The sequence below is a fragment of the Pseudomonas sp. LF-5 genome, assembly GCF_037626295.1.
GTDB classification, from domain to species: domain Bacteria; phylum Pseudomonadota; class Gammaproteobacteria; order Pseudomonadales; family Pseudomonadaceae; genus Aquipseudomonas; species Aquipseudomonas monsensis.
On the sequence record NZ_JARKMT010000009.1, the window covers coordinates 57,672 to 111,993 of the forward strand.

General features: G+C 60.1%; 56 protein-coding genes and 4 pseudogenes (2 of these 60 only partly in view). 25 read left to right on the top strand and 35 right to left on the bottom strand.

The genetic code is table 11. The features are described from left to right. The 3 genes and pseudogenes from PseuLF5_RS28295 to PseuLF5_RS21900 form a co-directional block, all read left to right on the top strand. A pseudogene (locus tag PseuLF5_RS28295) lies at positions 1–38 on the top strand (PAS domain-containing protein) (its annotated part extends 646 nt beyond the left edge of the window); the annotation flags it as partial. Between the two features lie 108 nt (positions 39–146). Continuing rightward, positions 147–584, top strand: a pseudogene (locus PseuLF5_RS28300) (methyl-accepting chemotaxis protein); the annotation flags it as partial. A 161-nt stretch (positions 585–745) separates the two neighbouring features. Next, positions 746–1,279, top strand: coding sequence for a DUF1003 domain-containing protein (locus PseuLF5_RS21900; RefSeq protein ID WP_340134752.1), 534 nt, complete (start codon positions 746–748; stop codon positions 1,277–1,279). On the opposite strand, the gene PseuLF5_RS21905 is transcribed toward PseuLF5_RS21900, so the two are convergent. Next, a complete protein-coding gene (locus PseuLF5_RS21905) occupies positions 1,280–2,221 on the bottom strand; it encodes a LysR family transcriptional regulator (RefSeq protein ID WP_340134753.1) in 942 nt (313 codons plus the stop codon). A gap of 15 nt (positions 2,222–2,236) precedes the next feature. Here PseuLF5_RS21905 and PseuLF5_RS21910 point away from each other — a divergent pair, with 15 nt between their 5' ends. Together PseuLF5_RS21910 and PseuLF5_RS21915 are read left to right on the top strand one after the other, a co-directional pair. Continuing rightward, on the top strand, positions 2,237–2,944 hold the full coding sequence (locus tag PseuLF5_RS21910) for a CTP synthase C-terminal region-related (seleno)protein (RefSeq protein WP_340134754.1): 708 nt from the start codon (positions 2,237–2,239) through the stop codon (positions 2,942–2,944). After that, positions 2,941–3,255: an antibiotic biosynthesis monooxygenase family protein gene (locus tag PseuLF5_RS21915; RefSeq protein ID WP_340134755.1), complete on the top strand. Its 315-nt coding sequence runs from the start codon at positions 2,941–2,943 to the stop codon at positions 3,253–3,255. Before PseuLF5_RS21910 ends, PseuLF5_RS21915 begins: the two co-directional genes overlap by 4 nt. A gap of 116 nt (positions 3,256–3,371) precedes the next feature. Here the strand turns inward: PseuLF5_RS21915 and PseuLF5_RS21920 are convergent, their stop codons facing one another. Beyond that, a complete protein-coding gene (locus PseuLF5_RS21920; protein ID WP_186746629.1) occupies positions 3,372–3,698 on the bottom strand; it encodes a DUF2025 family protein in 327 nt (108 codons plus the stop codon). Between the two features lie 221 nt (positions 3,699–3,919). On the opposite strand from PseuLF5_RS21920, the gene PseuLF5_RS21925 reads away from it, so the two are divergent. Next, a complete protein-coding gene (locus tag PseuLF5_RS21925) occupies positions 3,920–5,047 on the top strand; it encodes a glycerophosphodiester phosphodiesterase (RefSeq protein ID WP_340134756.1) in 1,128 nt (375 codons plus the stop codon). Between the two features lie 148 nt (positions 5,048–5,195). Beyond that, a complete protein-coding gene (locus PseuLF5_RS21930) occupies positions 5,196–5,501 on the top strand; it encodes a PepSY domain-containing protein (protein ID WP_064588817.1) in 306 nt (101 codons plus the stop codon). Between the two features lie 304 nt (positions 5,502–5,805). On the opposite strand, the gene PseuLF5_RS21935 is transcribed toward PseuLF5_RS21930, so the two are convergent. From PseuLF5_RS21935 to PseuLF5_RS28310, 3 genes and pseudogenes are all read right to left on the bottom strand, one after another. Further along, complete coding sequence (locus PseuLF5_RS21935; RefSeq protein ID WP_222832240.1) at positions 5,806–6,246, bottom strand: hypothetical protein; 441 nt, start codon at positions 6,244–6,246, stop codon at positions 5,806–5,808. Positions 6,247–6,355: 109 nt separating this feature from the next. Continuing rightward, complete coding sequence (locus PseuLF5_RS28305) at positions 6,356–7,123, bottom strand: methyl-accepting chemotaxis protein (RefSeq protein ID WP_437180224.1); 768 nt, start codon at positions 7,121–7,123, stop codon at positions 6,356–6,358. Positions 7,124–7,288: 165 nt separating this feature from the next. Continuing rightward, positions 7,289–7,978 (bottom strand): annotated as a pseudogene (locus PseuLF5_RS28310) (methyl-accepting chemotaxis protein); the annotation flags it as partial. 276 nt (positions 7,979–8,254) lie between these two features. On the opposite strand from PseuLF5_RS28310, the gene PseuLF5_RS21945 reads away from it, so the two are divergent. Together PseuLF5_RS21945 and PseuLF5_RS21950 are read left to right on the top strand one after the other, a co-directional pair. Further along, a complete protein-coding gene (locus PseuLF5_RS21945) occupies positions 8,255–9,277 on the top strand; it encodes a transporter (RefSeq protein WP_123467067.1) in 1,023 nt (340 codons plus the stop codon). 250 nt (positions 9,278–9,527) lie between these two features. After that, on the top strand, positions 9,528–11,141 hold the full coding sequence (locus PseuLF5_RS21950) for an inorganic phosphate transporter (protein WP_123467069.1): 1,614 nt from the start codon (positions 9,528–9,530) through the stop codon (positions 11,139–11,141). 120 nt (positions 11,142–11,261) lie between these two features. Here the strand turns inward: PseuLF5_RS21950 and PseuLF5_RS21955 are convergent, their stop codons facing one another. Continuing rightward, complete coding sequence (locus PseuLF5_RS21955) at positions 11,262–12,158, bottom strand: LysR family transcriptional regulator (RefSeq protein WP_186746633.1); 897 nt, start codon at positions 12,156–12,158, stop codon at positions 11,262–11,264. A gap of 120 nt (positions 12,159–12,278) precedes the next feature. Here PseuLF5_RS21955 and PseuLF5_RS21960 point away from each other — a divergent pair, with 120 nt between their 5' ends. After that, positions 12,279–13,037, top strand: a complete 759-nt coding sequence (locus tag PseuLF5_RS21960; RefSeq protein ID WP_186746635.1) for an SDR family NAD(P)-dependent oxidoreductase — start codon at positions 12,279–12,281, stop codon at positions 13,035–13,037. Positions 13,038–13,106: 69 nt separating this feature from the next. On the opposite strand, the gene PseuLF5_RS21965 is transcribed toward PseuLF5_RS21960, so the two are convergent. Continuing rightward, a complete protein-coding gene (locus tag PseuLF5_RS21965; protein ID WP_128616035.1) occupies positions 13,107–13,538 on the bottom strand; it encodes a multidrug/biocide efflux PACE transporter in 432 nt (143 codons plus the stop codon). A gap of 88 nt (positions 13,539–13,626) precedes the next feature. Between PseuLF5_RS21965 and PseuLF5_RS21970 the strand changes: the two genes are divergently transcribed. Further along, positions 13,627–14,481 carry a LysR family transcriptional regulator gene (locus PseuLF5_RS21970; protein WP_123467077.1) on the top strand — a complete coding sequence of 285 codons (855 nt, stop codon included), beginning with the start codon at positions 13,627–13,629 and terminating at the stop codon, positions 14,479–14,481. Positions 14,482–14,621: 140 nt separating this feature from the next. Here the strand turns inward: PseuLF5_RS21970 and PseuLF5_RS21975 are convergent, their stop codons facing one another. Genes PseuLF5_RS21975 through PseuLF5_RS21985 form a run of 3 tightly spaced genes read right to left on the bottom strand, consistent with a single transcriptional unit; the run spans position 14,622 to position 16,654 of the window. Beyond that, on the bottom strand, positions 14,622–15,851 hold the full coding sequence (locus tag PseuLF5_RS21975) for an RNA polymerase sigma factor (protein ID WP_340134757.1): 1,230 nt from the start codon (positions 15,849–15,851) through the stop codon (positions 14,622–14,624). Further along, positions 15,844–16,188, bottom strand: a complete 345-nt coding sequence (locus PseuLF5_RS21980) for a YciI family protein (RefSeq protein ID WP_007969364.1) — start codon at positions 16,186–16,188, stop codon at positions 15,844–15,846. Before PseuLF5_RS21980 ends, PseuLF5_RS21975 begins: the two co-directional genes overlap by 8 nt. Before the next feature lie 40 nt (positions 16,189–16,228). Beyond that, entirely contained in the window at positions 16,229–16,654 is a 426-nt protein-coding gene (locus PseuLF5_RS21985) for a YybH family protein (protein ID WP_340134758.1), read from the bottom strand. Positions 16,655–16,793: 139 nt separating this feature from the next. Here PseuLF5_RS21985 and PseuLF5_RS21990 point away from each other — a divergent pair, with 139 nt between their 5' ends. Together PseuLF5_RS21990 and PseuLF5_RS21995 are read left to right on the top strand one after the other, a co-directional pair. After that, positions 16,794–17,279: a GNAT family N-acetyltransferase gene (locus tag PseuLF5_RS21990; protein WP_123467083.1), complete on the top strand. Its 486-nt coding sequence runs from the start codon at positions 16,794–16,796 to the stop codon at positions 17,277–17,279. Positions 17,280–17,297: 18 nt separating this feature from the next. Then, positions 17,298–17,903 (top strand): pyridoxamine 5'-phosphate oxidase family protein, encoded by a 606-nt coding sequence (locus PseuLF5_RS21995; RefSeq protein WP_123467085.1) that lies wholly within the window; start codon positions 17,298–17,300, stop codon positions 17,901–17,903. A gap of 134 nt (positions 17,904–18,037) precedes the next feature. On the opposite strand, the gene PseuLF5_RS22000 is transcribed toward PseuLF5_RS21995, so the two are convergent. The 3 genes from PseuLF5_RS22000 to PseuLF5_RS22010 form a co-directional block, all read right to left on the bottom strand. Then, positions 18,038–18,526 carry a GNAT family N-acetyltransferase gene (locus PseuLF5_RS22000; protein ID WP_340134759.1) on the bottom strand — a complete coding sequence of 163 codons (489 nt, stop codon included), beginning with the start codon at positions 18,524–18,526 and terminating at the stop codon, positions 18,038–18,040. 324 nt (positions 18,527–18,850) lie between these two features. Beyond that, a complete protein-coding gene (locus tag PseuLF5_RS22005; RefSeq protein WP_123467089.1) occupies positions 18,851–19,345 on the bottom strand; it encodes a GyrI-like domain-containing protein in 495 nt (164 codons plus the stop codon). 68 nt (positions 19,346–19,413) lie between these two features. After that, positions 19,414–20,076 (bottom strand): LysE family translocator, encoded by a 663-nt coding sequence (locus tag PseuLF5_RS22010; protein WP_123467091.1) that lies wholly within the window; start codon positions 20,074–20,076, stop codon positions 19,414–19,416. Between the two features lie 153 nt (positions 20,077–20,229). Between PseuLF5_RS22010 and alaC the strand changes: the two genes are divergently transcribed. Then, on the top strand, positions 20,230–21,447 hold the full coding sequence (alaC, locus tag PseuLF5_RS22015) for an alanine transaminase (protein ID WP_128613976.1): 1,218 nt from the start codon (positions 20,230–20,232) through the stop codon (positions 21,445–21,447). A gap of 181 nt (positions 21,448–21,628) precedes the next feature. Here alaC and PseuLF5_RS22020 read toward each other — a convergent pair whose 3' ends face one another. After that, positions 21,629–22,984, bottom strand: a complete 1,356-nt coding sequence (locus tag PseuLF5_RS22020; protein ID WP_095048166.1) for a GntP family permease — start codon at positions 22,982–22,984, stop codon at positions 21,629–21,631. Positions 22,985–23,066: 82 nt separating this feature from the next. Then, the gene (locus PseuLF5_RS22025) at positions 23,067–23,600 is read right to left on the bottom strand and encodes a gluconokinase (RefSeq protein ID WP_123467095.1); all 534 of its coding nucleotides are present in this window, start codon (positions 23,598–23,600) and stop codon (positions 23,067–23,069) included. A 216-nt stretch (positions 23,601–23,816) separates the two neighbouring features. On the opposite strand from PseuLF5_RS22025, the gene PseuLF5_RS22030 reads away from it, so the two are divergent. Continuing rightward, positions 23,817–24,848 carry a LacI family DNA-binding transcriptional regulator gene (locus tag PseuLF5_RS22030; RefSeq protein ID WP_267801951.1) on the top strand — a complete coding sequence of 344 codons (1,032 nt, stop codon included), beginning with the start codon at positions 23,817–23,819 and terminating at the stop codon, positions 24,846–24,848. A gap of 162 nt (positions 24,849–25,010) precedes the next feature. On the opposite strand, the gene PseuLF5_RS22035 is transcribed toward PseuLF5_RS22030, so the two are convergent. Next, the gene (locus PseuLF5_RS22035) at positions 25,011–25,883 is read right to left on the bottom strand and encodes a LysR family transcriptional regulator (RefSeq protein ID WP_340134760.1); all 873 of its coding nucleotides are present in this window, start codon (positions 25,881–25,883) and stop codon (positions 25,011–25,013) included. Between the two features lie 122 nt (positions 25,884–26,005). On the opposite strand from PseuLF5_RS22035, the gene PseuLF5_RS22040 reads away from it, so the two are divergent. The 3 genes from PseuLF5_RS22040 to PseuLF5_RS22050 all read left to right on the top strand — a co-directional run bounded on the left by PseuLF5_RS22040 (position 26,006) and on the right by PseuLF5_RS22050 (position 28,702). Continuing rightward, a complete protein-coding gene (locus PseuLF5_RS22040) occupies positions 26,006–26,446 on the top strand; it encodes a PACE efflux transporter (protein WP_123467101.1) in 441 nt (146 codons plus the stop codon). Between the two features lie 125 nt (positions 26,447–26,571). After that, a complete protein-coding gene (locus tag PseuLF5_RS22045) occupies positions 26,572–27,996 on the top strand; it encodes an MFS transporter (RefSeq protein ID WP_340134761.1) in 1,425 nt (474 codons plus the stop codon). 154 nt (positions 27,997–28,150) lie between these two features. After that, a complete protein-coding gene (locus PseuLF5_RS22050) occupies positions 28,151–28,702 on the top strand; it encodes a hypothetical protein (RefSeq protein WP_123467106.1) in 552 nt (183 codons plus the stop codon). A 127-nt stretch (positions 28,703–28,829) separates the two neighbouring features. Here PseuLF5_RS22050 and PseuLF5_RS28315 read toward each other — a convergent pair whose 3' ends face one another. The 6 genes and pseudogenes from PseuLF5_RS28315 to PseuLF5_RS22075 all read right to left on the bottom strand — a co-directional run bounded on the left by PseuLF5_RS28315 (position 28,830) and on the right by PseuLF5_RS22075 (position 34,240). Next, positions 28,830–29,369, bottom strand: a complete 540-nt coding sequence (locus PseuLF5_RS28315; RefSeq protein WP_225931099.1) for a methyl-accepting chemotaxis protein — start codon at positions 29,367–29,369, stop codon at positions 28,830–28,832. Positions 29,370–29,372: 3 nt separating this feature from the next. Continuing rightward, positions 29,373–30,149, bottom strand: a pseudogene (locus tag PseuLF5_RS28320) (PAS domain-containing protein); the annotation flags it as partial. Positions 30,150–30,732: 583 nt separating this feature from the next. Further along, positions 30,733–31,746 (bottom strand): ABC transporter substrate-binding protein, encoded by a 1,014-nt coding sequence (locus PseuLF5_RS22060; RefSeq protein ID WP_128615733.1) that lies wholly within the window; start codon positions 31,744–31,746, stop codon positions 30,733–30,735. Further along, positions 31,743–32,270, bottom strand: a complete 528-nt coding sequence (locus PseuLF5_RS22065) for a sigma-70 family RNA polymerase sigma factor (RefSeq protein ID WP_322376168.1) — start codon at positions 32,268–32,270, stop codon at positions 31,743–31,745. Before PseuLF5_RS22065 ends, PseuLF5_RS22060 begins: the two co-directional genes overlap by 4 nt. A gap of 184 nt (positions 32,271–32,454) precedes the next feature. After that, positions 32,455–33,246 carry a phosphate/phosphite/phosphonate ABC transporter substrate-binding protein gene (locus tag PseuLF5_RS22070; RefSeq protein WP_340134762.1) on the bottom strand — a complete coding sequence of 264 codons (792 nt, stop codon included), beginning with the start codon at positions 33,244–33,246 and terminating at the stop codon, positions 32,455–32,457. A gap of 52 nt (positions 33,247–33,298) precedes the next feature. Continuing rightward, positions 33,299–34,240: a fatty acid desaturase gene (locus PseuLF5_RS22075; protein ID WP_186746656.1), complete on the bottom strand. Its 942-nt coding sequence runs from the start codon at positions 34,238–34,240 to the stop codon at positions 33,299–33,301. 326 nt (positions 34,241–34,566) lie between these two features. Here PseuLF5_RS22075 and PseuLF5_RS22080 point away from each other — a divergent pair, with 326 nt between their 5' ends. Continuing rightward, positions 34,567–34,980, top strand: coding sequence for a GNAT family N-acetyltransferase (locus PseuLF5_RS22080; protein WP_128615763.1), 414 nt, complete (start codon positions 34,567–34,569; stop codon positions 34,978–34,980). A 36-nt stretch (positions 34,981–35,016) separates the two neighbouring features. On the opposite strand, the gene def is transcribed toward PseuLF5_RS22080, so the two are convergent. The 3 genes from def to PseuLF5_RS22095 all read right to left on the bottom strand — a co-directional run bounded on the left by def (position 35,017) and on the right by PseuLF5_RS22095 (position 36,864). Further along, the gene (def, locus tag PseuLF5_RS22085) at positions 35,017–35,556 is read right to left on the bottom strand and encodes a peptide deformylase (protein ID WP_003227403.1); all 540 of its coding nucleotides are present in this window, start codon (positions 35,554–35,556) and stop codon (positions 35,017–35,019) included. Positions 35,557–35,558: 2 nt separating this feature from the next. Beyond that, positions 35,559–36,509 (bottom strand): YihY/virulence factor BrkB family protein, encoded by a 951-nt coding sequence (locus PseuLF5_RS22090; protein ID WP_123467112.1) that lies wholly within the window; start codon positions 36,507–36,509, stop codon positions 35,559–35,561. A gap of 163 nt (positions 36,510–36,672) precedes the next feature. Then, positions 36,673–36,864 (bottom strand): CsbD family protein, encoded by a 192-nt coding sequence (locus PseuLF5_RS22095; RefSeq protein WP_025112838.1) that lies wholly within the window; start codon positions 36,862–36,864, stop codon positions 36,673–36,675. Positions 36,865–37,060: 196 nt separating this feature from the next. Between PseuLF5_RS22095 and PseuLF5_RS22100 the strand changes: the two genes are divergently transcribed. Beyond that, positions 37,061–37,438: a hypothetical protein gene (locus PseuLF5_RS22100; RefSeq protein WP_041068691.1), complete on the top strand. Its 378-nt coding sequence runs from the start codon at positions 37,061–37,063 to the stop codon at positions 37,436–37,438. Between the two features lie 216 nt (positions 37,439–37,654). On the opposite strand, the gene fadD1 is transcribed toward PseuLF5_RS22100, so the two are convergent. Both fadD1 and fadD2 read right to left on the bottom strand, forming a co-directional pair. After that, complete coding sequence (gene fadD1 / locus PseuLF5_RS22105) at positions 37,655–39,352, bottom strand: long-chain-fatty-acid--CoA ligase FadD1 (RefSeq protein WP_123467114.1); 1,698 nt, start codon at positions 39,350–39,352, stop codon at positions 37,655–37,657. Between the two features lie 364 nt (positions 39,353–39,716). Beyond that, positions 39,717–41,405 (bottom strand): long-chain-fatty-acid--CoA ligase FadD2, encoded by a 1,689-nt coding sequence (fadD2, locus tag PseuLF5_RS22110; RefSeq protein WP_340134763.1) that lies wholly within the window; start codon positions 41,403–41,405, stop codon positions 39,717–39,719. 213 nt (positions 41,406–41,618) lie between these two features. Here fadD2 and PseuLF5_RS22115 point away from each other — a divergent pair, with 213 nt between their 5' ends. After that, complete coding sequence (locus PseuLF5_RS22115; protein WP_340134764.1) at positions 41,619–42,563, top strand: alpha/beta hydrolase; 945 nt, start codon at positions 41,619–41,621, stop codon at positions 42,561–42,563. 41 nt (positions 42,564–42,604) lie between these two features. Next, entirely contained in the window at positions 42,605–43,075 is a 471-nt protein-coding gene (locus PseuLF5_RS22120; RefSeq protein ID WP_003227420.1) for a MaoC family dehydratase, read from the top strand. 259 nt (positions 43,076–43,334) lie between these two features. On the opposite strand, the gene PseuLF5_RS22125 is transcribed toward PseuLF5_RS22120, so the two are convergent. Further along, on the bottom strand, positions 43,335–43,802 hold the full coding sequence (locus PseuLF5_RS22125; protein WP_123467120.1) for a ferritin-like domain-containing protein: 468 nt from the start codon (positions 43,800–43,802) through the stop codon (positions 43,335–43,337). A gap of 206 nt (positions 43,803–44,008) precedes the next feature. Between PseuLF5_RS22125 and PseuLF5_RS22130 the strand changes: the two genes are divergently transcribed. After that, a complete protein-coding gene (locus tag PseuLF5_RS22130) occupies positions 44,009–44,245 on the top strand; it encodes a DUF3820 family protein (protein WP_123467122.1) in 237 nt (78 codons plus the stop codon). A gap of 29 nt (positions 44,246–44,274) precedes the next feature. Then, positions 44,275–45,456 (top strand): aminotransferase class V-fold PLP-dependent enzyme, encoded by a 1,182-nt coding sequence (locus PseuLF5_RS22135; RefSeq protein WP_340134765.1) that lies wholly within the window; start codon positions 44,275–44,277, stop codon positions 45,454–45,456. A gap of 4 nt (positions 45,457–45,460) precedes the next feature. On the opposite strand, the gene PseuLF5_RS22140 is transcribed toward PseuLF5_RS22135, so the two are convergent. From PseuLF5_RS22140 to zwf, 4 genes are all read right to left on the bottom strand, one after another. Then, complete coding sequence (locus tag PseuLF5_RS22140) at positions 45,461–46,171, bottom strand: intradiol ring-cleavage dioxygenase (RefSeq protein ID WP_128614328.1); 711 nt, start codon at positions 46,169–46,171, stop codon at positions 45,461–45,463. 197 nt (positions 46,172–46,368) lie between these two features. Beyond that, entirely contained in the window at positions 46,369–47,034 is a 666-nt protein-coding gene (locus PseuLF5_RS22145; RefSeq protein ID WP_007969324.1) for a bifunctional 4-hydroxy-2-oxoglutarate aldolase/2-dehydro-3-deoxy-phosphogluconate aldolase, read from the bottom strand. Between the two features lie 17 nt (positions 47,035–47,051). Further along, complete coding sequence (gene pgl, locus PseuLF5_RS22150) at positions 47,052–47,765, bottom strand: 6-phosphogluconolactonase (RefSeq protein WP_123467128.1); 714 nt, start codon at positions 47,763–47,765, stop codon at positions 47,052–47,054. Next, complete coding sequence (gene zwf, locus PseuLF5_RS22155; RefSeq protein WP_123467130.1) at positions 47,752–49,218, bottom strand: glucose-6-phosphate dehydrogenase; 1,467 nt, start codon at positions 49,216–49,218, stop codon at positions 47,752–47,754. The genes pgl and zwf overlap by 14 nt, the downstream gene beginning before the upstream one ends. Positions 49,219–49,444: 226 nt before the next feature. On the opposite strand from zwf, the gene PseuLF5_RS22160 reads away from it, so the two are divergent. Then, the gene (locus PseuLF5_RS22160; protein WP_169842436.1) at positions 49,445–50,305 is read left to right on the top strand and encodes a MurR/RpiR family transcriptional regulator; all 861 of its coding nucleotides are present in this window, start codon (positions 49,445–49,447) and stop codon (positions 50,303–50,305) included. A 467-nt stretch (positions 50,306–50,772) separates the two neighbouring features. Here PseuLF5_RS22160 and PseuLF5_RS22165 read toward each other — a convergent pair whose 3' ends face one another. From PseuLF5_RS22165 to PseuLF5_RS22175, 3 genes are all read right to left on the bottom strand, one after another. Continuing rightward, positions 50,773–51,627, bottom strand: a complete 855-nt coding sequence (locus PseuLF5_RS22165; RefSeq protein ID WP_222832218.1) for a D-hexose-6-phosphate mutarotase — start codon at positions 51,625–51,627, stop codon at positions 50,773–50,775. 172 nt (positions 51,628–51,799) lie between these two features. Continuing rightward, the gene (locus tag PseuLF5_RS22170) at positions 51,800–53,149 is read right to left on the bottom strand and encodes a carbohydrate porin (protein WP_123467134.1); all 1,350 of its coding nucleotides are present in this window, start codon (positions 53,147–53,149) and stop codon (positions 51,800–51,802) included. A 222-nt stretch (positions 53,150–53,371) separates the two neighbouring features. Continuing rightward, a protein-coding gene (locus PseuLF5_RS22175; protein ID WP_123467136.1) for an ABC transporter ATP-binding protein crosses the window boundary here: on the bottom strand, positions 53,372–54,322 show its 3' portion. The gene runs 210 nt beyond the window's last position; only the last 951 of its 1,161 coding nucleotides appear in the window; the start codon falls outside the window, past its right edge; the stop codon is at positions 53,372–53,374.

The following is a 54,322-nucleotide window of genomic DNA, read 5'->3' on the forward strand; positions in this document are numbered from 1 at the left end:
AAGTGGTGAAGTTCGCCACGGACGTCACCGCCCGCGTCGAGCAGCATGAGCAGGACGCCCGCAGTGCCAGCGCGGCTTATCACATCTCCGTGGAAACCCGCAAAGTCGCCGAGCAAGGCACCCAGGTGATCCAGCAAGCGGCCAGCGAAATGCGTGAAATCGCTGACGACATCGCGCAGTCTTCGACATTGATCGCGCAGCTCGGCGAACGCTCGGAGCAGATCACCGCGATCGTCAACACCATCCGCGCAATTGCCGACCAGACCAATCTGCTGGCGCTCAACGCGGCGATTGAAGCGGCGCGGGCCGGGGATCAAGGTCGCGGGTTTGCCGTGGTGGCGGACGAGGTGCGGCAACTGGCGGCGCGCACCAGCGGCTCGACGGCGGAGATTTCCAACATGATCGGATTGATCCAGAGCGAAACCCGTCAGGCGATCAAGAGCATGGAAGGCACCCGTGGCCGAGCGGCGCAAGGCGTTGAATTGGCCGATCAGGCCGGCAGCGTGATTCTGCAGATTCGCGATGGCGCCAGTGAGGCGGTGCAGGCAGTGAGCATGTTTGCCAATGAGCGGGCGCCTGGGTGATCGATGTACTGGGTCTGTAGAACGCGTCGCGGCCTTCGCGAGCAAGCTCGCTCCCACAGGGAAACGCATTCCAATGTGGGAGCGAGCTTGCTCGCGAAGAGGCCGTCAGCCTCGGCACAAGGCTATAGTGAACAATAGCCCTGAAGCCTGCCGAGCCCATCATGACCACCGAAAAACCTGCCTCCCCCGCCACCGCTCCCGTCGATCACCTGCGCTTCCATCGCCCCCACGCTCACCTCAACACCACCTTCGGCAACGATAAATTCGCCCTGCGTGCCGAGGCCTTTGCGCGGTTCTTCGGCACACCGCTGTTTCTCGGCGCGCAAACCGCGATCGTCGCGATATGGATCGGCCTCAACGTGTTGGGCGTGACGCAGTTCGACGTCTACCCGTTCATCCTGCTCAACCTCGCGTTCAGCCTGCAAGCCGCTTACGCCGCACCGTTGATCCTGCTGGCGCAGACCCGTCAGGCAGCACGGGACAAGGCGCAGTCGGACGCCGACGCACAGCACCGTGAAGCATTGGCGGTGGCCAACGCCGAGCGCCAGGCGCAGGCCGCGCAAACCACCGCGCAACTGCTCGAACTGCTGGAGCAGAACACCCGACTCACCGAAATGACCAAAAGCCTGACTGAACGCATCGAAGGCCTGACCCGCGAACTGCATGCGCACATCTGCCAGAACCCGAAACGCTGATCACGGCAGCCGCAGCGCCCGCCCCAACTCATCGAACAGCGTGACCACCGAGCGCAAGGCCCGGCAGTCCGGGCGGGTCAGCAGCCACAGCGCGGTGTCGTAGCCGTGCAGCGGTTCGCTGAGGGCCTGTAAACCCTCGGTAATCAAAAAGTCCGGCAATGCCGCCACACCGAGTCCGCCGCGCACCAGTTCAGTCACCGACAGCATGCTGTTGCAGCGATAAGCCGGGGTCACGCCGGGCAACTGCTGGCGGCGCCAGGCGACGGTCGGGTGATCCGGCAAAAACTCGTCCGGGGCGATCCAGGTCAGCGCCGCCAGATCCGTTGCATCAATGTTTTGCAGATAGCGCGTACTGGCACAGACCCGGTAGGAAATCTTCGCCAGTTGCCGTCCGACCAGATGCTCCGGTGGTGTCCGCGTCAAACGCAGCGCAATGTCCGCATCGCGCCGGCTGAGGTTGGCGAAATCGTTGGAGGTGCTCAGCTCAAGGGTCAGTGCCGGGTAGTTCGGCATGAACTGCGCCAGCGCTGGCAACAGCAAACCCTGCAATACCGAATCGGTACAGGTCAGGCGCACCGTGCCGCTGACGACTTCCCCGCCCTGCTCCACACCAATGCGCGCCGCTTCCAGCGCCTGCTCGGCGCGCTCAGCCTGTTCGGCCAGGGTCTGCGCGAGCGTGGTGGGCAGGTAACCGGCACGGCTCTTTTCGAACAGTTGCTGACCCAGCGCCGACTCCAGACGACGCACGGCGCGAAACACCGTCGACACGTCTACCCTGAGCAACTGCGAAGCCCGAGCCAGAGAACCTCCGCGCACCAGCGCGAGGATCAGCGCCAGATCCGGGTAGTTGAGTCGATAGTGCGTCGCTGCATTGATCACTTGGGAAAACGCCAATATTGAGTGCGTGAACGCCAATCTATAGTGAGCCCCATCAATCAACAAGCGCAGAGAACACTCATGGAAAACCGCGCCATCCGCATCGCCCTGATCGGCGATTACGACCCGCAAGTCACCGCCCACCAGGCGATCCCCGTTGCCCTCGGCATGATCGCCGAGCACAGCGGCCGCGATGTGCAATTCCAATGGCTGCCCACCGAGAGCATCCACGTCGATACACCACTGCAAGATTTCGACGGTTTCTGGTGCGTACCGGCCAGCCCCTACAAAAGCGAAGCTGGTGCCTTGCGCGCCATTCGTTTTGCCCGCGAACAACAGCGACCTTTCCTCGGCACCTGCGGCGGTTTTCAGCATGCGGTGCTGGAATTTTCCCGCAACGTGCTGGGCTGGGCCGATGCCGAACATGGCGAGACGTCACCCGATTCGCAGCGAGCGGTGCTCACGCCGCTGACCTGTTCATTGGTGGAAGCCGTGGACAGCATTCATCTGGTCGCAGGCTCGTTGATCGCCAAGGCGTACGAAACATCGGAGATTCGTGAGGGCTATCGCTGCCGCTTCGGTGTGAATCCGCAGTTCGAACGAGCGTTGCTGACCCATCGGCTACACGCCGTGGGCCATGATTCGGCGGGCGATTTACGCGCGATCGAATTGAACGACCATGTGTTCTTTGTCGCGACGCTGTTTCAGCCGGAACGTGCGGCGCTCAAGGGGCTCGTTCCGCCGCTGGTGCGGGCATTCGTTGAAGCGTGTGCGGAGCAAAAACAATGAAACCGAACGCGCCTTGCTTCGCGGTGATTTTCACCTCGACCCGCACCGAGGGCGACAACGGTTACGCGGCGGCATCCGAGCGGATGATGGAGCTGGTTGTGCAGCAGCCGGGGTTCCTCGGCGTGGATTCGATCCGGGGCGAGGACGGGGTCGGGATCACCATTTCGTACTGGGCGAGCGAGGCGGCGATTCTGGCCTGGCGCGAGCATCCCGAGCACCGGGTGATTCAGGCACGAGGGCGCGCGCACTGGTATTCGAAATTCCACACGCAGGTGTGTCGGGTGGAGCGCGAGTATCGGTTTGGGCAGTGAGTGCAGCGGCGCACTGATTGGCCTCTTCGCGAGCAAGCTCGCTCCCACAGGAGGAATGCGATCAACTGTGGGAGCGAGCTTGCTCGCGAAGAGGCCTTCACAGACTGCGCAAAATCTCAGCCCTTCACCAGACTGCGCACCGCCACGATCTCAGGCACCTCAACCTTGCTCATGTACACCCGCAACGGCTCGGTGATGTTGATCCGGTCATGGATGTTCTGATCCAGCAGTAACTGAATCAGCTCGCGCTTCAAGGTCATGGTCGTCTCAGAGGCCGCCGCCCAGACAAATTCACTGGTGGGAATGATGCCGTCATCGGCCACGTCCATGCCGAACGAATCTTCGCTGAATCGCACGATGTACTGACCGGTTTTGCGGTTGAGGCCGACAAAGCCCTTGAGGTCGTCGGCCGCCTGGCAGATGAGTTGGGAGGTGATGCGCATGGTAAACCTCACGAAAAGTGTTCGATGGTTTACACGCAGGGCAACGGAACGGCGCGCCCTCTGCCGGGACGTCTGCCGAGGGCAAGCGTACTGCAAACCGCGCCACAAAAGTGCAGGAAAAATCGCTTTTAATACGTTTATGTCGGTCTGGCGATAGCACGCAACCGATTCAGTTGTTAAAAGGTACGTCTTTGAAAATGCCCTGCGAAAGGAACTCGAACATGTCCGCCACTTTCACCAAAAGCGCCCTCATGCTGAGCCTGCTGCTCGCTCTCGGTCAGGCGCAGGCCGCCAGCCAGACCGATCCCGAGGCCGTCGCTGCGGCACACGGTATCCCGCACCCGGCGGTGATCGCCCACCGTGGCGCGTCCTTCGATGCACCGGAGTCCACCGCCGCGTCCTACAAACTGGCCCGCGACCTCGGCGCCGATTACCTGGAAATGGACTTGCAGCGCAGCAAGGACGGCGTGCTGTTCGCCCTGCACGACAACAACCTGCAACGCACCACTGACGTCGCCAGCAAGTTCCCGGAGCGCAAGGACAGCCCGGCCACGGCCTTCACCATGGCCGAACTGAAAACCCTCGACGCCGGCAGCTGGTACAACACGGCCTACCCGGATCGCGCGCGTCCGACCTACGCCGGCCTGAAAATCCTGACCCTGGACGAGATTATCGACATCGCCCAGGCCAACCCGAAACACAAGCCGGGCCTGTACATCGAAACCAAAGAACCGCAGCTGTTTCCCGGCATCGAGCATGACCTCAAGGAGAAGCTGCAGGACCGCGGCTGGTTGAGCCAGGCCGGTTCGAAACTGGCCAAGAGCGAGCTCGGCGTCGGCCAGGGCAAAGGCAAGGTGATCCTGCAGACCTTCGAGAAAAACAGCCTCGAACTGCTGCAAAAGGAAATGCCGCAAGTGCCGAAGATCCTGCTGTTGTGGGTCGGTGAAGGCAGCATCGAACCAAAATCGAAGGTGTCTTTCGCCGACTCCGGCGAGAAGGACAAGAACGTGTTTTACGGCAAGCAGGAACCGAAGTCCGAAGCCGAGTTCAAGCAGTGGGTCGATTACGCCAAGGCGCAAGGGGCGATCGGCACCGGCCCTTCGGCGAAGCTGACCAAGGGCGGCGACCAGAGTTATTCGGACCTGGTGCAACCGTGGATGAATAAGTACACCCACGATCAAGGCATGCTGGTGCACGTGTACACCGTCGATGAGCCGGTGGACTTCGAGAAAGTCATGGCCGCCGGTGTCGACGGCATTTTCACCAACCGCGCCAGTGAGCTGTTGAAGTTCTACAAGCGCCCGGCCAGTGCCAGTGTTGATCAAGTGCTGAAGAACAACGGGTTCTGATAGATAAACCCGGTTGTCCGCATCGCGAGCAGGCTCGCGCCTACGAGTCCTGCGCGCGATGCGTTGTTTTAAGGGTGAATTAAGTTGCAGTGATTAATCTGAACTCACTTCAACAGAACACGCACTTAAACAAGCAAGGAACGAACTCATGAAAACTTTGACTGCCCTGTTTACCGCCGCTGCCCTGACCCTCACCGCTGGCCTGGCCCAGGCTGATGTGCGCGTCGATCAGATTCCGCAACTGGTTAAAGACGGCAAGATCAAGTCGCTGGAGTCGATGAATGCCGAAGCGCTGAAACTGCATCCGGGTGCGACCATCACCGACACCGACCTGGATAACCACTTCAACGGTTATGAATATGAAGTTGAGCTGAAAACCGCTGACGGCAAAGAGTTCGACGTCGACTTCGACGCCACCACCGGCAAGGTGCTGAGCAACAAGCAAGACACTTGATACAGCGAATACGGAAAGCCGCACGATTGAGAAATCGTGCGGCTTTTTTGTGTTCGGCTTTTTTGATGTGTTGTCAGTGAGATTTTCTCCCCCTCACCCCAGCCCTCTCCCCCAAGGGGGCGAGGGGGAAAGGGAGCCGATCGGAGGCTTTTCAAAGCCTGAGTTCGACTCGCAATCTTGAAGCCGATCAGGAAAACAACAAGGACCTGAGTGCGCTTCGATATTTCAGGTCGGCGTAGCTCGAATAGTCACCGCGGTCAGTGCCCTCTCCCTTGGGAGAGGGCTAGGGTGAGGGGAAAAGGCTTCACGCCGAGGTGCTGACCAACGACCCCGAAGTGCTCGAGTCGGAATCCTGCAACGCCTGCAACAGTGATGCGGTAGCGGTTGACAGGGACGCCGAGGTGGCGGTGACCTGCGCCTGAGCCGCCGCCACTTCAGCCGCCTTGGCATCCGAGTTGTCCTGCTTCGCCTGCGCCGCTTGCAGCGCCTGCTGTTCCTCCTGCAATTGCTTCTGCAGTTCGGCAATCTGCTTGCGCAGTTCCTTCACCGAATCCGATTCTTCGCTGCTGCTGGAACTGCTGTCACCGGACGGGGCTGCACCGCCGGCAGCTTTCGGTGCGTCGGTGGCGGCGCTGGTGCTGGCCGTGGCGCTGGCAGAGGTGTCTTCGCTGGCGTCAGTGATCGACGTTTTGCTTGTCGAGGTGCTGAGGGTCTGGTTGATCGAGACAGACGTGATGCTGACCATGGGAGTGCTCCAATGCCGGTTTTAGATACCCGGTCATCGACCCTGTGCGCAGCAATTTGAGATTGACTGTGTACCGACTCGGTATCCGAACCGGTACACAGCCAATGGCTCACGCGCTCAGGCGGGCGGTGACTTCATTGAGTTGCCCGGACAGGCCATGCAGGTTCTGGCTGGCCGTTTCGGTGCGCTGCACGTTGTCGAGGTTGGTGCTGGCAATCGAAGTGATCTCGGTGAGGTTGCGCGAGATGTCTTCGGCCACCGAAGTCTGCTCTTCCGCCGCCGTCGCGATCTGCCGGTTCATGTCGCGGATCGCTTCCACGGCGTGGGTGATGCGCTCGAGCATGGCGCCGGCCTGGGTCACTTGCTCGACGCTTTCATCGCTGCGCGACTGGCCGCTGTCGATGGCTTGGGCCGCGTCCACCGCGCCGGTCTGCACGCTCTGAATGATCTGGTTGATCTCGATGATCGACTCCGCCGTGCGTTGCGCCAGGTTGCGCACTTCATCGGCGACCACGGCAAAACCACGCCCGGCCTCACCGGCCCGCGCCGCTTCAATCGCCGCGTTCAACGCCAGCAGATTGGTCTGCTCGGCGATGCCGCGAATCACTTCCAGCACCTTGCCGATACGGCCGCTGTCGGCTTCCAGACGACGGATCACCGTGGCGGTGTTGGCGATTTCACCGCGCATCTGGGTGATGGAATGGATGGTGCTCTGCATGACCTTTTCGCCCTGTTGAGCGGACTGGTCGGCATCATCGGCGGCGCGCGCGGCATCGGCGGCATGGCGCGCCACTTCCTGGGCGGTGGCGGACATTTCGTTCATCGCCGTGGCCACCTGATCGGTGCGGTTGAACTGCTCGTTGGTGCCGCCGGCCATGGTCGTGGCGATCGCATTCAACTCGCCGCTGGCGCTGTCCAGATCACTGGCGCTGCGTTGCAGATGAGTGAAGGTTTCAGCAAGGAAATCACGCAGGGTATTGGCGGCTGCCGCGAGGTTGCCCAACTCGTCCTGACGGTCGTTGGCGACACGTTCAGCGAGGCGCCCGCGGCTCAACTGGGTGACGTAATCGATCAGCTTGCGGATCGGTTCGATCAGGTTGCGGTTGACCAGCCACAGGCTCAACAGACCGATCAGCAGACCGGAGCCGAGCATCACCAGAATACCCAGCATCACGGTGTTGTTGGCACTGTCGTTGATTTGCAGCGATTGCTCGTCACCCTGCTTGCGCAGTTCGGCCACCAACGCGCTCATCTGCTCGCTGGCGGCACGGTCCACGCCTTTGACGGCGGCATCGCCAGCCGCTGGATCGGCACCGGCGGCCACATAGGCATCGCGCCCCTTCTGGTAGGCAGCGCCGAGCAGGCGGTGTTCTTCACGCAGGCGTTCGATGCGGGTTTTCAGCGCCGGCTCGATGCCTTTCTGGCCGGCCAGTTCGCCAAGGATGTTCTGTACATCGCGCTGGCGATCTTCGAACTGGCTCCAGTATTTGCTCAGATCCGCCGGTTGCTTGCCGCGCAGCAGGACGTTTTTCCATTCCTGCACCTGCACCTTGAATTGCAGGTTGGCTTCGTCGATCAGTTGCGAGGTGTGCAACGGACCGGCGATCAACTGGCTGTAGTTCTGTACGCCGTTGGACAGGAAGTGAAAGCAGGCCAGCGCGATCAACAGTGTCGCCAGCAGGCTGCCGCTCAGCAGGGCGAGAATTTGCGCTCTCAGGGATTTTTGCAGCATCGCAAGATACTCAGGACAGGGATGAGGCACGCCCGATAAGGCGTGGGATTTTGCCGGACATCCATGTCGGCGAGCCTTGGCTCTTGGCCAAGCGCGCGCAACGTAACCTAAGCGTGATCGGCGTGCCAGAGCGCTTCTTGAAGAAATTCCGACCGCCGGTAAGTCGCTGATTTGACGTCATTTTGCTGTCACACAAGCGTCATGTGACATTGCGATGATGCGGCTCAGGTGAATCCGGGAATTCCGCCCCGGACGCCCTCCTCGCAGCGAGCCTCCATGAACCACAGCCTCGACCTCAGTCATCGTGATCCTGACTTGTTCGGTTTGCTCTACGGCTTTCGTTTCCTGCCCGGTGAAAAGGGCCGCGAAGTCGATTCGGCCACCGCCCTGCGCTGTCTGCAAGAAGACGGCGACAGCGGTGAATTTCTCTGGCTGCACCTGAACCTGGCCCACGCCGCGTGTGAGCGCTGGATGAAAAGCCATCTGCAATTGCCCGAAGAGTTTTTCGAAGCACTGCACGAAGGTTCGCGTTCGACGCGCATCGAGCACGTCGATTCGGCGTTGCTGGCGGTGGTCAACGACGTGGTGTTCAACCTCAGCAGCATGGTGTCCTCGGACGTGTCGACGCTGTGGGTCTGCGTGCGCAGCAAACTGATCGTCAGTGCACGCCTGCAACCGCTGCACTCGGTGGACAAACTGCGCTCGTCGGTGAAGGCCGGCGAGCGTTTTCGTTCGCCGTCGGAATTGCTCGTGCACCTGCTGCGCGATCAGGGCGAAGTGCTGACACAGATCGTGCGCAAGACCAGCATGAGCGTCGACCAGGTCGAGGACGAATTGCTTTCCTCGCGCCTGTCGACCAACCGCGCCGAACTGGGCGCCAATCGTCGCGTGCTGGTGCGCCTGCAACGGCTGCTGGCGCTGGAACCGGGCTCGTTGCTGCGCCTGCTCAACCGGCCGCCGCCGTGGCTGCAAAAGGAGGACGTCAAGGAGTTGCGCAAGTCCACCGAGGAGTTTGCGCTGATCATCAACGACCTCACCGCCCTCGGCGAGCGGATCAAGTTGCTCCAGGAAGAGATCGCCGCCAACCTCAACGAACAGAGCAACCGCACGCTGTTCACCCTCACCGTGGTCACGGTGCTGGCGCTGCCGATCAACATCATCGCCGGTTTCTTCGGCATGAACGTTGGCGGTGTACCGCTGGCGACAGATCCGGAGGGGTTCTGGATTCTGGTGGCACTGGTGGCGACGTTCACCGTGATTGCCGGGCGCTGGGCATTTCGCAAGCGTGGGGATTACTAACCCGCTAAATACTCTGCCCCAGCACAGATCCCTTGCAGGCGTGAGCCTGCTCGCGATAGCGGTGTGGCAGGCACCTCTGTGTTGAATGTGCCAACCTCATCGCGAGCAGGCTCACGCCTACAGCGGCTGTTTATTGCCTTGGGATCAATGGTCAGACTAATCCCGCAAACACTGATCTGACGCAGCTTCTCTGTAATATTTAGCAACGATCATGGGCGACACTCCTTACCTCGCTCAGGATTGTCCGCTCATGGCTACTCCTTCCCTGACCGCCCGCCAGGCGTCCGCCCCCAGCGGCAGACCCGCCCTCGACAATAAAGCCAGCCCGTTCACCTACGTGATTTTTTTCGCAGTGCTGGCCATGGGCATGCTGTTCACCGCCTACAGTCTGATGCATGACATGCACGAGCTGGGCACCACCGTCACCACCTGGACGCCGTTTCTGCTGCTCGGCGTGGCGCTGCTGATTGCGCTGGGCTTTGAGTTCGTCAACGGGTTCCACGACACCGCCAACGCGGTCGCAACGGTGATCTACACCCACTCGCTGCCGCCGAACGTGGCGGTGGTCTGGTCGGGGTTCTTCAATTTTCTCGGGGTGCTGCTGTCCAGCGGCGCGGTGGCGTTCGGCATCATCGCTTTGCTGCCAGTGGAGTTGATTCTGCAGGTCGGTTCGTCCGCCGGTTTCGCGATGATCTTCGCCCTGTTGATCGCGGCGATCCTGTGGAACCTCGGCACTTGGTGGCTGGGCCTGCCAGCCTCGTCGTCGCACACCCTGATCGGTTCGATCATCGGCGTCGGCGTGGCCAATGCCCTGATGCACGGGCGCGACGGCACCAGCGGTGTGGACTGGGCGCAGGCGACCAAGATTGGTTACGCCTTGCTGCTGTCGCCGCTGGTGGGTTTCGGTTGCGCGGCGCTGTTGCTGCTGGCCCTGCGCGCGTTCGTGAAGAACCGTGCGCTGTACAAGGCCCCGGAAGGCAACACCCCGCCACCGTGGTGGATTCGTGGTTTGTTGATCGTCACCTGCACCGGCGTGTCCTTCGCCCACGGCTCCAACGACGGGCAGAAAGGCATGGGCCTGATCATGCTGATTCTGGTCGGCACCTTGCCGATGGCCTATGCGCTTAACCGCACCATGCCCGCCGATCAGGCGTTGCAGTTCGCCGCGGTGGCCGAGGTCACCCAGCAGGCGCTGATAAAAAACACCCCGCTGCCGGCCCCGGCCGATCCGCGTCCGGTGCTCTCCGATTACGTGCGCAGCAAGCAAGCGACGCCGCAACTGATCCCCGCCCTCGCCGCCCTGACCGGGCACATTGGTGAAGAGGTCAAAGGCTATGGCTCGCTGTCGAAAGTCCCGGCCGAAGCCATGGGCAACGTGCGCAACGACATGTACCTGGCCAGCGAAAGTATTCGCCTGATGGACAAGAACAAGGTCGGCAACTTCGACGCCGACACCACTGACAAACTGCAACTGTTCAAGCAGCAGATCGACAACGCTACGCGGTTCATTCCGTTGTGGGTGAAGATCGCCGTGGCCATCGCTTTGGGGCTGGGGACCATGGTCGGCTGGAAACGGATTGTGGTGACGGTCGGCGAGAAAATCGGCAAGACCCACCTGACCTACGCCCAGGGCGCCTCGGCGGAGACCGTGGCGATGCTGACCATCGGCGCAGCGGACATGTTCGGTTTGCCGGTGTCGACCACCCATGTGCTGTCATCGGGCGTGGCCGGGACCATGGTCGCCAATGGCGGTGGTTTGCAGATGAAGACCATCCGCAATCTGCTGATGGCGTGGGTGCTGACGCTGCCGGCGGCGATTCTGCTGTCGGGCAGCCTGTATTGGCTGTTTACCCGGTTCTTCTGAACAACACGGGTTCCCTTGTAGGCCTTCGCCTGCTCGCGATAGCGGTACATCTGTCACCTCTGCATCGACTGACAGGACGCCATCGCGAGCAGGCTCGCTACAGTTGATCTGCGGTGTGAGTCAGAGCGTCGAACGAATCACCTCGCCCAACCAATCCATGAACACCCGCACCCGCAACGGCAAATGTCGTTGTCGCGCATACAAAATCGAAATCCCCATCGCCGGCGCAGTGAACTGCGGCAGCACAATCACCAGTTCACCAGTGTCCAGGTGCGGCTGCATGCCGGTGCGCGGCACCTGAATCAGGCCGAAGCCGCCCAGGCAGGCCGACTCGTAGGCATCGGTGCTGTTGACCGTGACACTGCCAGCCATCGGCAGGCGCCGTACCTGCCCGTCCTGTTCATACACAAACCCTTCCGAGCGCGAACCGAGCACGCCCACGTAATGCACCAGTCGATGCTGCGCCAGATCCTCCAACGTCTGCGGCACGCCGTAACGTTCGAGGTACGCGGGGCTGGCGCAGTTGATCATCGGGAAGTCACCGAGGTGCCGCGCCACCACTGACTGATCCGGCTGCGCGCCGATGCGCACCACGCAATCGAAACCTTCGCTGAGCAGATCGACCCGGCGGTCGGTGCTGCTGATCTCCAACTCAAGATTCGGATGGCGCGCCATGAACCCGGGCAGTCGCGGCATGATCAGGCGGCGCGAGAGAATGTTCGGCATGTCGACGCGAATCCGACCGCTCAGCGAGGCCGGATCCTGACGAAACAAGCCCTCGATCTCATCCATGTGCGACAGCAGATCCTTGCTGCGCTCGTACAGCACCAGACCATCCTGCGTCGCCTGCACCTTGCGCGTGGTGCGTTGCAGCAGGCGTGTACCGAGCAGGGCTTCCAGCGCCTGCACATGCTCGGACACCGTCGAGCGCGGCAACCCCAGGCTTTCGCCGGCGAGGGTGAAACTCGACAGTTCGCTGACCCGGACGAAGGTGCGCAGTAGTTCCAGTTTGTTCATGAGGACACCCGTTAATTGTTCGGCAGATCCGACCAGTGATTCCGGTTTCAGTCTGTTTATCACCTCATGGCGGATAAATAAACTTTGCTCAACACCACTCACCGCAATCGAGGATTTCACATGAATCGCAAAATCGCATTGATCACCGGTGCCAGTCGTGGCCTGGGCAAAAACGCCGCACTGCACCTCGCCGCCCAGGGCATCGACATCATTGGCACTTACCACAGCCGCGCCGATGAAGCCCAGGCGCTGGTGACTGAACTGGAACAACGCGGCGCCAAAGCCGTGATGCTGCAACTGGACGTCGGCCGCAGCGACAGCTTCGCCGATTTCGGCGTACGGATTGAGCAGGCGTTGCAAGAGACCTTCGGACGTTCGCGCTTCGATTTCCTGATCAACAACGCCGGGATCGGTGTGCACGCGCTGTTCGCCGAGACCACGCCAGAGCAGTTCGACCTGCTGATGAACATCCAGCTCAAAGGGCCGTTCTTTCTGACCCAGCAATTGCTGCCGCTGATCAACGACGGCGGGCGCATCATCAACATCTCCAGCGGCCTGACCCGCTTCAGCCTGCCGGGCTACGGCGCCTACGCGGCAATGAAAGGGGCAATGGAAGTGCTGACCCGCTATCAGGCCAAGGAACTCGGTGCACGGCAGATCGGCGTGAACATTCTGGCGCCGGGGGCAATCGAGACTGACTTCGGTGGCGGTGCGGTGCGCGACAACTCAGCCATCAATGCGATGGTCGCCAGCAACACCGCACTGGGCCGTGCCGGGCAGCCGGACGACATAGGTGGCGCGTTGGCGCTGCTGCTGTCGCCGGGTGGCCAGTGGATCAATGGCCAGCGGGTTGAAGCGTCGGGCGGGATGTTCCTCTGACACTGAAATCCGCGAACACACATTGTGGCGAGGGAGCAAGCGCTCCTCGCCACAGGTTGTAGTCCGGATTTAAACCGCACGCGACATCAAGAAGCGCTCCCGCACCACGTCATAGCCCCAGTGATACACGTAGGTGTACGGCAGGAAGAACAACAGCACGCCGATGTCCAGCAGGAACGCCTGCCACAGGCTGACCGACAGCCACCAGGCAATCAGCGGCACGCCCATCACGATCAAGCCCCCTTCGAACAGCAGCGCATGGATCACGCGCACCCAAGCGGTGTGGGCGACGTTCAGGCGCGCAAGCATGCGGTCGAAGAAGCGGTTGAACACCACGTTCCACGCCAGTGCCAACAACGCGATCAGCACGGTCACCGCGCCCATGTCGAGCAGCGGTTTATCCATGATCCACGCCAGCAACGGGGTACAGATCAGGATCGCCAGCAGTTCGAAACCGATGGCCTGGCAAATTCGTTCAACGATGGATTTATTGGCAGTCATGGCCTGACTCCTCTGTGAAGATGGTTGCCATGATCCACTTGGATACCGATACTTCATAACCAATAACCATCTACCAAGGCGATAGTTGATGATTTCGCAGGAAGTGCTGCTGGCGTTCGTCCAGGCGGCGACCCAAGGTTCGTTCTCGGCGGCGGCGCGCAAACTGGGGCGCAGTCAGTCGACCATCAGCGCGGCAGTGGCCAGCCTGGAGATCGACCTCGATCTGCAACTGTTCGATCGCACCAGCCGCAAACCGAGCCTGACCCCGGCCGGCCATGTGATGCTGCAACGGGCCGAAGCGATTCTGGCGGCCAGCAGTCGCATGGAAATGACGGCGCGGCAACTGGCCGAAGGCGTCGAGCCGAAGCTGACCGTGGCGCTTTCCGATACCTACCAATCGGCGCGCTTCGAAGCGGCGCTGGTCGAGTTCGAGCAGCGTTATCCCGATCTGGAGCTGGAATGCCTGATCGCCGAGTGCGACGACCTCATCGAACTGGTCCAGCGTGGTCGCGCACATCTGGCGTTTGCCGAAATGCAGGACAGCTATCCGCCGGATCTGGTGACCTCGACGGTGGCCGAGCGCACAGACATTGCCCTGTTCGTGAAGGACGACCACAACCTGACCGGCGTCGAAAATATCGATCAGGCGGTTCTGCAGCAGCATCGCGAGTTGCGGCTGGCGACCATCGTCAATCCCTACGACAGCCGGGCGAAGGGCCGGGTGTGGTCCGCACCGAGTTACCTGATGTTGATGGAAATGGCCGAGATGGGCTTTGGCTGGGCGGCGCTGCCGCGCTGGCTGGTGGGGCGCTTCGGTAATGGCTCGCTGGTGGAACTGACCGTGCGCGGCTGGCCACGACCGGTGTACGTCGATGCGTTGTGGTCGCGGATTTATCCGCCAGGGCCGGCGGGGAGCTGGTTGTTGAGCAAGATGCTGGAATAGGTGGCGCGCCCATTCGCGAGCAGGCCTGATTTATTGATACAGGCCTTACTGACCTCTTCGCGAGCAAGCTCGCTCATGCGATCACCTGTGGGAGCGAGCTTGCTCGCGAAGAGGCCGACACTGCCACTGAAGGTCTCGGGTCAATCCAGCTCGCTCAGCCGCCCCTCGATAAACCGCCGCTCCGGCTCCTGCCGCGTCAGCTCCAGCGCTCGCCGATACGCCAGCCGCGCCTGCTCCACCCGCCCCAACTGCCGACAGAACTCCGCCCGCGCCGAATGCGCCAGGTGGTAATCCTGCAACTCGCCGCGATCCAGGATCCCCTCGATCAGCGTCAACCCGGCCAACGCCCCATCCCGTTTGGCCACCGCCACCGCGCGGTTCAGTTCGATCACCGGCGATGGCATCGCCCGGAGCAATACGTCATACAGCCCGACGATCTGCTGCCAATCCGTTTGCGCCGCTGAAGGCGCCTCGGCATGCACCGCAGCAATCGCCGCTTGCAGGCAATACGGGCCGAATCGCCGCGTGGTCAGCGCCCGCTCCACCAGTGCGCAACCTTCGACAATCAGCGCGGCATCCCAGCGCGAGCGGTCCTGGTCATCCAGCAGTACCAACTCGCCGTCCGGCGAGGTACGCGCCGGACGCCGCGACTCGTGCAGCAGCATCAACGCCAACAGCCCCATCACCTCCGGTTCCGGCAGCAGCTCCATCAGCAAACGCCCGAGCCTGATCGCCTCGCGGGTCAGGTCTTCACGGATCAGTTCAGCCCCCATCGACGCCGAATAGCCTTCGTTAAACACCAGATAGATCACCCGCAACACGCTGTCGAGGCGTTCGGGCAGTTCGCTCAGGCCGGGGACTTGATAGGGGATTTTCGCGTCACGGATCTTGGCTTTGGCCCGCACGATGCGCTGGGCGATGGCCGCCGGCGCCGAGAGAAAGGCGCGGGCAATTTCTTCAGTGGTGAGGTCGCAGACTTCGCGCAAGGTCAGCGGCACTTGCGCATCCGCCGCCAGCGCCGGGTGACAGCAGGTGAAGATCAACCGCAGGCGATCGTCTTCCACATCTTCGCCACTCCAGTCGGCCTGTTCCAGTTCTTCAAGTTGCGCCCGCAGCAACGGCTGCGAGGCTTTGAAACGCGCACGTCGGCGCAACACGTCGATGGCCTTGAAGCGCCCGGTGGACACCAGCCAGGTGCGCGGATTGTCCGGTACACCGTCGCGCTGCCAGCGCTCGACTGCGACGAAGAACGCCTCGTGCAAGGCTTCTTCGGCGAGGTCGAAATCGCCGAGCAGGCGAATCAGCGTCGCGAGGATCCGCCGCGAATCCTCGCGATAGACCTGCTCGACCCGCGCCCGGACGTCAGACATTCAGCTGCCGCACCGGGCGCACTTCGACGCTGCCGACCCGGGCCGCCGGAATGTTGCCGGCGACCTGAATCGCTTCGTTGAGGTCCTTGGCGTCGATCAGGTAGAAACCGGCCAGTTGCTCCTTGGTTTCCGCGAACGGGCCATCGGTGATCGACAGCTTGCCGTTGCGCATGCGCACCGTGGTCGCGGTCTGCACCGACTCCAACGCTTCGGCGGCAACCATGCGGCCGCTGCCCTGAATCGACTCGGCATACGCCCAGCATTCGGCGTCTTCCGGGCTGTCGGGCGACGTGTGCAGCAGGCGCTCATCGCTGTAGACCAGGCATAGATACTTCATGGCTTTCTCCTGATTCGAACGGATCAACTATGGCTGAAGATCAGGGCTGCACGTCGAACAGCGTGGTGCCGCTCATCGGATCGAACGGGGCCGACCAATGCTCGTGGGCAATCTTCCACGTCCCGCCCACCTGCCGATAACACGCGGTGGCGCGCATCCAGCAGCTCTGGGTTTCGCCCTTGTCGTTGGTCCCGCCGCAATGCGCGACCCAGTGGGCGAAGGCGAGGTTGTCGGCGGTCTCGATGGCGAGCTCGTGGAACTCGAAAACGTGCGGGCCGGCACACATTTCCATGCAGGCTTCCCAGTGTGCGCGGTAGGCCGCCTTGCCCTTGAATTGCAGGGCCTTGATCGCATCGAACGAGACGATGTCGTCGGCGTACAACGCCATGACTTGCTCGACGTTTTTGCTCATCACCGCCTCGCGGTAAGTATTGATCAGGCTCTGGATGTCAGCGTGTGCGCTCATGGTGTTCTCCGGTTTTTGTGGTGAAGACACCCTTAGTCGTTCAGCCATCGAACGGATCGACAGACGAAACAAAAAATTTCCGCCGAAGACAAAATCGCTAGAATCCGAGGCTTATCTTTGTAGGAAAAAGGAAATTCCCGTGTCAGCCCAACTTGTGCCGTACGACAGCCTGAGCCCTTTGCAGCGTCAGCAAGTCGAGGCGATTGAAATCCATCCCGAGCAGATCAAGTTTTCCGGCGACATCCATGGCGCGCTGCACACGCTGCTGTCCAGACCCGGCCCCGGCGTGAAGGGCTTCGCGCTGCTGGCGGAGGAAGTACCGGTGGCGTTCCTGCTGCTCAAGCGCCCGCCCGTGTTGCCGGACTGGGCCGATGCACACAGCGCCACCCTGCACGCTTTGCAGGTCGACCATCGGGCACAGGGCAAGGGTTACGGCAAGGCCTGCCTGCAAGCATTGCCCGCCGTGGCGCGTGAAGCATGGCCGGAGATCAAGGGCCTGGAGCTGTCGGTGGATGCGGATAACGACGCAGCGATCGCGCTGTACGCCAAATACGGCTTCGTCGACAGCGGCGAAGCGTACAAGGGCCGGATCGGTTACGAGCGGCGCATGGGGCTGTTTTTCTGAGTCAGCAAGGATTGCACGATGATCGAATCAATCGAAGCACTGGAAGCGATATACGGATTGCCCCACGAGCGCGCGGTGCGCAAGCAGATCGGCTTTCTCAACGAGGACTATCAGGCGATGGTGCGCCTGTCGCCGCTGGTGATCGTCAGTTCGGTGGGCGCCGACGGTCTCGACAATTCGCCGCGGGGCGATGCGCCAGGATTTGTGCGGATCATTGATCAAAACACCCTGGCCCTGCCGGATCGCCCGGGCAACAACCGCATCGACACCCTGCGCAATGTGCTGCACGATCCGCGAGTGTCACTGCTGTTTATCATTCCGGGGATTGGCGAGACGCTGCGGGTCAATGGCACCGCGACCATCAGTGCAGATCCCGAACTGCTGGAAAGCTTTGCGGTGAATGGCAAACCGGCGAAAACGGTGTTGCTGGTGACGGTGGAGGCAGCGTTTTTTCATTGTTCGAAAGCGTTTGTACGTTCGGACGCGTGGAACCCGCAAACCCACCTGCCGCGCTCGGCCCTGCCCTCTGCCGGCGCCTTTCACAAGCGCCTGAATGACGGGCAGTTTGATGCCGAGACCTACGATCGGGAAGCGCCGAAAAGAGTAAGCGACACTCTCTACTGAACGGGGAATTGCAAACACCGCTAGAACCTGTGGGAGCTGGCTTGCCAGCGATGGCGTCGGCACATCAGACGTTGATGTCGACTGACCCACCGCTATCGCTGGCAAGCCAGCTCCCACAGGTTATGAGTGATGTCTTACATAGTGAGGATCATCTCGTGCCACGCCATCCCGCCATGATCGGACTCTGACGGCTTGATGTAGGCAAAGCCAAACCCGGCATAAAGCGGGATGTGCTTCTCCTTGCACATCAGATGAATCGTCGCTTTATCCATCCCGCGCATGCGTTCGATGAACTCGGCCATCAGGCGCTTGGCCAGGCCCTGACCCTGGTAGTCCGGGTGCACCACCACCGACATGATCACCACGTTCGGCCCTTGCGGATCGTGGCCGATCAGCTCCTTGAACGCCTCGTCCGACATCTGCACATCAAACGCCGCACCGGAGTTGACGAAACCGGCGACCACCCCGTCCACCTCGGCGACGATAAAGCCTTGCGGCCAGGTGGCGATGCGAGTGGCGATCTTCTCGCGGGTGGCGGCTTCATCGCCTTCATAGGCAACGGTTTCGATGGCGTAGCAGCGGTCCAGGTCGGCAGCGGTGACGTTGCGGATGAGGGTGTTCATGGCAGCTCGAAAATCAGCGGAGAAAAGTGCGCAAAGCATAAAGGAATAAGGTGCCCATATCGATCTGTGCAGGGCGCGTAAAGCCTGCGTATAAGCGCTTTTCTTCGTGCCGGCGGCGAGCTATTTCTGAGGCGTGTCTCTGATCACCCTTGGGGGAAACCGCTTATGAGCAGCGTGGAAATCGGCCTGTTGATGGTGTTGGGCATCAGTACGTTCGGCTTTATCACCCTGGGCATCGACCTGTTGCGGGCGCGACGGGTGGGCAAAGGTAAACGCGGTTGAAAAGCATGAGGCGGATCATTGATCCGCCTCATGCTTATGCGCTCAGGCCCGGGTGTCGACCGGTACGCAGATTTCCAGTTTGCCGGTGTGCAGCCGCGGATTGAAATCGGCGCTGTAACGCTCGATTTCCGGCGCGTTGAGTTCCACGTAATGGGACGTCGGCAGCCAGGTCTTGTAGATGTACTGCAGAGTCTGCGGCAACTGATCGAGCGGTCCCTTGTGCTCGAACACCGCATACTGCCTGGGCAACACTTCGATCCACTGGTAGACCTTCTGGTCAAGGTCATCGAGCTTGCTGATTTCCACCCCGGCGATGTAATCGAAGCCGCCCTGGCCATCGAAGTTACTGCAGACGCCGTAGGTCACTTCGTTTTTTTGTCCCTGTATCTTTCCCAGGTGCGGCAAGAACTTTTCCCACAGTGCGGGGATGTCCTTGGCGCTGTCCTGGGTAAATCGTCCACGAAATCCTGCAATCAGCAGGAAGTGTCCATGTTCGAAGCGAGGTTCTGACACTTCGACGCGTTTTTGCTCATCCATGACTCGACTCCTGGAACAAAAAAAGGGGTTCGGCAGGTGAGTATAGAAGCCAAACCCGATTCGCAATGTTACAAGGCGTGCAACTGGTCGGCCGCCCCGGAGCCAACGAACTCGTTATAACCGGATACGATCACGTAAACCGCGAAATAGCAGAAGATCGCCGCCGATGCCATGTAGGAGTAACGCAACAGCTTGTCGCCGAGCAACTTGCCGCCGTGGCTCGCGGCAAAGCACAAACCGGCCGACCACAGCAGCCCGGCGCAGAGAAACCCGCCGAGGAACAGCGCCGAACTGACCGGACCACCACCGCCGGAACGGGCGATCAAGGTGCCGCCCACTGCCGCGAACCACAGAATCGCGCTTGGCGAGGACATGGCGAGGAAGATCCCGCGAAAGAACTCCTTGCGGTGCGAGTTCTGCCCCACTTCTGCGGTCGCCGCCAGTTGCGCCTCGTGGTGAATCGCCGAGTAGATCATCTTCGCCGCGAAATAGATCAGCAGCGCCGAACCGCCGATCCACAGGACCCAGCGCACCGTTTCGTATTGCAGCAGCACGGTCATCCCGGCCAGCGCCAGCACCGCGTAGATCAGATCACCGACGCAGGTACCGAGGCCCAGCGCGAAGCCCTGGAAGTAACCGCGCTGCATCGCCAGGGTAATCATCGCGATGTTGGCCACGCCGATGTCCAGGCACAGCGAGAGGCTCAGCAAGAAGCCGCTGGTGAATTCCATCTACCGATTTCCTTGGAAAAAATTTGTTTAACGATTGTTTGAACACCGGGGGCTGGACAGTCTGCCATCACAGCCCTTATCTTCGCCAACAGGTCACCGCAGTGACCAGCGTCGCTCGGACGGTTCCGGGCGCTTACGTTATCCGAGGCAACAATGGCTGAACAAGGTTCGCCGCGCCGCTTTGCGCGCATAGATCGACTCCCCCCTTACGTTTTCAACATCACCGCCGAACTGAAGATGGCCGCCAGGCGGCGTGGTGAAGACATCATCGACCTGAGCATGGGCAACCCCGACGGGGCCACACCGCCGCACATTGTCGAAAAACTGGTGCAGGTCGCGCAGCGCGAAGACACCCACGGTTACTCCACGTCCAAGGGCATTCCGCGCCTGCGTCGGGCGATTTCCAACTGGTACAAGGAACGCTACGCGGTCGACATCGACCCGGAAAGCGAAGCCATTGTCACCATCGGCTCCAAGGAAGGCCTGGCGCACCTGATGCTGGCGACCCTGGATCAGGGCGACACCGTACTGGTGCCGAACCCGAGTTACCCGATTCACATCTACGGCGCAGTGATTGCCGGCGCCCAGGTACGTTCGGTGCCGTTGGTGCCGGGCGTGGACTTCTTCGCCGAACTGGAACGCGCCATCCGCGGCTCGATCCCGAAGCCGAAGATGATGATCCTCGGCTTCCCGTCCAACCCCACCGCACAGTGCGTGGAGCTGGATTTCTTCGAACGGGTGATCGCCCTCGCCAAGCAGTACGACGTGCTGGTGATTCACGACCTGGCGTACGCCGACATCGTCTACGACGGCTGGAAAGCCCCGTCGATCATGCAGGTGCCGGGCGCCAAGGACATCGCGGTGGAGTTTTTCACCCTGTCCAAGAGCTACAACATGGCCGGCTGGCGGATCGGTTTCATGGTCGGCAACCCGGAGCTGGTCAATGCGCTGGCGCGGATCAAGAGCTACCACGACTACGGCACCTTCACCCCGCTGCAAGTGGCGGCGATTGCCGCGCTGGAAGGTGATCAGCAGTGCGTGCGCGACATCGCCGAGCAGTATCGCCAACGCCGCAACGTACTGGTCAAAGGCCTGCATGAACTGGGCTGGATGGTCGAGAACCCGAAGGCTTCGATGTATGTCTGGGCGAAGATTCCTGAGCAGTACGCGCATCTGGGTTCGCTGGAGTTCGCCAAGAAGTTGCTGGCCGAGGCCAAGGTCTGCGTCTCGCCGGGGGTGGGTTTTGGTGAGTATGGCGATGATCACGTGCGCTTCGCGCTGATCGAAAACCAGGACCGGATTCGTCAGGCAGTGCGCGGGATTCGCGGGATGTTCCGGGCCGATGGCCTGAGTCCAAAAACTTCCGCCTGACACCTATCCCCTGTGGGAGCGAGCTTGCTCGCGAAGGCGTCGTGTCAGCTACATCAAAGCTGACTGACCCACCGCTTTCGCGAGCAGGTTCGCTCCCACATTGGCTTTGTGTGTAGCGAAGAAATCATCACCCACAAAAAAACCGCATCGCTGCGGTTTTTTTGTGCCTGCAAGAAGCCGCTTAAACGAACAGCGACAACAGCAGGATAAAGCCCAACGCGACGATGGACAGGATGGTTTCCATCGCCGTCCAGGTCTTGAACGTCTCGGCCACGGTCATGTTGAAGTACTGCTTCACCAGCCAGAAACCGGCGTCGTTAACGTGGGACAGGATCAACGAACCCGCGCCAGTCGCGAGTACCAGCAGCTCACGGTTGACACCCGGGATCATCCCGACCACCGGCACGACAATGCCCGCGCCGGTAATGGTCGCCACAGTTGCCGAACCGGTAGCGATACGAATCACCGCCGCCACCAGCCACGCCAGCAGGATCGGCGAGATCTGTGCGCTCACCGCCATGTGGCCGATCACGTCACCTACACCACTGGTCACCAGCATCTGCTTGAAGCCACCGCCGGCGCCGATGATCAGGATGATCGCAGCGGTCGGCGCCAGGCTCGCGTCGAGCCACTTGAGCATCTGCTGGGAACCGATGCCCTGCTTGTGCCCGAAGGTGTACAGCGACAGCAGCAAGGCCAGCAGCAGTGCCGAGATCGGGTGACCGATCATGTCCATCCAGGTGCGGAAGAAATGACCGTCCGGCAGCGCCACGTCCGCGAAGGTTTTCAGCAGCATCAGGAATACCGGCAGCAGCACGGTGATCAGGGTGATGCTGAAGCTAGGCAGCGTAGTCGAGTCGTCATTTTCGCGGGCCAGTTGATCGACCAGTTCCTGATTCGGGTGACCCGGAATGTGCTTGGCGATAAACGTACCGAAGATCGGACCGGCAATGATTGCCGTCGGCAGCGCAACGATCAGACCGTAAAGAATGGTCTTGCCGATGTCAGCACCGAATACGCCGATGGCCAGCAGCGGCCCCGGGTGCGGTGGCACCAGACCGTGTACGGCGGACAGACCGGCGAGCAGCGGGATACCGATCTTGATGATCGACACACCAGTGCGACGGGCAACGATGAACACCAACGGAATCAGCAGCACAAAGCCGATTTCGAAGAACAGCGGAATGCCCACCAGAAACGCGGCGAACATCATCGCCCACTGGACCTTGTCTTTGCCGAAGGCGCGGATCAGGGTCTGGGCGATCTGGTCGGCACCGCCGGATTCGGCCATCATTTTGCCGAGCATGGTGCCCAGCGCCAGGATGATGCCGACGAAACCGAGCACGCCACCGAAGCCGTCCTGGAACGCCTTGATGATGGTGCCGATCGGCATGCCGGACGTCAGGCCGAGGAACGCGGCCGCGATGGTCAGGGAAATGAACGGGTGAATCTTGAATTTGGTGATCAGGATAATCAGGCCGATTACCGTGACCACTGCATCGAGCAGCAGGTAGGCGTCGTGGGACATGCCAAACATTGGGGGTGTCTCCTGGATTGTTGTTGTTATTAAAACGGGTTAAACAGAAGTCGGGAGGACAGCGCTATCTCTTTCAACACACTCATACCGCCTGTTTCAGACCGTGGGCCTGCCACCAGACATGAGCCTGCGCCGCCAGTTCTTCAACACTGTGAATCGAGGCATTCAGCGCCAGGGTCAACGGCTCGCCTTTCGGCGATTCGAGCGTGGCGAACTGGCTTTCGATCAACGTGGCCGGCATGAAATGACCCGGGCGGTGGGACACACGCTCGGCGGCCACTTCAGGGGTCAGCTCAAGAAACACGAAGCCCAGGCCCGGCAAGGCACTGCGCAGCACTTCGCGATAACTGTGTTTAAGGGCCGAGCAGGTCAGCACCGGGCGCTCGCCCAGCGCATCGACACGACGCAACTCATCGCACAGGCTGTCGAGCCAGCCGGCACGGTCGTCGTCGTTCAGGGGGATCCCCGCGCTCATCTTTTCGATGTTCGCGGCCGGATGGAAAGTATCGCCTTCAATGGCAGTGGCGCCGCTCAATTGGCACAGGGCCTCGCTGACGCACGTCTTGCCGCAACCGGCAACGCCCATGATGACCAGGGCGGTGATGGGATGACTCATATAACACCTCAGCGCGCAGACAGCGCTACCTTTGCTAGCTATGACTCTAGTGCACAGGCAGAAGTTGCCGACGCCTTCTTGTCGTTTTTTTGGGTTGCAGCAGGTTTTCGTCCAACGCCAAAAAGCGAGGATCAGGCAGGACCTCGCTCACGCATTTGCAGCTGCATCAGGACAGCGCTACCTTAGTGCCTTGATTTTTGTTTGGCAAGCCGCCCGATGACCACCCCTAAAAACGATAAAAACACTCGCACCACCGGCCGTCCCACCCTTAACGAAGTTGCCCGCCTCGCCGGGGTGAGCCCGATTACCGCCTCCCGCGCCCTGCGCGGGGTCAGCACCGTGGCCACTGAACTGGTGGAAAAAGTCCAGAAAGCCGCCCTCGAACTCAACTACGTGGTCAACCCTGCCGCCCGCGCCCTGGCCTCGGCGCAGAGCCACTCGGTGGTGGTGTTGGTGCCATCGCTGTCCAACCTGTTGTTCATTGATACGCTGGAAGCCATTCATCGCGTGCTGACGCCCAAGGGCTTTGAAGTGCTGATCGGCAACTTCCACTATTCGCGCGATGAAGAAGAAAACCTGCTGCGTAACTACATGGCCTATCAGCCCCGTGGTTTGCTGCTGACCGGGTTTGATCGCACGGAAAGTTCGCGACGGATGATCGAGGCCAGCAACATTCCCTGCGTCTACATGATGGAACTGGACAGCGCCGCCGGCGTGAATTGCGTGGGTTTCTCGCAACTCAGTGCCGGCGAAACAGCGGCCGAACATTTGCTCTCCCGTGGGCGCAAGCGTCTGGCCTACATCGGCGCGCAACTCGATCAGCGCACGTTGTTGCGCGGCGAAGGTTTCCGCAAAGCGTTGCAGAAGGCCGGGCGGTATGACCCGGATCTGGAAGTGCTGACCCCGCGATCATCGTCGGTGGGCCTGGGCGGCGAGTTGTTCCTGCAACTGCTGGCGGCGCATCCGGACGTCGATGCGATCTTCTTCGGCAACGACGATTTGGCGCAGGGAGCGTTGCTGGAAGCGTTGCGCAATGGCATCAAGATTCCCGAGCAGGTGGCGATTCTTGGCTTCAACGACTTGCCGATGTCCGAGCACATGGTGCCGCGCCTGAGCAGTATCAACACCCCGCGCGAGGCGATTGGCCGGCGCGCGGCGGAGCAGATGTTGACGTTGATGGCCGGCAACCGCGTGGCGCGGCCGGTCGAAGACATGGGCTTCGAACTGAAAATCCGCGAAAGTACCTGACCCCGAAATCCCTGTGGGAGCTGGCTTGCCAGCGATGGCGTCAAGTCAGTCGATAAATTGTTGACTGACCCCCTGCTATCGCTGGCAAGCCAGCTCCCACAGTTTTTTGTGGCGTTCTCAAATCCGAGGTTTAGCCGCAATCCCTGTGGGATTTGCGCGCGGTCAATCGCCCAGGAGTTCGACCAGCGCCAACGCGCCCTTCTGTAACGGCTGGCTCTTGAGCCACACCGCATGCACCGGCAGCACCAGACCGTTTTCGATGTTGCGGAAATTCAGCCGCTTCAAACGCCCGCTGTCCAGCCACGGCTGCACCACCGACAACGGGAAATTGCCCCAGCCCAGTCCCGCCTCGACCATCTCCAGCGCCGCCTCCAGGGTGTCGGTGCGCCAATGCGATTCGGCCACCAGCGGTCGGGTTTCGCTGATCGGCAAATCACGACTGGCGACGAAGATCTGCCGCACGTGCACCAGGTCTTCGAGAAACAGATCCTGCCCCTGCAACAACGGACTGTCCGCCGCCAGCGTGGCGATCATCCGTTCGCTGCCGACGAACTGAAAGCGCTCCAGCACGTTCATGCTCAACCCGGCAAACGCCAGGCACACGCTGACCCGGCCGCTGTGCAACATCGCCAGCACGTCATCCTGCGGCGCAGTCAGCACTTCGATGTCGAGCAGCGGATGGCGCTCGGCAATCACCTTGATCGCGGCCAGCAAACGCCGACGGTCGATATCGGCAACCACGCCAATCGACAACTTGCTCTCCAGCCCCAACGACAGTTCCACCGCGTGGACTTGCAACTGCTTGAGTTGCTCGGCGATCAGCCGTGCGTGAGGCACCAGCGACAGGGCCATGGCCGTCGGTTTCGGCTCGCGATGGCTGCGGTCGAACAGCGAATAACCGAGTTCCGCCTCAAGGTTGCCGATGCTCATGCTCACCGCCGAGGGGACTTTGCCCAAGGCCCGGGCGGCGGCGGAGAACGAACCGCGCTCGATCACTGCGAGGAACAGTTCGATGCTGTCACTGTTGAAATTCACTCCACTCACCTATCAATGAAACTGAAAGCTTCTGACTTTTTCTGTCACACCTATTGAAGCTATCTTTCATCGCCTTCGCCAGCCCCACTGGCCAACACGCTGCAAGAAAGAGGCAAAACCCCATGCAAGGCGTCAAACGCAAACTGGTCTACGTGTCGCTCTATGAAGTGATCGGCATGACCTTCTCCGCCCTCGGTCTGGCGCTGCTGTCCGGCACCTCGCCGGGCAGCACCGGGCCCCTGGCGGTGATCATCACCACCATCGCCGTGACCTGGAATTTCATCTACACCTCGCTGTTCGAGCATTGGGAAAGCCGCCAGCCATCGCGCACGCGCACGGTCAAACGGCGGATCGCCCACGCGGTCGGTTTTCAACTGACGCTGATCGTGTTCCTGATTCCACTGATCGCGTGGTGGATGAACATCAGTCTGGTGCAGGCATTCCTGCTGGATCTGGCGTTGATCATCTTCATCCCGTGCTACACGTTCGCCTTCAACTGGCTGTTCGATCGCGTCTTCGGCTTGCCGGCGTCGGCGCTGCCCGATTCGCCCGCCGCGGCATAAATCGTTAATTGGTAACCAGTTATTGCAAGAAATCGGCGGCTTTTCCGGGTAAACCGCCGATATTCACAATCCGTGAACTCCGATAGCAGGCTAAGCTTTTCCATCAATAAAAAATGGATCAGCCGATGACTGCTCACGCCCCGGCCACCGCGCAACGCGATGGCATCGACCCGATACGCGCCGCCGAGATTTCCGCCCGCATCGACCGCCTCCCTGCCGTCGCCACGATCTGGCGACTGGTGGCGCTGTTGTCGATCGGCGGTTTCTTCGAACTCTACGATCTGTTCCAGACCGCCTACATCAGCCCCGGCTTGATCCGCGACGGCCTCTTCGCCACCGGCAATCAGGGCGTGTTTGGCTTCTCCGATCAGGCCGCGTTTGCCTCGGCGACGTTCCTTGGCCTGTTCCTCGGCGCCAGCCTGCTCAGCCCATTGGCCGATCGCTTCGGCCGGCGGGCGATCTTCACCTTTGCGCTGGTCTGGTACACGGTGGCCACGGTACTGATGGGCGTTCAGAGTTCGGCGTTGGGCATCATCTGCATGCGTTTTCTGGTGGGTATTGGCTTGGGTATCGAGTTGGTGACCATCGACGCCTATCTCTCGGAACTGGTGCCCAAGCGCATGCGCAGCTCGGCGTTCGCCTTCGCCTTTTTCGTGCAGTTTCTCTCGGTGCCAGCGGTGGCGCTGATGTCGTGGTGGCTGGTGCCGCAGGCGCCGTTCGGGATCAGCGGCTGGCGCTGGGTGGTGCTGGCCAGCGCGGTGTTCGCGCTGTTTATCTGGTGGTTGCGCAAGCGCTTGCCGGAGTCGCCGCGCTGGCTCGCGCAACATGGCCGCTTCGACGAAGCCCACCGCATCCTCGATGACATCGAGGCGCGCTGCGAAAAGGATCATCGCCAGCCACTGGATCAGCCCGAAACTGTGCCGGTCGATGTCGAAGGCAAGGGGCGTTTCGCTGATATCTGGCAATCGCCGTATCGTCGGCGCGCGTTGATGCTGATCGTTTTCCACATCTTTCAGGCCATCGGCTTCTTCGGTTTCGGCAACTGGTTGCCGGCGCTGCTTTCCGGTCAGGGCGTCAGCGTCACCCATAGCCTGATGTATGCGTTCATCATCACCCTCGCCTACCCGCTCGGGCCGTTGCTGTTCGTGAAGTTTGCCAACCGGTTCGAAAACAAGTGGCAGATCGTCGGTTCGGCCCTGGGTTCGATGACCTTCGGCACCCTGTTCGCCTGGCAGACCAGTGCGTTCGGCCTGATTGTCTGCGGGGTGATGATCACCTTCTGCAACGCCTGGCTGAGCTTCAGTTATCACTCTTACCAAAGCGAATTGTTCCCCACCAACATCCGCGCCCGGGCGGTGGGGTTCTGCTATTCGTTCAGTCGATTGTCGACCGTGTTCAGCAGCCTGTTGATCGGGGTGTTTCTCGATCACTTCGGCACACCCGGGGTGCTGGCGTTCATCGTCAGCAGCATGCTCATCGTGATGCTGACCATTGGCTATTTCGGCCCGCGCACCCGCAATCTGGCGCTGGAGAACATTGCCCATCGCTGACAGCCGAGCGGTCATCCTCTGCCGCGAGACGGCAACGGCTGACCGCCTCTTCGCTTGGCTGATACGCCAACCCCCTGAAACACAACAACTTATGCAACGGGCACGGTAATTGCTCCTGTACGGCGGTCAGCCATTACCTACAGGTCAATTCATCATGTTGGTCAGTGCAAAACACATGGAAACGCTACCGCTGCCCAAGCGGCTGGCTGAAGACGCCACTGCCACCGCGGCGGCAGGTCTGCAAGGCGGCCTCCACGGCGCGATGCTGCAAGCCCTGCAGAACCAGGTGCAGACGCAAAGCACGGAAGCCACGGCCAAGGTGCAGGACTCGGCCACCCAGAATGCGACCCAACAGGTCAGTGCAGCTTCGCGCATCAGCGACAATGTCGATGAAGCGTTCGCCAAGACCCGCGTCAATCTGCAATCGACCGATGCCACCGGCGGCACCGGCAAAAGCGCCACCGACGAGTTCAAGGACTACATGAGCAAGACGCCGGAACAACGGCTGCGCGACAGTATCCTCAAGGACATGGGCCTGACCGAAGAAGACATCGCCAACCTGCCGCCGGAGAAACAACTGGCGGTGGCCAAAGAGATCGCCCAGCGCCTGCAGGACAAGATGCAACTGGCGCAATCGGAGAAAGAGAACGTCAACGACGTCAAGGACAGTGACAAACTGGCGGACAAGTTTCTCGCTGCGCTTTGATCTGAAAGTTGCATGAAACCCAATGCAGGAGTGAGCCTGCTCGCGATCACGGTACATCAGTTACTTATCCGGTGACTGACACGCCGCAATCGCGAGCAGGCTCACTTCTACAGTTGTTCAGGGGTGGCTAGTTCAGTTGCAGCGTCGCATTGAACTGCCCGATGGCATCCACCACATGCCGTGAGCCCTGCTGAATTTCCAGGATCACCTCCCCCGCTTCATTCGCCAGTTCCACCCCGAGCCCGGTGCGGCTCAGGCTCGACTGCATGCTCGACACCGCACTCAGCGACAGATCGTGGTTCTTGCGCACCACGTCGACAATTTCCAGCGTCGCCTGACTGGTGCGCGCCGCCAGACTTCGCACCTCATCCGCCACCACCGCAAAACCACGCCCGTGTTCACCGGCCCGCGCCGCCTCGATGGCGGCGTTCAGTGCCAGCAGGTTGGTCTGGTCGGCAATCCCGCGAATGGTCTGCACGATGGTGCCGATGATGTCCGACTGCTTGTTGACCGCGTCGATGCTTCGCGCCGCTTCGTTGAGGTCGCGGGAAATGTCCTGAATGATCTGCACCGTTTGCTGCACGACCTGTGAGCCTTTTTGCGCGCAGGCGTCGTTTTGTACCGAGGTGCTGTGAGCCGATTCCGCCGCGTTCTGCAAAGTGGTCATTTGCTGGGTGATGTCGCTGGCGAACTTCACCACTTTGTACAAACGGCCCTTGGTATCGAACAACGGGTTGTACGAGGCTTCGAGATAAACCATTTGCCCGGACTTGTTCTTGCGCTCGAAACGGTGCGAGTGGTATTCGCCGCGATTGAGTGATGCCCAGAACGCCTTGTACTGCGCCGACTCGGATTCGGAACGGTGACAAAACAGGCTGTGGTGGTGACCGACGATTTCATTGAGCGAGTACTGCATCGTTCTGAGAAAGTTGTCGTTGGCGGTAATCACGTTGCCTTCCGGAGTGAACTCGATCACCGCCATCGAACGGCTGATCGCCGCCAGCATGCTTTCTTCTTCATGTTCTTTATTGACCCGTGCGGTGATGTCCGCCGCCACTTTGATCACACTTTTGACTTGTTTGTCCGCGCCGTACACCGGCATGTAACTGGCTTCGAGCCAGATCTCCTTGCCGCTTTTGTTCAAGCGCAGAAACGTGCCGCTGATCGGCTCGCCCCGGGCCAGGTCACGCCACAACCTGGCGTAGTCCTCGCTGCGGTAATACACCTCTTCGCAAAATACCCGGTGATGTTTGCCGCGCACTTCCTCGGCGCTGTAACCCATGGTCTTGCAGAAGTTTTCGTTGGCATCCAGAACAATGCCTTCAGGCGTGAATTCGATCATTGCCATCGAGCGGCTGATCGCTTCGAGTTTGGCATTGGCTTCGGTCAAGGCGCAGCTGAAACGCTCGATTTCCTGCAGGTCAGCCTTGTGATGTAGGTTGAACATGGTTGTATCACCTTCCGCGCGGTCTTTTGATTTGATGAAAGTTCAGGTCTTTCAAGATCCACCACTACGTTCCATAGAACAGGCACACGCACTCCTCCACGGGAGGAAGTTGTCAGGTGATAAATGATGGTCAATCGGAGAGTCCATGCAGCGACGCTCTAATCAAGACATCCTTCTCTTGATAGCCCGCACGCGGGCCAGCCCTAACGCGTTGAAGAACTTCCATGTAAAACGATGCTCCTTGTCGGTTCAGTGTCGGTGCCTTTAATTGCGCACTCTGGCAGCATGAAGTCACGGACCAACCGTGTACGACCCTCATGGATTGACATGACGGTCGACATAGTCAGTTAAAGGTCAGCATAGACAGCGCGAAGCCGTGCGCAAGGCCACTAGTCGGCCAGTATCTGGCACTTTTTGCACAAGAATCGGTTCAGCGCGGTGGCAGGTGTTGGCGGGTCTGACGCTTTCGCTGGCAAGCCAGCTCCCACAGGGGCTGCGCTGGATCAAATCAGCGCAGGTCTTGTGGGATCTGGCTTGCCAATGCTGAGGCCATTACAAGCACTACAGAAACAACAGAAATGACTTACAGACTTCCAGTCACTTTGGTAGCTACATCCGCAGGTAGCCAAGACTTCCACACCTGCGGCTGATCACGCAGGAACGCCTCGGCCACCACTCTCGGCTGTTGGCGCTTTTCGCTCATGGCCGCCAGGGTCTGGTTCAGCAGATCAATCGGCAAGTCGACTTTCTCGAAGAACGTCACCAGTTCCGGATACTGCGCCTTGAACGCTGCCGACACGCCAATTGCAAGACTGGCCGGCATCGAACGGCTGCCCCTGGGATTCGGGTTATTGGCATCGGCCAGGGTTTTCCAGGCCTCGGCATCGAATGGCGGCTCTTCCAGTTTTACCAGTTTGAAGCGCCCCAACAGCGGAGTCGGCGACCAGTAGTAGAACAGCACCGGTTTGCCGCGTTTGATCGACGACGCGACCTCGGCATCCAGCGCCGCGCCGGAGCCGGTGCGAAAGTTGACGAAACTGTCGTTCAGGGCGTAGGCCTTGAGTTTCTGGCTGTTGACGATCTCCGAGGTCCAGCCGGTCGGGCTGTTGAGGAAGCGCCCGCGGGACGGATCTTCGGGGTCGCGGAACACCTCCTTGTAACGCGGCAGATCGGCCACCGATTTCAGCTCCGGCGCCAACGGTTTGATCCCGCGCTCGGGATCACCCTTGATCACGTACTCCGGCACCCACCAGCCTTCGGTTGCGCCTTTGACCGTATCGCCCAGACCAAACACCTTGCCCTCGGCGGCGGCCTTGACCCACGCTGGACTGCGCCCGGCCCACTCCTCGCCGATCACCTGAATATCGTTTTTCGCCAGCGCCGCCTCCAGGCTGACGGTGCTGCCGGGCAGCGTGTCGGTCGGATAGCCATAGCCCTTTTCGACGATCAGGCGCAGCACTTCGGTGATGAAACTGCCACTTTCCCAGGTGATATCGCCGAAGTGGATCGGCGCGGTTTTCTCGCTAGCCGAAACAGCGCCAATGCTCAGGCTCAGCGCCAGCAGCGAACGGCCAAGCAGGGTTTTGATTGATCTCATGCGGACCTCTTGTCGGGTAGGGATTGGTTGGCGCTGTGGCGATCGCACAGTGCTTGCGAACGGGTCATGTAGACGCTGACCGAACGTTGCGAGATGCCCAGTTCGGCAGCGATTTGCGGGTAGGTCAGGCCATCGACACGCGCCAGCAGAAAGGTCGAGCGAACCTTGCCCGGCAAGCGCTGCAGGCTGTGGTCGAGACGGCTCAGGGTTTGTCTCAGTTGCGTCAGTTCTTCCGGTGAAGTGGCGACCCCGACATCGACCTGCTGCGCATGGCGCCGCGCCAGATCAGCGCGGCGCCAATGCTGATAGAGCAGGCGTTGCGCAATCGTAGTGAGCAAGGCGCGGGGTTCGCGGATGGCGGTGAGTGCGGGGGCTTCAAGCAACTGCGCGAAGGTTTCCGCCGCGAGGTCTTCGGCGCTCGCCGCGTCGTGCAGTTGACGGCGCAGCCAGGTGCACAGCCAGGGGTAGTGAGCGCGGAACAGGCCGCCAACAGTGTCGCGATGGGATAGATCGGCGCCGGACATAGGGGCTCCTGGGTGAGGGGTCGCTGAATGTCCGGTGTTCCGGTGGCGCGATCGTAGCAAGCCGCCTTATGCATTAAAAATATTTAAATTTTATTTTTATATTCTATTTTGGAATATTACAACCCAAGATCGCGGTCTCTGGCAGCACTTACAGGGGTACGCGATCCATGCAGGCTGCGAGCGTCTAACGCAAGCCGCCATAGCCCAGCTCTTCAGCTTCACGCTGATACTCGAGCACGATCTGATAATCGCTTTCGCTGGCGGGCAACACTTCAGGCAAGCCGAGGATCTGCGCCACATCAGGCAGTTCACGCAATGCCTGATTCATCACCGCGCGCACGTGTTCGATCTGCTCGTCAGTGGCAGAAGCGGCGGTGATAAAGGGCAACGTCGGACTGAACGCGCTGCGCGCCACGACCCGCAAACCGCTGACCTCAGCCGGCGCGTAATGCGCAAGGTACGCATAGGTGACACTGTCGATGGCTGCCAGGTCGCCGCGTTCTTCACGCAGCCAGCGCAGACTCTCGCGGTGCGCTCCGCTGAGGCCAACCGTGGTGAAAAACCGGCCGTTGTGATGTAGCGGCGCCAGACGCTGGCGTAGCAGGTTCATGCCGCTGTTGGAGTCCTCGCTGTTGATCACCCCACGGCTGTCGCGAAACTCCGCGAGGTTTTTGCGCGGGTCATCAGCGCGGCAAAGAATCAGGCTGCAATGCCTGCCGGCGCTGGCGTCGGACAGTTCGTAGCGTGGTCGACCAATGATGCGCACCCGACTGCGCAGTAGGGTCATCAAGGGATAGCCGCAGGTCTGGGTCAGCAGCAGAGCCGGCGAAAGCCACAGTTCGGGCAGTGATAGTCCCTCGGCATTGAGGCGCGAGAGGCCGAGGCGTTCGAGGATGCGCGTGATCCAGTGTTCGTTGGCCGCTCGAATGGGCTCAGGGGCGGTGTACATCTGCAGTTCAACGTGATGTCGGGTCATACACTTACTTTCCAGACAAAAAAATTCCAGCTATCACAAGGGCCAGGTGGTGTCAGTGAAAGGGATGCTGCGGACTGTCGATCGGCCTTAACCCGTTCTGCCGCCACAACTGCCCATAGCCCTGCACCAGAAATCCGCCACTGCGCGCCACCCATTGCTCGCGATGCCTTCGGTAAACCCGGGGCAAGTCGTACCATGCCAGGCCCGGCAAGTCGTGATGCACCAGATGAAAATTCAGGTTCAGAAACAACCAGCGCCAGGGCCAGGCAGCTTCGTTGAGCACGGTGCGTTGCTCCGGTTGCGCATGAGGGCGATGCTCATAGTAGGAGCGGATCATCGCGATCGACAGCGCCGGCACGCTGATCAACAGCAGGTAATGCCACACCGGCAACACACTGTAACGGACGAGGAACCACAGCATCAGCAGGGTGAAAGCGCTGTGGGTCAGCCACATCTGCCAAGCCTGGCGCTCGCCGTGTTTCAGGCGTTGCAGTTCTTCAGTGGCCAGGGCAAGCAGTGCTAGCGGCGCGCCCATGACGAAACGCCCGAGTACGGTTTTGTTCAGCCAGTGCAGGCTGCGCTCGAACAGTGAACTGCCGTGCCAGCGCGCGGCGCTGAGGTAGCGGCTTTCCGGATCGACGCCGGGAACCGTCAGGTGCTCATCGCGGTGATGCAACAAATGGCTGTCGCGATACAGCGTGTACGGGTACCACACCGCGAAGGGCGCGTAGCCGAGGATTTTGTTCACCCGAGTCGAGCGTGTCGGATGCCCATGCAGCAATTCGTGTTGCAGCGACAGCCACAGCACCAGCAGCGGAATCAACAGCAATGTGCTGACGCCGCGCCCCAACCACTGGCTATTGAGGACAATGGCAAACCACCCGACATAGACACCGATCAGCAACAGCCAGGTCGGCCATTCGGTGCGGGCGGTCCAGCGTTGGCGCAGGGTTTCGATGTGCTGGCGATGAGCGGCGTCGAAGTAATGGGGCATGGCGTTGCTCGGAACGGGAATTTTCCCCTTCTGTGCAACAACATTGATAAATCTTGCAGATTATTTTCCGGGTGCAGGCAGGAGCCCGAGAACCGGGCTCCGGAAAGGCGTGATCAATGACCGAAGATGTCGACTTTCTTGGCTTTCTTCTCCGCACGCTTTTCAATCGCGGTCTTGGCCGGCTTCTTCTTCGCGGCTTTCTTTGAATCCATACCTTTGGACATGATGCGTACTCCACTCACAGGGGATGTAGGCTCAGGTATACACCTATCGCGCCTCGCGCGTTCTTTTATAATCGCCGCTTTGCCCGCCGACAGTCCGATCCCATGCCCGATACCCAGTACGTCCTGCTCGACGAGCCGTTGTGGCCGTTGATGAACAAGTTCTACCGCAGCCACCAATCGTCGATGAAAGCCGTGCGCGATGCGCAATTGTGGGTGGCGCGGCGCGAGGAAATCGTTGCCGCACTGTGTTTGCGGCCGGTCGCGGGCGGGCGTTGGTTGACCGGTTTGTTTGTTGATCCACAGTGCCGCGAACAAGGGATTGCCGCGCAGTTGATCGCGGCGGCCGTCAAGGATGTGACGGAACCGGTGTGGTTGTTCTGTCATCCGGATTTGCGCGGTTTTTATGAGCGGCGCGGGTTCAGCTTCGACCCGGCCCTGCCCCAGGCGATGACCGAGCGGTTGAGCCGGTATGCGCGGAGCAAGCCGATGATTGCGATGGGGCTGGATCGTTCGTGACTCACTCCTGCAGGGGAGAATTGCGTTTGACCCGGATTAGTCGTCGGCGGTTGGATCGAGATCCGGGAACATCACTTCGGTAAAGCCGAACTTGCTGAAATCGGTGATGCGCGAGGGATACAGGCGGCCGATCAGATGATCGCATTCATGCTGTACCACCCGTGCGTGAAAACCTGACGCCACGCGCACGATCGGCTCGCCCTTCGGATCAAAACCTTCATAACGAATCTGCTGATAGCGATCCACTGCGCCACGCAATCCCGGCACCGACAGACAGCCTTCGAAACCCTCCTCGGTCAGCGGACTCAACGGTGTGATCAGCGGATTGATCAGGATCGTCTGCGGCACCGCTTCAGCGTCCGGATAACGTTCGCTGTGCTCGAAGCCAAAGATCACCAGTTGCAGGTCGACGCCGATCTGCGGCGCGGCCAGGCCAACGCCGCCGACGCTTTCCATGGTCTGGAACATGTCGTCGATCAGTTGCCACAGTTCGGGGCTGTCGAACATCTCCGGCGGCACGGGCGGGGCGATGCGCAGCAGGCGTTCGTCGCCCATTTTGAGGATTTCACGAATCATGATCAGGCTTCGTCAGTGTCCGGCTTGAGCGAGTGATCGCGCCCCAGGCCCGAGACATGTTGTTTGGGGTGTGCATCGAGTTCACCGGGGACTTTCTCACCCGCGTCCTTGCCCTCGCTGGACATGTGTTCAATCACCGCATTCATCTCGGCGCCGAGCAGCAGCACCGCCGAGGAAATATAGAAATACAGCAACAGCACGATGATCGCCCCGATGCTGCCATACATCGCGTTGTAGTTGGCGAACGTCTTGACGTAAAACGCAAAACCCAACGAGGCGATGATCCACACCACCACGGCCAGTACCGAGCCCGGGGTGATAAAGCGGAATTCCTGTTTAACGTCTGGCATCACGTAGTAGATCAAGGCCACGGCGACCATCATCAGAATCACGATCACCGGCCAGCGCGCAATTGTCCACACGGTGACGATGAAGTCTTCCAGCCCCACCTGCGCGGCGATCCAGCCCATGACTTGCGGCCCGAGCACCATCAGTGCGGCAGCGACCAGGAGCATGCCGGCGATGCCGATGGTGTAGAACACCGACAGCGGGAAACGCTTCCAGATCGGCCGGCCCTCGACCACGTCGTAGGCGGCGTTCATCGCGCTCATCATCAGACGCACACCGGCAGACGCGGTGTACAGGGCAATAACGATACCGACCGAGAGCAGGCCGCCCTTGGATTGCTGCAACTGGTCGATCACCGGGTTGACCTGCTCCAGCGCCTGCGGTGGCAGGACCAGTTCCGATTGCAGGCGCAGCCAGGTGAAGAAATCCGGCAGGTGCAGGAAACCGATCAGGGCAATCAGGAACAGAATGAACGGGAACAGCGAGAACAGCATCTGGTAGGCCAGTGCCGAAGCGTAGGTCGACATCTCGTCGTCAACGAACTCAGTGACCGTGCGCACCATCACCCGGTGCAAGGGCAGACCTTTCATGTCCGGAAAAATCATTCGCGTCTCCTTTCGCCGCAGAAACAGGTTGAAGTCGTGGCGACTCAGGGGCCGTTTTTACATCACGGTAGCCTACTTGGCGACCTTCGTGGATGACTGTCGGGCTTTGACACAAAAACGGCCATCCTTGGATGGCCGTTCGTGTGTTTCGTTCAAGGCCGGATTACGCCTTGTCGATGGTCTTCTTCACTGCGTCTTTGGCTTTGCCGACTGCTTGCTGGGCTTCGCCTTTTTTCTCTTGAACCTTGCCTTCGGCTTGCAGCTTGGTGTTGTCAGTGGCTTTACCGACGCCTTGCTTGATGTTGCCGACCGCTTCGTTGGCCATGCCTTTTACTTTATCGCCAGTGCTACTCATGGTGTTTCTCCTTGGTGCATTGAAGGGGAAAAGTCAGTACGTAAAGATTGACTGGCGCGGTTTGCCACGAGTTTCATTTATTTTTGCTCCTCTTTTCGTCGGGCAATGCAGGTTGGGCTTTATGTTTGCTCCCCAAGCCTCGAGAATGCGCAGCTATGGGCGCGGTGCGCCAACGATCAGATCCCGCAGGAATGTTATGAAACTCGATAAAAAGCAGGCCATTGCCCGTCGCAACCAGGAACTGGGCGGCGCGGTGCTCGGCACCAACAACTGCCACTTCGCCGAACTGAACCGCAACCGCAACATCTGGTGGTTCGACCTGCCGGTGTCGCGCCTGGCCGTCGGTCAGTACGAGTGGATTCACCTGCTGATGCACACCCCGGCGACCGACGAACTGCTGCACCTGAAAGTGCCGACGGTGTTCCTGCGGGAAAAACTCGAAGGCCTGGTGATTCGCAACGAAGGCAAGCGCAAGGCCGCGTTGAGCCTGGAGTTGAGTGCGGACAAGGATTCGTACCTGCAGGACATGCGGCCGGCGGGGACCAACGTGAATTTTGCGCCGTTCCGTCAGTAGGATTTGTGCCGCTGCCCTTCCCCTCACCCTAGCCCTCTCCCAAGGGAGAGGGAACTGACCGAGGTGTTTGGATAAGCTACATCGACCTGAGATATCGAGTTGAACTCAGGTTATGAAAGGCCCCCTCACCCCAGCCAGGTGAGGGGCAGGTTCAACACAAAATCCCAGCCCTGCTCCGCCCCAACAAAAAGCCCCGCATCTGCGGGGCTTTTTGTTTTATGCGGCGTTCTTCGCCTTGATCTTCTTCAGCTCTTCGTCACGCAACTCGCGGCGCAGGATCTTGCCGACGTTGGTGGTCGGCAGCGCATCGCGGAACTCCACCGAACGCGGGACCTTGTAACCGGTGACGTTGGCGCGCATGTGCTCCATCACGGTTTCCTTGGTCAGGGTCACGCCCGGTTTGGCGACGATGAAAATCTTGATCGCCTCGCCCGACTTCTCGTCCGGCACGCCGATGGCGGCGCACTGCAACACGCCCGGCAGGGTCGCCAGCACATCTTCCAGTTCGTTCGGATAGACGTTGAAACCGGAGACCAGAATCATGTCTTTCTTGCGATCGACAATGCGCATGTAGCCATCCGGCTGGATCAGCGCAATGTCACCGGTCTTCAGCCAGCCTTCGCTGTCGAGGATTTCGTCGGTGGCTTCCTGGCGCTGCCAGTAGCCCTTCATCACTTGCGGGCCCTTGACGCACAGTTCACCGATTTCGCCCAGCGGCTGCTCGACACCGGCATCGTCGATGACTTTGCACAGGGTCGACGGCACCGGAATGCCGATGGTGCCGATCTGGATGTGCTGGATCGGGTTGACCGTGGCCACCGGGCTGGTTTCGGTCATGCCGTAACCTTCGCAGATCGAGCAACCGGTCACCGCTTTCCAGCGCTCGGCAGCGGCCAGTTGCAAGGCCATGCCACCGGACAGGGTGACTTTCAGATTGGAGAAGTCCAGCTTGCGGAAACCTTCGTTATTGCACAGTGCGACGAACAGCGTGTTCAGGCCGACAAAGCCGCTGAACTTCCACTTCGACAGCTCCTTGACCATCGCCGGCAGGTCGCGCGGGTTGCTGATCAGGATGTTGTGGTTGCCGATCAGCATCATCGCCATGCAATGAAAGGTGAACGCATAGATGTGGTACAGCGGCAGCGGCGTGATCAGGATCTCGCAACCTTCATTGAGGTTGGAGCCCATCAGCGCCTTGCACTGCAGCATGTTGGCGACGAGGTTGCGGTGGGTCAGCATCGCGCCCTTGGCCACGCCGGTGGTGCCGCCGGTGTATTGCAGCACCGCGACATCGCCGCTGTGCGGATTGGCTTCGGCCACAGGCTGGCCCTGGCCCTTGCTCAATACGTCGTTGAACTTGACGGCTTTGGGCAAGTGATACGCCGGCACCATCTTCTTCACGTACTTGATGACGCTGTTGATCAGCAGACGCTTGAGCGGCGGCAGCAGGTCGGCCACTTCAGTGACGATGACGTGCTTGACCCCGGTTTTCGGCACCACGGCTTCCGCCAGGTGAGCCATGTTGGCCAGGCAGACGAGGGCCTTGGCACCGGAGTCGTTGAATTGGTGTTCCATTTCCCGCGCGGTGTACAGCGGGTTGGTGTTGACCACGATCAGCCCGGCGCGGATCGCACCGAAGACGGCCACCGGGTACTGCAGAACGTTGGGCAGTTGCACGGCGATTCGATCACCGGGCTGCAAATCGGTATGCTGTTGCAGATACGCGGCAAAGGCACCGGACAATTCGTACAGTTCACCGTAGGTGATTGTCTTGCCCAGGTTGCTGAAAGCCGGTTTGTTGGCGAAGCGTTGGCAGGATTGCTTCAACACTGCCTGAATGTTCGGATACTCGTCTGGATTGATGTCGGCAGCAATTCCAGCCGGGTATTTATCCTTCCAAAAGTCTTCGATCATGGAAGCCCACTCCTCAGCAACGCGAATTCTTCACCGCATTTGATGCGATTATTATTGGTGTGTGTTTTGTATTGGTGAATCTGGCTTTTATATAGGCCGAGAAGTCACAAAGCGCGCCGAGAGTAGCAGCTTTGCCAAGTGCCGACTAGAGCCAAAAGCGGCCCACACAGTCACATTGATGACTCAAGACTTTCTAACAGTCATTTTAGAGCAAAAATCCTAGAAGCCTGTGGAAGTCCCGGTTTTCCGGGCCTTTGCCCCCTCCAAAAAGCATCACGGGCAAGCCCGCTCCCACAAGGTTGATGAAAATCCCTGTGGGAGCGTGGCTTGCCCGCGATCCGCGCACAGCGCGGCCATTCACCGATCAGGCGATATCGCGCAACTCCCGCCGCAGAATCTTGCCAACCGGCGTCATCGGCAACGAATCACGCAACACAATGTGCTTCGGCACCTTGTACGCGGTGAAATTCTCTTTGCAGTACGCCTTCAGCTCTTCGAGGCTCACGCCGGTTTCCCGCGCCACCACAAACAGCTTCACCGCCTCCCCGGAACGCTCGTCCGGCACGCCGATCACCGCGCAGTTGGCGACTTTCGGATGGGCCATGACCACGTCTTCGATTTCGTTCGGGTACACGTTGAAACCGGAGACGATGATCATGTCCTTCTTGCGGTCGACGATGCGCACGAAGCCGTCCGGATCGATCACCGCAATATCTCCGGACTTGAACCAGCCTTCGGCATCCAGCACTTCGGCGGTGGCTTCGGGTTTCTGCCAGTAGCCCTTCATGATCTGCGGGCCCTTGATGCACAACTCGCCACGCTCGCCCATCGGTTGTTCGACACCGTCATCGTTGATGACTTTGAGCAATGTGCCCGGCACCGGCAAGCCGACTGTGCCCAGGCGCGACTGATCGCCATACGGGTTGGTGCAGGCCACCGGCGAGGTTTCGGTCAGGCCGTAACCTTCAGTGATGCGGCAACCGGTGAGCTGTTCCCAACGCTCGGCGGTGGCTTTGACCAGCGCGGTGCCGCCGGAGTTGGTGAGCTTCAGGCTGGAGAAGTCGAGGGTCTTGAAATCCGGATGATCCATCAGCGCGACGAACAGCGTGTTCAGCCCCAGCAAGGCCGAGAAACGCCAGTTTTTCAGTTCCTTGATGAACCCGGCAATGTCCCGCGGGTTGGTGATCAGCACGTTGTGATTGCCGGAAACCATCATGCACATGCAATTCGCCGTAAAGGCATAGATGTGATAAAGCGGCAGCGGCGCGACCATCACCTCCTGACCTTCACGCAGCAGGGGCTGGCCATCCGGGCCGAGTTGCGCGAGACAGGCGCGAACCTGCTGCATGTTCGCCACCAGATTGCCGTGGGTGAGCATCGCGCCTTTGGCCAGTCCGGTGGTGCCGCCGGTGTATTGCAGCACGGCGATATCGTCGAGGCTGACCTTCAAGGGCTTGATGCCCAGGCCACGGCCCCTGCGCAGCGCACTCTTGAAAGAGATCGCCTGGGGTAGCGAGTACGCGGGGACCATCTTCTTCACTTGGCTGACCACAGTATTGACCAGCCAGCCCTTGGCAGTGGGCATCAGGTCGCCCATCTTCGCTTCGATCAGGTATTGAATATCGGTGTCGGCCAGCACTTCCTGGACTTTCTGCCCGAACATGTTCAGGTAAACCAGCGCCCGCGCCCCGGAGTCCTTGAACTGGTGACGCATCTCCCGCGCGGTGTACAGCGGATTGGTGTTGACCACGATCAGCCCGGCGCGCAGCGCCCCGAACACAGCAATCGGATAATGCAGAACGTTGGGCATCTGCACCGCGATGCGATCCCCCGGGACCAGATCGGTATGGGCTTGCAGGTAACCGGCGAAGGCCGCGCTCTGGCGCTCCAGCTCGGCATACGTCAGGGTCACGCCCATGTTGCTGAAGGCCGGGCGATCAGCGAATTTCTTGCAGGAACGTTCAAACACCTCGATCACCGACTTGAACTCCCCCATGTCGATGTCCAGCGGTACGCCGGCCGGGCGTTTGTCATTCCAGAAATCAGGTTGCATTGTTTTTGTCCTCTTTACCTGAGCTGATCCGGGCCGCTCTCTGTCATTTCTGAAAAAGCGGTGCTTCTCGGACACTAGCAGCTATGGCCATTCAGGCAAATATGGGCCATCTCGTCATTGATCGCGTGAATCTTCCTGCCGTGGCGTGGGCTGATCAGACTTAACCTGGCGGATGCGCTATACAATGTTTCGACCCTGAGCAAAGGAATCGCCATGATCCACCACACCCTATGGCTTGATGCGAATGACCGCAGCCGGCTTTTCGTCAATCAGTGGCTGCCGGCCGCACCATTGAAAGCGGTGGTCCTGATTGCCCACGGCATGGCGGAACACAGCGGGCGTTATCAACAGTTGGCGGAAACGTTTTGCGACAAAGGATACGGTGTCTACGCCCCGGATCTGCGCGGTCATGGCCAGACCGCCGAGAACGGCACCCTCGGCCATTTCGCCGATGACGACGGCTGGTGCAAGGTTGTCAGCGACCTCGCCAGCCTCAATCAATACATCGGCCAGCAACACCCCGGCGTGTCAATCATTCTGCTCGGGCACAGCATGGGCAGTTACCTCGCTCAGGGTTATCTGCTGCACCACAGCGCCAGCCTGCACGGGGCGATTCTCAGTGGTTCGAATTTCCAGCCCCCGGCCCTCTATCGCGCCGCCCGGCAAATTGCCCGCCTGGAAAAACTGCGTCAGGGTGGCAAGGGCCGCAGTGCGCTGATCGAATGGTTGTCGTTTGGTTCATTCAACAACACCTTCAAACCGGTGAGCACACCGTTCGACTGGCTCAGCCGCGATCCGGCCGCAGTCGCCAAATACGTGGCCGACCCGCTGTGCGGCTTTCGCTGCACCAACCAGTTGTGGATCGACCTGCTCGGCGGCTTGCAGCAAATCAGCAAAGCGTCCACTCTCGCGCAGATCGACCCGGGCCTGCCACTGCTGGTGATCGGCGGTGAATGTGATCCGGTGAGTGAAGGCAAACGTCTGACAGATCTGGCCAATGCACTGCGCAACGCCGGCAGCCAGAACCTGCAATTGAAGATTTACCCGCAGGCCCGGCACGAATTGTTCAACGAAACCAATCGCGACGAAGTGATCGCCGATGTGCTGGCCTGGATCGACCAGGCGCTGAGCCATCCGCGCCCGCATCGCAGCGAATAATTTTTGTGGATTCATTTAATCCGTCACAGGAATCAAGACCGATGACCCAGGTTACCAACATCCCTTATGAAGCCCTCGAAGTCGGCCAGACCGCGAGCTACAGCAAGACGGTCGAAGAGCGCGACATTCAGCTGTTTGCCGCGATGTCGGGCGACCACAACCCGGTGCACCTGGACGCCGAGTTCGCCGCCGCCAGCATGTTCAAGGAACGCATCGCCCACGGTATGTTCAGCGGTGCGCTGATCAGTGCTGCGGTGGCTTGCGAACTGCCTGGGCCGGGCACTATTTATATCGGTCAGCAGATGAGCTTTCAGAAGCCGGTGAAGATTGGCGACACCCTAACCGTGCGCCTGGAAATTCTCGAGAAGCTGCCGAAGTTTCGTGTGCGCATCGCCACTCGCGTATTCAATCAGCGTGATGAATTGGTAGTGGATGGCGAGGCCGAGATCCTCGCGCCGCGCAAGCAGCAGACCGTGACCCTGCCAACGTTGCCGGCGATCAGCATCGGCTGATTGATTGGTGGGGTGTCAGTGAGAGCTTTTCCCCCCACCCCAGTCCTCTCCCCCAGGGGGGCAAGGGGGAAAGGGAGCTGATCTTGATGCTTTTCAAAACCTGAGTTCACCTCAGGTCGCTCAAGTCGGTGCATCTCCAACATCCACCTCGGTCAGTCCCCTCTCCCTCCGGGAGAGGGCCAGGGTGAGGGGCTTCTGCTTTTCCCAACCCCATAAAAAAACGCCAGACTAGCTGGCGTTTTTTATAACCGACAAGCGCTTAAGAACGGGCACGAGCCTCGTTACGCAGGGCTTTCACTTGGTCGTGGTTACGCTGTACGCCGTGATACTGGCGTTCAACCAGATCACGAATGCCAACCAGATTGTGCTTGTTGATTTTCTCGATGGCTTCACGATAAGCCTTCAGGGCGTGGTCTTCACCGCGCTCGGCTTCGTTGAGCACAGCCTCTTCGTCTTTGCCGGTAAACATGGCTTTGACGTCGACCCAGCGACGGTGCAGGTCACCGCTGACGCTGGTAGAGGTTTCCGGATCACCGCCCATCGAACGCACGGTGGCTTGCAGTTCGGCAGCGGCGGTGGCGCAATCGGCCGAGCGCTTGGCGAACAGTGCTTTCAGTTCCGGGTGCTTGATATCTTCGGCGCAAGTCTTGAACCCTTCCTGACCGTCTTTGCTGGTTTCGATCAGGTCGTTGAGTACAGAGATGGCTTCTTTATTCATGTCAGTCATTTTTCAAATTCCTTGCGGTTGGTTGAAGATGCAAGGGATATTGCAGTGTGCGTGCCAGTTTTTATTTGTATAAAAAATCTTTATTTTTCAATGATTTAAAGACGATTGAACTATCTGTATCACGGCTATTTGCATGATCTGTCATTTGGCCTGCATGCAGAATGCCTGTATTTTCCAGTTTGATTTCAAGCCAGACGAATGCATTGATGAATCCCGAAAAACTCGAACTGCTGATCACCCGCGAAATGCCTTTCGGCAAATACAAGGGCCGGATCATTGCCGACCTGCCCGGCCCCTACCTGAACTGGTTCGCCCGTGAAGGTTTCCCGAACGGCGAGCTCGGCGGACTGCTGGCCTTGATGCAGGAAATCGATCACAACGGTTTGTCGGATCTGCTCGAACCGCTGCGCGCCAAACACGGCAAACCCGCCCCGCGCCACTGAAACGCCCTCCTTTACTGAGCTTGCCGACCATGCCCGATAACACCCGCCGCGCCCGTGACGAAGCCTTCTGGCAGACGTTCGCCGACCGTTACGATGTTCAACCAGGCCCCGTGAACCTGGAAAACGGTTACTTCGGACGGATGTCACGCACGGTGATCGAGGAGTATCAGCGCAACATAGAGCTGATCAACACCAGCAACTCGGTGTACGTGCGCCAGCAATTCGAACAACGCGACCACCTCGACATTCGCGCGCAACTGGCCGAGTTGATCGGCGTACACGCGCAGAGTGTGGCGTTCACCCGCAATGCCACCGAAGGCCTGCAATCGCTGATCCGCAACTACAACCGCCTGCAACCGGGGGATCAGGTGCTGATCTGCGACCTCGAGTACGACACGGTCAAAGGCGCGATGCGCTGGCTGGGCGAGCATCGCGGCGTCGACGTCATCGAGATTGCCCACTCACACCCGGCCAGTTTCGACAGCCTGCTGGAGACCTATCGCGAAACCTTCGTCCGCCACCCGAAACTCAAACTGATGGCGTTGACCCATGTCACCCATCGTACGGGACTGGTGATGCCGGTGCAGGCCATCGCGGCACTGGCCAAAGAGCATGGCATCGACATCATCCTTGATGGTGCCCATGCCCTCGGCCAGATCGAGTTCGACCTCGAAGCCCTCGGCGTCGCCTTCGCCGGCTACAACCTGCACAAATGGATCGGCGCGCCGCTGACACTCGGCTTCATGTATATCGCGCCGCAGCGTCTGGCCGACATCGACCCGGACATGGGCGAGATGCACTACCCGATCAGCGACATCCGCGCCCGCACGCCGTACAGCACGCCGAACATTCCGGCGCTGATGAGCTTGCCGCTGGTCTTTGAAGAACACCGCTCCATCGGCGGTGCACCGGCAAAAGGCGCGCGCCTCAATTACCTGCGCAACCTGTGGGTCAGCGCGGTGCGTCATCTGCCGGGTATCGAGGTCATGACACCGGACGATCCGCAGCTTTATTGTGGCATCACCGCGCTGCGCTTCAGCCGACATGCTGACCAGAAGGCCATGGCCGACCGCCTGCTCAATGAGTTCAACCTGTTCACCGTGGTCCGCAATGGTGCCGCCTGCGGGCCGTGCATTCGCATCACGCCGGGACTGACCACCACCGCAGGCGACATGCAACGGCTGACTCGCGCGCTGAACGAACTGCGCTGATGCGCTAAAGCGTGTATTTGTCGAAGTCCTCGGGTTTGATCTGCGACGACACCGCAAAGGTGTCGATGCCGATCGTGAGGTGCCCGAAGTAACCGTCCTCATGGGAGTCACGGCCGATCGGCCATACATACAGGGTCGAGGCTTCGCGGCCCATGCCGGGTGGCAAACTGTCCGAAGCATTGTTCAACCGCATCGAAGTGCGCCCGCCCCAGGCTTTGGCGTGGTGTGTCGGGCGCGAGATGATTTCCGGGAGCTGCAGCTCGCCGGTCCAGGCGACATCGTGCTCGGCGGGATATTCGTCGCCGACAACCATGCGCACCGCCACATGAAGATGGAGCGCCCGGCCGGCATGGGAATCTGGATAAATCGTGGTGAAGCGCACCCTGCCCCGGGCATCGCAGAACTGGCTGCCGCGCAGGTAGGTGTCATCGTCGCCGGTGATTGCGGTCCTGGCATCGAGGCCCTGATTGACCGGACACCCGCCCGCGTTCGCGCCCCGCGCATTGCAATGCCAGATATCCACCCTCGCGCCAACCACCGGCTCTGCGGTCATGGCATCGACAATGGTCAGGCGCAGCAACAGTGGCAAACCATCCGCACCTTCGCTGATATTGCGACGCAGCAGTTTTGGATTACGGAAAAACGGCCCGGCGATCTGCTCGGGGGCCAGTTGATACACCGGACAGGGTACGGGGATTGCGAAGTCTGGGTCCATGACACGTTCTCTCATCCATAAGATGAACGCAGATTAGCGCCGTGGAAAAACCTGTGTGCGGTAACTATGTATCGCCGCGTAACTTCAATTGTGGCAGCGCTGGCCGGAACAGTTTTTTGTCGGGCAAAAAAAAACGGTGCACCGACCAAGCGCACCGTAAAGCCGTAGAACACACAACGAAGTGTCAGGTAAAACTGTTAATCCAGCAGCGCCAGGGCTTCAGCGGTGCATTCCTGAATGCGCGCCCAGTCGCCGTTCTTGATCCACTCCGGATCGAGCATCCAGCTACCGCCCACGCACATGACGTTTTTCAGCGCCATGTAGCTCTTGATGTTGGCCGGGCCAACGCCGCCGGTCGGGCAGAATTTAACTTCGCCGAACGGGCCGCCGAGCGCCTTGATCGCCGCCACGCCGCCGCTGACTTCCGCCGGAAACAGCTTGAAGCGGCGATAACCCAAACCGTAGCCTTCCATGATGCCGGAGGCGTTGCTGATGCCCGGCAACAGCGGAATCGGGCTGTCGACGCTGGCTTCGAGCAGATCACGGGTGATGCCCGGGGTGACGATGAATTGCGAACCCGCCGCTTCAGCCGCCGCGAGCATGTTGCGATCGAGCACGGTGCCAGCACCGGTTACCAGCTCTGGGCGTTGCTCGCGCAGGATCTGGATTGCCTTGAGACCGAACTGCGAACGCAGGGTCACTTCCAGCGCCGTCAGGCCACCAGCGGCCAGGGCGTCGGCCAGCGGCAGTACGTCCTGCTCACGGGCGATGGTGATCACCGGCAGAATCCGCGCCTTGGCGCAGAGGCTGTCGATCAGGGCAACTTTGTCCGCCATGGAAACGGTCGGGGATGGGGTTGTCATAGCGGCTGTTCCTTGGCTCATGGGCACCAGTAAATCTCTAACGTAGGTTGCAGAAACGCGCGCACCGGCATGGCCGCGACGTCGTCGGATGCCAGTGCGGCATTCAGGGTGGTCAGTTTCGACTGACCGGAAATCGACAGAATCTTGTGCCTGGCCGACGCCAGCAGCGCGCGACTCATGGTCAGGCGCTGACGCGGCACGCTCGGCGCCAGCATCGGCCAGCAGCGACGGCTGCCATCGGCCTGCAACGCTTCGGCGAGGTTCGGGCTGTCGGGGAACAGCGACGCGGTGTGACCGTCATCGCCCATGCCCAGCACCAGCACGTCAATCGGTGGCAATTCGGCGAGCAGGCGATCGGCGTGTTCGGCAGCTTGCTCAACGTTCGCCGCAGCGCTGTAGAGGCTGAGGAACTGCGCCTTGGCCGCCGGGCCTTTGAGCAGGTACTGCTTGAGCAGACCGGCATTGCTGTCGGCGTGCTCAACCGGGACCCAGCGTTCATCGGCCAGGGTCACGACGACTTTCGACCAGTCCAGCGCCTGTTTGGCCAGGTGCTGAAAGAACGCCACCGGGCTGCGACCGCCGGACACCACCAGCACCGCGTTGCCGCGTGCAGCAATGGCCTCGCTCAGTTGCTTGGCCACATTCAGCGCCAGACCTTCGGCCAACAGCACCGGGCTCTTGAACTCGTGGGCATTCACGCCCGCAGGCAGTTGCACATCAGATATCGCCATACCACGACCTCCCGTCCCGCGTGATCAGTGCAATCGAGCTCATCGGCCCCCACGACCCGGCCGCATAAGGCTTGGGCGCGTCACCGGACTTTTTCCAGCCGGCGATCAACTGGTCACACCACTTCCACGCGGCTTCGATTTCATCTTTACGGACAAACAGGTTCTGATTGCCGTTCATCACTTCCAGCAACAACCGCTCGTAGGCGTCGGGGATCCGCGCACTGCGCCAGGTGTCGGAGAAATTCAGTTGCAGCGGGCCGCTGCGCAGTTGCATGCCTTTGTCGAGGCCTTGTTCCTTGGTCATCACACGCAGGGAAATGCCTTCGTCCGGTTGCAGACGGATGATCAGTTTGTTGCTGATCTGCAGGCGTTGTTCCGGCGCGAAAATGTAGTGCGACGGTTCCTTGAAGTGGATGACGATCTGCGACAACTTCTGCGGCATGCGCTTGCCGGTCCGCAGGTAGAACGGCACGCCGGCCCAGCGCCAGTTGCGGATGTCGGCACGCAAAGCGACGAAGGTTTCGGTGTCGCTCTGGGTGTTGGAATTCGGTTCTTCCAGATAGCCCGGTACGGACTTGCCTTCGCTGTGGCCGGCGATGTATTGGCCGCGCACCACCTGAGTGGTCAGGCCTTCCGGACTGATCGGCGCCAGGGCCTTGAGCACTTTTACCTTTTCGTCACGGATGCTGTCAGCCGACAGGTCGGCCGGCGGGTCCATGGCGATCAGGCACAGCAGCTGCAACAGGTGGTTCTGGATCATGTCGCGCAGTTGGCCGGCCTTGTCGAAGTAGCCCCAACGGCCTTCGATGCCGACCTTCTCGGCCACGGTGATTTCAACGTGGGAGATGTAATTCTGGTTCCACTGGGTTTCGAACAGGCTGTTGGCGAAACGCAGGGCGATCAGGTTCTGGACGGTCTCTTTGCCCAGATAGTGGTCGATGCGGTAGGTGCGGTTTTCCGGGAAAAACTGCGCCACGGCGTCGTTCACTTTGCGCGAGGACTCAAGGTCGGAGCCGATCGGCTTTTCCAGGACCACGCGAGTATTTTCCGCCAGACCGACTTTCGCCAGGTTCTCACAGATCGCGCCGTACACCGCCGCCGGTGTGGCGAAGTAGGCAATCATGCGTTGCGCGCTGCCAGCCAGTTCGGCCAGCGCCACATAGTCTTCAGCCTTGAGGAAGTCGACGTGCAGATAAGTCAGGCGCGCCAGAAAGCGCTCGGCCACGGCTTCGTCCAGCTCTTTGCCGACATACCGACGCAATTCGGCGGCGATGAACGCCAGGTGCTGCTGTTCGCTACCGGCTTCACGGGCCAGCGCGATGATCCGCGTGTCCTCGTGCAACAGGTCAGCGCCATCGAGGTGGTAAAGGGCAGGAAACAGCTTGCGCAGGGCCAGATCGCCAAGAGCGCCGAACAAGGCAAAGGTGCACGGTTCAACCGTAATCGAAGGCATGATGTTTGTTCTTTTATCAAGTTAAGCTACAAATACCTTTTTTCAAGGCATCACTCAAGGGAAAATGTAGTAATAACCACAACATTTTCGCAAAATACAGATTCCGAGTGGTGGTCGGTCGGAGCCATCAGTAGGATAGGCCACCGTTACGGGCCATATCAAAGGCCCAATTTGCATAGCCCGGCGCACCTTTGCGCAGGTGAATTAGGAATTTCATATGGACCGCGTGCGAAATTTACTGGAACAGATCCAGAGTCGCCTTGAAGAGCTGAACAAGGCCGAACGCAAAGTCGCCGAGGTGATCCTGCTCAACCCGCAGCAGGCCACCCGCTTCAGCATCGCCGCCCTCGCCCAGGCGGCGTCGGTGAGCGAGCCGACGGTCAACCGTTTCTGCCGTTCGTTCGGTGTCAGCGGCTATCCCGAACTCAAGCTGCAACTGGCCCAGAGCCTGGCCAGCGGCGCGGCGTACGTCAGCCGCGCGGTCGAGGCCGACGACAATCCAGAGGCGTACACGCAGAAGATTTTCGGCAGTGCCATCGCCTCGCTGGACAGCGCTTGCCAGGCGCTGGACCCGAACCTGATCAGCCGCGCCGTCGACCTGTTGATTCAGGCGCGGCAGATCCACTTTTTCGGCCTCGGCGCTTCGGCACCGGTGGCGCTGGATGCGCAGCACAAGTTCTTCCGCTTCAACCTGGCGGTCACCGCGCATGCCGATGTGCTGATGCAGCGGATGATTGCTTCGGTGGCGCACACCGGTGAGTTGTTCGTGATCATTTCCTACACCGGGCGCACCCGCGAGCTGGTGGAAGTGGCGCGCATTGCTCGGGAGAACGGTGCTTCGGTGCTGGGCCTGACGGCGGAGAATTCGCCGCTGGCCAAGGCCAGCACCCTGAGCCTGAACATTCCACTGCCGGAAGACACCGACATCTATATGCCGATGACCTCGCGGATCATTCAGTTGACCGTGCTGGATGTGCTGGCGACCGGCATGACCTTGCGGCGCGGGGTGGATTTCCAGCCGCATTTGCGCAAGATCAAAGAGAGCTTGAACGCCAGCCGGTATCCGGTTGGGGATGAATTCAACTAAAGATCAAAAGCCCCTCACCCCAGCCCTCTCCCCGAGGGAGAGGGGGCCGACCGAGGTGTCTTGCGCTATACATCGACCTGAAACACCGAGTCGATTATGGATTCAACGTCATCCGTTCAGGTCGGTGCATCTCTCGAATATCCCCCATTCGCCCCCTCTCCCGGGGGGAGAGGGAGCCGACCGAGGTGTCTTGCGCTATACATCGACCTGAAACACTGAGTCGATTATGGATTCACCGACATTCGTTCAGGTCGGTGCTTCTCTCGAATATCCCCCATTCGCCCCCTCTCCCGGGGGAGAGGGAGCAGACCGAGGTGTCTTGCGCTATACATCGACCTGAAAAATAGAGTCGATTATGGATTCAGCGCTGCACTTTCACGTCGGCGTAACGCTTAAGCATCCCCCATTCGGTCCCCTCTCCCTCCGGGAGAGGGCTAGGGTGAGGGGCTACGATGTGACTGACACACTCAAGCCGCCGCCCACGCCTGCAAACTCAAATGCGCCTTCTCCCCCGGCGCCAGATGCAAGCTGTCAGTCCCACCCGCCGCCGCTTCAACACAGACAAACTCGGAAATCTCATCCCAGCTCACGCCCAACAACGGTCGCGCTCCAGGATGCCAGACCACCGTGTCGCCGCTGTCACCGGTATCAATGCACAACTCGCGCTGCCAGGCGTGATCCTTGAGCTGTAATTCGCCGTCGTGCTGAAACACCCGCTGACAGCCGCCATCGACGCGTAACTCGCCTTCCTGCTGACAAGACTGGCGACTCAACTGGTCATAACCCTGCGCGCCTTCGAGGCCAGACAGCGCTATCTCGCCGACATCGCCAATACGCCAGTAAGCGTGCAACGCCTGGCTCAACTGGCACGGCATGTCGTCCTGATGCTCAGTGCTCAGGCGTAACTCCATGCGTTCTCCGAGGTGCGCGTGCAGGTCGACCTGCCAGTCGCACAATTGCAATTGCCAGTGCAGGCGCACGCCATCCTCGGCGCTGCTGCTGTCGAGCAGTTTCCAGTCGAGCAGCCGCGCCCAACCATGGGACGGCCAGGCGTTTTCGCTCGGATGACGGCCATACCACGGCCAGCACACCGGCACACCACCGCGAATAGCGCCGACATGCGGCCACTTCGCCGCACACCATAACCACGGCTTTTGCCCGCGCGGCTGAAAGTGCAGCAACTGCGCGCCCTGACGACTGAACACCGCCTGACACAGCGGATGATCAATCACCAACACGTCGCGCATCTGATAGCGCTCCCAGGCGAACACCGGTTGTTCACGCAGGGATTTGAAGAAGCGTTGCAGCGGATGCTCATGCATTGGCCACGGTTCCGAATTCATCTGTTACGGGCTGCGCCAGCCCTCAAAAAAAAGCGGACAGCCTAGGGGGCGTTCTCAATTGTTTTTCCCACCGCGCCGGGCAAAACAATTGAGAACGCCCCCCCGCTGTCCGCAAATATGCGCACATAGAGAGGAGCTTATCGCAGACGCGTCAGAACGTAGACTGAATTTTCAGGCCGGCGACCAAAGCGTTGTCCACTTCATCCACACCACCCGGGTGAGTGATGTACTGCAGGTTAGGACGTACGGTCAGCCAGTTGGTGACGTGGAAGCCGTAGTTGATCTCGTAGTTGTATTCGGTTTCGCGAATTGGCGAGAACACCGGATTGTCGTAATCCGACACACCGTTGGAAACGTTCAGCAGTTCAGCGTTTTTCTTCACGTCATCGTTGACGTGGATACGCGCCGCGCCGATACCGACGTCATCCTTCGGACGCGCGTCGAACGGGCCTTTGTAAACAAACATCACCGACTGATAGTTGTCGATGAAGTTGGTGTCCTTGTCGTGGAAAGTGGCGTTGGCCGCGATGTTCAGACCACGGGAAGCGTCGCCGTTGTGGCTGGTGAGTTGCTGTTGCGCCACGAACCAGTAGCCGCTTTTGCTGCTATGGGTTTTGTACGCGTCGCGAGTAGTAGCAGCGTCGAAACCGTTGACGTCTTCACGAACGTCGCTGGCATCAGCAGTGCTCTTGTAGTAACCGACGCGGTATTCGCCCGGCAGGCTGTTGACCTTCGGCGACCAGACCAGCTCGACAGGAAGAACGGTACCTTTGGTGCCGCTGCCGCTGAGTTTGAAGCCGTTGCCGTGTTCCAGCTGCGACGGGTTCTGGTTGTACGCACCGATTTGCGCGTAGAGCTCGTCGTTGATGTTGTACTTCACGCGGATCGCGGCCTGGCTGACGGGCCAGTTGTACCAGATGTTGGTCGCCCAGTTACCCACTTGCGAACCGCAGAACGCCAGGTTCTGGAAGTCGCACGGGAAGGTGTTGAAGTCTTCGCCTTCACCGAAGTAACCGGCCTTGACGTCGAGTTTGTTGTCGAAGAACTGGTGCTGAATCCACAACTGGGTCAGACGCACCATGTGGCCACGACCGTAGACTTCCTGCGAGGAAGACAAGGTGCCGGCACGCGGATCGCCCACGCGATCGTTAGAGATGTTGTAGCCGTTACGGTTGGTCAGCTGGATCTTGGCCTGGGTGTTGTCCCAGCCCCAGAGTTTTTGCAGATCCAGTGCCACGCCCAGACCGAACTGGTCAGCGTAACGCGCCGTCTTGTCGTCGTTGTAGCCGCCGTGCAGGTTGCCACCGACTTCCCCGACGTAGTCCGCCTTGATGTCGATACCTTGCTCGATCAGCTTGGTCCGCTCGCCACCCCAGTCGCCGGTCATCCACTTGGAATCGGAGCTGAACGCATCGGCCGCCATTGCATTGCCGGCCAGCACCAGTGCTGCTGCCGCTGACACTTGGCAGATCAAGCGGGCATTGACGTGTTTCTTTTTCATCCCTACATCCTCGTCTTTATTGTTATTAACTGTTTTTATCTAACGCGGTTTACATAAAGTGCGATGGATAACAGGCCATCCACCGCGTGCTCCTTTGTGGAATCCGATCCCTGTGGGAGCTGGCCTGCCGGCGATGGCATCAACTCGGTTCGACGACAAGCCGAGTTGCCTGCATCGCTGGCAAGCCAGCTCCCACATGACCTCATTCCAACCTTGATCTGTTTACCGCCCCTTGAATTGCGCGACGTTCGCCGACCGCGCTTCGGCCTGCGCCTGGCCCGCAACGCCCAGACGCTCGCCAGTCTTGGCATCGAACAACAGCACTTTCGACGGATCGAATTGCAGCGTCAGGCTTTCGCCCACCTGCGGTGCCACGTCCGGTGCCAGACGGCAGCAGACCTTAGTGTCATTGAGGTTGACGAACACCAGGGTGTCCGGACCAGTCGGTTCGGTGACTTGCACTTCGGCCTTGATGCTCGGCAAACCATTGCCTTCGCCATTCGCCAGCACAATCTGCTCCGGGCGCAGGCCGAGGATCACTTCGCGATCTTCAAGCCCGGCGTCCTGCATGCCCATCGGCAACTCGCAACGGGCCTGGCCGCTGTCGAGCAGCGCCAGCAGCCGACCGTCCTTGCGCTGCAGGCGCAGCGGAATGAAGTTCATCGGCGGCGAACCGATGAAGCTCGCCACAAACAGGTTGGCCGGGTCGTTGTAGATCTCTTTCGGCGTGCCGAATTGCTGGATGATCCCGTCCTTCATCACCGCCACTTTGTCGCCCAGGGTCATCGCTTCGATCTGGTCGTGGGTCACGTAGACCGTGGTGGTTTTCAGACGCTGGTGCATCAGTTTCATTTCGGTGCGCATCTCGACCCGCAGCTTGGCATCGAGGTTGGACAGCGGTTCGTCGAACAGATAGATCTTCGGCCGCCGCGCCAGGGCACGGCCCATCGCCACGCGCTGCTGCTGACCACCGGAAAGTTGACCCGGCTTGCGATTCAGCAGGTGTTCGATCTGCAGAAGCTTGGCCACGCGCGCGACTTCTTCGTCGATCGCCGCCTGCGGCATCTTGCGGATCTTCAGACCGAACTCGATGTTCTCGCGCACGCTCATGGTCGGGTACAGCGCGTAGGACTGGAAGACCATGGCGATGTCGCGATCTTTCGGGCTCATGCC

Excerpts from the sequence above, each read along its gene's own strand:
- PseuLF5_RS22125 (WP_123467120.1), bottom strand. The coding sequence starts at position 43,802 with ATGACTGACATGAATAAAGAAGCCATCTCTGTACTCAACGACCTGATC.
- PseuLF5_RS22120 (WP_003227420.1), top strand. The coding sequence starts at position 42,605 with ATGACCCAGGTTACCAACATCCCTTATGAAGCCCTCGAAGTCGGCCAG.
- fadD1 (WP_123467114.1), bottom strand. The coding sequence starts at position 39,352 with ATGATCGAAGACTTTTGGAAGGATAAATACCCGGCTGGAATTGCTGCC.
- PseuLF5_RS22100 (WP_041068691.1), top strand. The coding sequence starts at position 37,061 with ATGAAACTCGATAAAAAGCAGGCCATTGCCCGTCGCAACCAGGAACTG.
- PseuLF5_RS21970 (WP_123467077.1), top strand. The coding sequence starts at position 13,627 with ATGATTTCGCAGGAAGTGCTGCTGGCGTTCGTCCAGGCGGCGACCCAA.
- PseuLF5_RS21920 (WP_186746629.1), bottom strand. The coding sequence starts at position 3,698 with ATGCGCATCACCTCCCAACTCATCTGCCAGGCGGCCGACGACCTCAAG.
- PseuLF5_RS22045 (WP_340134761.1), top strand. The coding sequence starts at position 26,572 with ATGACTGCTCACGCCCCGGCCACCGCGCAACGCGATGGCATCGACCCG.
- fadD2 (WP_340134763.1), bottom strand. The coding sequence starts at position 41,405 with ATGCAACCTGATTTCTGGAATGACAAACGCCCGGCCGGCGTACCGCTG.
- PseuLF5_RS22060 (WP_128615733.1), bottom strand. The coding sequence starts at position 31,746 with ATGAGATCAATCAAAACCCTGCTTGGCCGTTCGCTGCTGGCGCTGAGC.
- PseuLF5_RS21925 (WP_340134756.1), top strand. The coding sequence starts at position 3,920 with ATGTCCGCCACTTTCACCAAAAGCGCCCTCATGCTGAGCCTGCTGCTC.
- PseuLF5_RS21965 (WP_128616035.1), bottom strand. The coding sequence starts at position 13,538 with ATGACTGCCAATAAATCCATCGTTGAACGAATTTGCCAGGCCATCGGT.
- PseuLF5_RS22020 (WP_095048166.1), bottom strand. The coding sequence starts at position 22,984 with ATGTTTGGCATGTCCCACGACGCCTACCTGCTGCTCGATGCAGTGGTC.
- PseuLF5_RS22050 (WP_123467106.1), top strand. The coding sequence starts at position 28,151 with ATGTTGGTCAGTGCAAAACACATGGAAACGCTACCGCTGCCCAAGCGG.
- PseuLF5_RS21985 (WP_340134758.1), bottom strand. The coding sequence starts at position 16,654 with ATGAGCGCACACGCTGACATCCAGAGCCTGATCAATACTTACCGCGAG.
- PseuLF5_RS22025 (WP_123467095.1), bottom strand. The coding sequence starts at position 23,600 with ATGAGTCATCCCATCACCGCCCTGGTCATCATGGGCGTTGCCGGTTGC.
- PseuLF5_RS28315 (WP_225931099.1), bottom strand. The coding sequence starts at position 29,369 with ATGACCACTTTGCAGAACGCGGCGGAATCGGCTCACAGCACCTCGGTA.
- PseuLF5_RS22080 (WP_128615763.1), top strand. The coding sequence starts at position 34,567 with ATGCCCGATACCCAGTACGTCCTGCTCGACGAGCCGTTGTGGCCGTTG.
- PseuLF5_RS28305 (WP_437180224.1), bottom strand. The coding sequence starts at position 7,123 with ATGGCCGGCGGCACCAACGAGCAGTTCAACCGCACCGATCAGGTGGCC.
- PseuLF5_RS22005 (WP_123467089.1), bottom strand. The coding sequence starts at position 19,345 with ATGGATGAGCAAAAACGCGTCGAAGTGTCAGAACCTCGCTTCGAACAT.
- PseuLF5_RS21995 (WP_123467085.1), top strand. The coding sequence starts at position 17,298 with ATGATCGAATCAATCGAAGCACTGGAAGCGATATACGGATTGCCCCAC.
- PseuLF5_RS21960 (WP_186746635.1), top strand. The coding sequence starts at position 12,279 with ATGAATCGCAAAATCGCATTGATCACCGGTGCCAGTCGTGGCCTGGGC.
- PseuLF5_RS22135 (WP_340134765.1), top strand. The coding sequence starts at position 44,275 with ATGCCCGATAACACCCGCCGCGCCCGTGACGAAGCCTTCTGGCAGACG.
- PseuLF5_RS21910 (WP_340134754.1), top strand. The coding sequence starts at position 2,237 with ATGGAAAACCGCGCCATCCGCATCGCCCTGATCGGCGATTACGACCCG.
- PseuLF5_RS22145 (WP_007969324.1), bottom strand. The coding sequence starts at position 47,034 with ATGACAACCCCATCCCCGACCGTTTCCATGGCGGACAAAGTTGCCCTG.
- PseuLF5_RS21975 (WP_340134757.1), bottom strand. The coding sequence starts at position 15,851 with ATGTCTGACGTCCGGGCGCGGGTCGAGCAGGTCTATCGCGAGGATTCG.
- PseuLF5_RS22095 (WP_025112838.1), bottom strand. The coding sequence starts at position 36,864 with ATGAGTAGCACTGGCGATAAAGTAAAAGGCATGGCCAACGAAGCGGTC.
- PseuLF5_RS21955 (WP_186746633.1), bottom strand. The coding sequence starts at position 12,158 with ATGAACAAACTGGAACTACTGCGCACCTTCGTCCGGGTCAGCGAACTG.
- zwf (WP_123467130.1), bottom strand. The coding sequence starts at position 49,218 with ATGCCTTCGATTACGGTTGAACCGTGCACCTTTGCCTTGTTCGGCGCT.
- PseuLF5_RS21935 (WP_222832240.1), bottom strand. The coding sequence starts at position 6,246 with ATGGTCAGCATCACGTCTGTCTCGATCAACCAGACCCTCAGCACCTCG.
- PseuLF5_RS22090 (WP_123467112.1), bottom strand. The coding sequence starts at position 36,509 with ATGATTTTTCCGGACATGAAAGGTCTGCCCTTGCACCGGGTGATGGTG.
- alaC (WP_128613976.1), top strand. The coding sequence starts at position 20,230 with ATGGCTGAACAAGGTTCGCCGCGCCGCTTTGCGCGCATAGATCGACTC.
- PseuLF5_RS22040 (WP_123467101.1), top strand. The coding sequence starts at position 26,006 with ATGCAAGGCGTCAAACGCAAACTGGTCTACGTGTCGCTCTATGAAGTG.
- PseuLF5_RS22130 (WP_123467122.1), top strand. The coding sequence starts at position 44,009 with ATGAATCCCGAAAAACTCGAACTGCTGATCACCCGCGAAATGCCTTTC.
- PseuLF5_RS21980 (WP_007969364.1), bottom strand. The coding sequence starts at position 16,188 with ATGAAGTATCTATGCCTGGTCTACAGCGATGAGCGCCTGCTGCACACG.
- PseuLF5_RS21900 (WP_340134752.1), top strand. The coding sequence starts at position 746 with ATGACCACCGAAAAACCTGCCTCCCCCGCCACCGCTCCCGTCGATCAC.
- PseuLF5_RS22070 (WP_340134762.1), bottom strand. The coding sequence starts at position 33,246 with ATGACCCGACATCACGTTGAACTGCAGATGTACACCGCCCCTGAGCCC.
- pgl (WP_123467128.1), bottom strand. The coding sequence starts at position 47,765 with ATGGCGATATCTGATGTGCAACTGCCTGCGGGCGTGAATGCCCACGAG.
- PseuLF5_RS21945 (WP_123467067.1), top strand. The coding sequence starts at position 8,255 with ATGAACCACAGCCTCGACCTCAGTCATCGTGATCCTGACTTGTTCGGT.
- PseuLF5_RS22115 (WP_340134764.1), top strand. The coding sequence starts at position 41,619 with ATGATCCACCACACCCTATGGCTTGATGCGAATGACCGCAGCCGGCTT.
- PseuLF5_RS21915 (WP_340134755.1), top strand. The coding sequence starts at position 2,941 with ATGAAACCGAACGCGCCTTGCTTCGCGGTGATTTTCACCTCGACCCGC.
- PseuLF5_RS22010 (WP_123467091.1), bottom strand. The coding sequence starts at position 20,076 with ATGGAATTCACCAGCGGCTTCTTGCTGAGCCTCTCGCTGTGCCTGGAC.
- PseuLF5_RS22165 (WP_222832218.1), bottom strand. The coding sequence starts at position 51,627 with ATGCATGAGCATCCGCTGCAACGCTTCTTCAAATCCCTGCGTGAACAA.
- PseuLF5_RS22140 (WP_128614328.1), bottom strand. The coding sequence starts at position 46,171 with ATGGACCCAGACTTCGCAATCCCCGTACCCTGTCCGGTGTATCAACTG.
- PseuLF5_RS22065 (WP_322376168.1), bottom strand. The coding sequence starts at position 32,270 with ATGTCCGGCGCCGATCTATCCCATCGCGACACTGTTGGCGGCCTGTTC.
- PseuLF5_RS22000 (WP_340134759.1), bottom strand. The coding sequence starts at position 18,526 with ATGAACACCCTCATCCGCAACGTCACCGCTGCCGACCTGGACCGCTGC.
- PseuLF5_RS21950 (WP_123467069.1), top strand. The coding sequence starts at position 9,528 with ATGGCTACTCCTTCCCTGACCGCCCGCCAGGCGTCCGCCCCCAGCGGC.
- PseuLF5_RS22030 (WP_267801951.1), top strand. The coding sequence starts at position 23,817 with ATGACCACCCCTAAAAACGATAAAAACACTCGCACCACCGGCCGTCCC.
- PseuLF5_RS22075 (WP_186746656.1), bottom strand. The coding sequence starts at position 34,240 with ATGCCCCATTACTTCGACGCCGCTCATCGCCAGCACATCGAAACCCTG.
- PseuLF5_RS22170 (WP_123467134.1), bottom strand. The coding sequence starts at position 53,149 with ATGAAAAAGAAACACGTCAATGCCCGCTTGATCTGCCAAGTGTCAGCG.
- def (WP_003227403.1), bottom strand. The coding sequence starts at position 35,556 with ATGATTCGTGAAATCCTCAAAATGGGCGACGAACGCCTGCTGCGCATC.
- PseuLF5_RS21930 (WP_064588817.1), top strand. The coding sequence starts at position 5,196 with ATGAAAACTTTGACTGCCCTGTTTACCGCCGCTGCCCTGACCCTCACC.